Source organism: Mycobacterium sp. ACS4331, assembly GCF_001667265.1.
Classification (GTDB): domain Bacteria; phylum Actinomycetota; class Actinomycetes; order Mycobacteriales; family Mycobacteriaceae; genus Mycobacterium.
This window is the reverse complement of the sequence record NZ_LZHW01000058.1, coordinates 1-41,625: the sequence shown is the minus strand read 5'-3', so window position 1 is coordinate 41,625 and position 41,625 is coordinate 1. Positions and strand designations below refer to the sequence as shown.

At 67.7% G+C, this 41,625-nt stretch carries 42 protein-coding genes, 1 tRNA gene and 1 pseudogene; 20 read left to right on the top strand and 24 right to left on the bottom strand.

Translation table 11 applies throughout. The features are described 5' to 3' along the window. Nucleotides 1-437, bottom strand: a 437-nt coding sequence (locus A5727_RS28165) for a hypothetical protein (RefSeq protein ID WP_231992073.1), incomplete at its 3' end; no start/stop codon positions are given. Continuing rightward, nucleotides 434-1,666 (bottom strand): glycoside hydrolase family 26 protein, encoded by a 1,233-nt coding sequence (locus A5727_RS14125; RefSeq protein ID WP_068250165.1) that lies wholly within the window; start codon nucleotides 1,664-1,666, stop codon nucleotides 434-436. The genes A5727_RS28165 and A5727_RS14125, both read right to left, overlap by 4 nt. Nucleotides 1,667-1,742: 76 nt before the next feature. Here A5727_RS14125 and A5727_RS14120 point away from each other — a divergent pair, with 76 nt between their 5' ends. Next, nucleotides 1,743-2,714 (top strand): glycoside hydrolase family 26 protein, encoded by a 972-nt coding sequence (locus tag A5727_RS14120; protein WP_068250152.1) that lies wholly within the window; start codon nucleotides 1,743-1,745, stop codon nucleotides 2,712-2,714. Between the two features lie 9 nt (nucleotides 2,715-2,723). Here the strand turns inward: A5727_RS14120 and A5727_RS14115 are convergent, their stop codons facing one another. Then, nucleotides 2,724-5,000, bottom strand: a complete 2,277-nt coding sequence (locus A5727_RS14115) for a glycosyltransferase family 2 protein (RefSeq protein WP_197507659.1) — start codon at nucleotides 4,998-5,000, stop codon at nucleotides 2,724-2,726. A gap of 445 nt (nucleotides 5,001-5,445) precedes the next feature. Here A5727_RS14115 and A5727_RS14110 point away from each other — a divergent pair, with 445 nt between their 5' ends. Continuing rightward, entirely contained in the window at nucleotides 5,446-6,699 is a 1,254-nt protein-coding gene (locus tag A5727_RS14110; protein ID WP_068250138.1) for a YibE/F family protein, read from the top strand. Here the strand turns inward: A5727_RS14110 and rfbA are convergent. From rfbA to dcd, 6 genes are all read right to left on the bottom strand, one after another. Beyond that, complete coding sequence (gene rfbA / locus A5727_RS14105; RefSeq protein ID WP_068250135.1) at nucleotides 6,653-7,516, bottom strand: glucose-1-phosphate thymidylyltransferase RfbA; 864 nt, start codon at nucleotides 7,514-7,516, stop codon at nucleotides 6,653-6,655. The genes A5727_RS14110 and rfbA overlap by 47 nt on opposite strands. Next, complete coding sequence (locus tag A5727_RS14100) at nucleotides 7,516-7,872, bottom strand: nuclear transport factor 2 family protein (protein ID WP_068250132.1); 357 nt, start codon at nucleotides 7,870-7,872, stop codon at nucleotides 7,516-7,518. The genes rfbA and A5727_RS14100 overlap by 1 nt, the downstream gene beginning before the upstream one ends. 19 nt (nucleotides 7,873-7,891) lie before the next feature. Continuing rightward, entirely contained in the window at nucleotides 7,892-8,614 is a 723-nt protein-coding gene (locus tag A5727_RS14095; RefSeq protein ID WP_068250128.1) for a maleylpyruvate isomerase family mycothiol-dependent enzyme, read from the bottom strand. A 4-nt stretch (nucleotides 8,615-8,618) separates the two neighbouring features. Beyond that, nucleotides 8,619-9,944, bottom strand: coding sequence for a UDP-glucose dehydrogenase family protein (locus A5727_RS14090; protein ID WP_068250125.1), 1,326 nt, complete (start codon nucleotides 9,942-9,944; stop codon nucleotides 8,619-8,621). A gap of 180 nt (nucleotides 9,945-10,124) precedes the next feature. Then, the gene (locus tag A5727_RS28385; RefSeq protein WP_068250115.1) at nucleotides 10,125-11,765 is read right to left on the bottom strand and encodes a DUF7159 family protein; all 1,641 of its coding nucleotides are present in this window, start codon (nucleotides 11,763-11,765) and stop codon (nucleotides 10,125-10,127) included. A gap of 187 nt (nucleotides 11,766-11,952) precedes the next feature. Then, nucleotides 11,953-12,525 (bottom strand): dCTP deaminase, encoded by a 573-nt coding sequence (dcd, locus tag A5727_RS14080; protein WP_068250112.1) that lies wholly within the window; start codon nucleotides 12,523-12,525, stop codon nucleotides 11,953-11,955. A 108-nt stretch (nucleotides 12,526-12,633) separates the two neighbouring features. Between dcd and A5727_RS14075 the strand changes: the two genes are divergently transcribed. Then, nucleotides 12,634-12,707, top strand: a tRNA-Gly gene (locus A5727_RS14075). A 53-nt stretch (nucleotides 12,708-12,760) separates the two neighbouring features. Here A5727_RS14075 and A5727_RS14070 read toward each other — a convergent pair. Further along, complete coding sequence (locus tag A5727_RS14070) at nucleotides 12,761-13,717, bottom strand: LysR family transcriptional regulator (RefSeq protein WP_068250109.1); 957 nt, start codon at nucleotides 13,715-13,717, stop codon at nucleotides 12,761-12,763. Nucleotides 13,718-13,839: 122 nt separating this feature from the next. Here A5727_RS14070 and A5727_RS14065 point away from each other — a divergent pair, with 122 nt between their 5' ends. From A5727_RS14065 to A5727_RS14030, 8 genes are read left to right on the top strand one after another with little or no spacing between them, the layout of a single operon-like run. Then, nucleotides 13,840-14,730 carry an FAD binding domain-containing protein gene (locus tag A5727_RS14065; RefSeq protein WP_068250106.1) on the top strand — a complete coding sequence of 297 codons (891 nt, stop codon included), beginning with the start codon at nucleotides 13,840-13,842 and terminating at the stop codon, nucleotides 14,728-14,730. A 2-nt stretch (nucleotides 14,731-14,732) separates the two neighbouring features. Further along, on the top strand, nucleotides 14,733-15,209 hold the full coding sequence (locus A5727_RS14060) for a (2Fe-2S)-binding protein (RefSeq protein WP_068250102.1): 477 nt from the start codon (nucleotides 14,733-14,735) through the stop codon (nucleotides 15,207-15,209). After that, on the top strand, nucleotides 15,206-17,605 hold the full coding sequence (locus A5727_RS14055; protein ID WP_068250099.1) for an aerobic carbon-monoxide dehydrogenase large subunit: 2,400 nt from the start codon (nucleotides 15,206-15,208) through the stop codon (nucleotides 17,603-17,605). The genes A5727_RS14060 and A5727_RS14055 overlap by 4 nt, the downstream gene beginning before the upstream one ends. Nucleotides 17,606-17,615: 10 nt before the next feature. After that, the gene (locus A5727_RS14050) at nucleotides 17,616-18,359 is read left to right on the top strand and encodes an XdhC family protein (RefSeq protein WP_068250094.1); all 744 of its coding nucleotides are present in this window, start codon (nucleotides 17,616-17,618) and stop codon (nucleotides 18,357-18,359) included. Further along, on the top strand, nucleotides 18,349-19,254 hold the full coding sequence (locus A5727_RS14045; protein WP_068250090.1) for an AAA family ATPase: 906 nt from the start codon (nucleotides 18,349-18,351) through the stop codon (nucleotides 19,252-19,254). Before A5727_RS14050 ends, A5727_RS14045 begins: the two co-directional genes overlap by 11 nt. Next, entirely contained in the window at nucleotides 19,251-19,922 is a 672-nt protein-coding gene (locus tag A5727_RS14040; protein WP_068250087.1) for an SRPBCC family protein, read from the top strand. The genes A5727_RS14045 and A5727_RS14040 overlap by 4 nt, the downstream gene beginning before the upstream one ends. Next, nucleotides 19,919-21,220, top strand: a complete 1,302-nt coding sequence (locus tag A5727_RS14035; RefSeq protein ID WP_082949803.1) for a vWA domain-containing protein — start codon at nucleotides 19,919-19,921, stop codon at nucleotides 21,218-21,220. The genes A5727_RS14040 and A5727_RS14035 overlap by 4 nt, the downstream gene beginning before the upstream one ends. After that, the gene (locus tag A5727_RS14030; protein ID WP_068250084.1) at nucleotides 21,217-22,545 is read left to right on the top strand and encodes an adenylate/guanylate cyclase domain-containing protein; all 1,329 of its coding nucleotides are present in this window, start codon (nucleotides 21,217-21,219) and stop codon (nucleotides 22,543-22,545) included. Before A5727_RS14035 ends, A5727_RS14030 begins: the two co-directional genes overlap by 4 nt. Nucleotide 22,546: 1 nt before the next feature. On the opposite strand, the gene A5727_RS14025 is transcribed toward A5727_RS14030, so the two are convergent. Beyond that, on the bottom strand, nucleotides 22,547-22,816 hold the full coding sequence (locus A5727_RS14025; RefSeq protein WP_068250082.1) for a hypothetical protein: 270 nt from the start codon (nucleotides 22,814-22,816) through the stop codon (nucleotides 22,547-22,549). 95 nt (nucleotides 22,817-22,911) lie between these two features. Further along, nucleotides 22,912-24,249, bottom strand: coding sequence for an alpha/beta hydrolase-fold protein (locus A5727_RS14020; protein WP_068250079.1), 1,338 nt, complete (start codon nucleotides 24,247-24,249; stop codon nucleotides 22,912-22,914). 162 nt (nucleotides 24,250-24,411) lie between these two features. Between A5727_RS14020 and A5727_RS14015 the strand changes: the two genes are divergently transcribed. Together A5727_RS14015 and A5727_RS14010 are read left to right on the top strand one after the other, a co-directional pair. Beyond that, on the top strand, nucleotides 24,412-25,269 hold the full coding sequence (locus tag A5727_RS14015; RefSeq protein ID WP_068250076.1) for a peptidoglycan recognition protein family protein: 858 nt from the start codon (nucleotides 24,412-24,414) through the stop codon (nucleotides 25,267-25,269). Nucleotides 25,270-25,516: 247 nt separating this feature from the next. Beyond that, on the top strand, nucleotides 25,517-26,410 hold the full coding sequence (locus A5727_RS14010) for an EamA family transporter (protein ID WP_231992072.1): 894 nt from the start codon (nucleotides 25,517-25,519) through the stop codon (nucleotides 26,408-26,410). Here the strand turns inward: A5727_RS14010 and A5727_RS14005 are convergent. Genes A5727_RS14005 through A5727_RS13995 form a run of 3 tightly spaced genes read right to left on the bottom strand, consistent with a single transcriptional unit; the run spans nucleotide 26,352 to nucleotide 28,275 of the window. After that, nucleotides 26,352-26,687 carry a thiocyanate hydrolase gene (locus A5727_RS14005; protein WP_068250177.1) on the bottom strand — a complete coding sequence of 112 codons (336 nt, stop codon included), beginning with the start codon at nucleotides 26,685-26,687 and terminating at the stop codon, nucleotides 26,352-26,354. The two genes, A5727_RS14010 and A5727_RS14005, sit on opposite strands and share 59 nt — an antisense overlap. Nucleotides 26,688-26,710: 23 nt before the next feature. Beyond that, nucleotides 26,711-27,421, bottom strand: coding sequence for a thiocyanate hydrolase subunit gamma (gene scnC, locus A5727_RS14000; RefSeq protein WP_068250070.1), 711 nt, complete (start codon nucleotides 27,419-27,421; stop codon nucleotides 26,711-26,713). A 14-nt stretch (nucleotides 27,422-27,435) separates the two neighbouring features. Then, nucleotides 27,436-28,275 carry an SH3-like domain-containing protein gene (locus A5727_RS13995; protein WP_068250067.1) on the bottom strand — a complete coding sequence of 280 codons (840 nt, stop codon included), beginning with the start codon at nucleotides 28,273-28,275 and terminating at the stop codon, nucleotides 27,436-27,438. A gap of 159 nt (nucleotides 28,276-28,434) precedes the next feature. Here A5727_RS13995 and A5727_RS27495 point away from each other — a divergent pair. Then, a pseudogene (locus A5727_RS27495) lies at nucleotides 28,435-28,536 on the top strand (VOC family protein); the annotation flags it as partial. A gap of 31 nt (nucleotides 28,537-28,567) precedes the next feature. Here the strand turns inward: A5727_RS27495 and A5727_RS13990 are convergent. Beyond that, nucleotides 28,568-29,245: a VldE C-terminal domain-containing protein gene (locus tag A5727_RS13990; RefSeq protein WP_068250065.1), complete on the bottom strand. Its 678-nt coding sequence runs from the start codon at nucleotides 29,243-29,245 to the stop codon at nucleotides 28,568-28,570. Between the two features lie 204 nt (nucleotides 29,246-29,449). Further along, nucleotides 29,450-30,163 carry a TetR/AcrR family transcriptional regulator gene (locus A5727_RS13985; RefSeq protein ID WP_068250174.1) on the bottom strand — a complete coding sequence of 238 codons (714 nt, stop codon included), beginning with the start codon at nucleotides 30,161-30,163 and terminating at the stop codon, nucleotides 29,450-29,452. A gap of 91 nt (nucleotides 30,164-30,254) precedes the next feature. Between A5727_RS13985 and A5727_RS13980 the strand changes: the two genes are divergently transcribed. Beyond that, a complete protein-coding gene (locus A5727_RS13980; RefSeq protein ID WP_082949805.1) occupies nucleotides 30,255-31,667 on the top strand; it encodes an NAD(P)/FAD-dependent oxidoreductase in 1,413 nt (470 codons plus the stop codon). On the opposite strand, the gene A5727_RS13975 is transcribed toward A5727_RS13980, so the two are convergent. From A5727_RS13975 to A5727_RS13955, 5 genes are all read right to left on the bottom strand, one after another. Next, nucleotides 31,607-32,068: a cupin domain-containing protein gene (locus A5727_RS13975; protein ID WP_353612263.1), complete on the bottom strand. Its 462-nt coding sequence runs from the start codon at nucleotides 32,066-32,068 to the stop codon at nucleotides 31,607-31,609. The two genes, A5727_RS13980 and A5727_RS13975, sit on opposite strands and share 61 nt — an antisense overlap. 37 nt (nucleotides 32,069-32,105) lie before the next feature. Continuing rightward, a complete protein-coding gene (locus A5727_RS13970; protein ID WP_068250058.1) occupies nucleotides 32,106-32,486 on the bottom strand; it encodes an Rv0313 family protein in 381 nt (126 codons plus the stop codon). Nucleotides 32,487-32,568: 82 nt separating this feature from the next. Then, nucleotides 32,569-34,389 carry an Hsp70 family protein gene (locus tag A5727_RS13965; protein WP_068250055.1) on the bottom strand — a complete coding sequence of 607 codons (1,821 nt, stop codon included), beginning with the start codon at nucleotides 34,387-34,389 and terminating at the stop codon, nucleotides 32,569-32,571. A 63-nt stretch (nucleotides 34,390-34,452) separates the two neighbouring features. Further along, nucleotides 34,453-35,496 carry an NAD(P)H-dependent amine dehydrogenase family protein gene (locus A5727_RS13960; protein WP_068250052.1) on the bottom strand — a complete coding sequence of 348 codons (1,044 nt, stop codon included), beginning with the start codon at nucleotides 35,494-35,496 and terminating at the stop codon, nucleotides 34,453-34,455. Nucleotides 35,497-35,500: 4 nt separating this feature from the next. Then, nucleotides 35,501-36,733 (bottom strand): hypothetical protein, encoded by a 1,233-nt coding sequence (locus A5727_RS13955; RefSeq protein ID WP_068250049.1) that lies wholly within the window; start codon nucleotides 36,731-36,733, stop codon nucleotides 35,501-35,503. A gap of 38 nt (nucleotides 36,734-36,771) precedes the next feature. On the opposite strand from A5727_RS13955, the gene A5727_RS13950 reads away from it, so the two are divergent. After that, on the top strand, nucleotides 36,772-37,407 hold the full coding sequence (locus A5727_RS13950; protein ID WP_068250047.1) for a TetR/AcrR family transcriptional regulator: 636 nt from the start codon (nucleotides 36,772-36,774) through the stop codon (nucleotides 37,405-37,407). Here the strand turns inward: A5727_RS13950 and A5727_RS13945 are convergent. Further along, nucleotides 37,371-38,015 carry a LysM peptidoglycan-binding domain-containing protein gene (locus tag A5727_RS13945; protein ID WP_068250043.1) on the bottom strand — a complete coding sequence of 215 codons (645 nt, stop codon included), beginning with the start codon at nucleotides 38,013-38,015 and terminating at the stop codon, nucleotides 37,371-37,373. The genes A5727_RS13950 and A5727_RS13945 overlap by 37 nt on opposite strands. 95 nt (nucleotides 38,016-38,110) lie before the next feature. Between A5727_RS13945 and A5727_RS13940 the strand changes: the two genes are divergently transcribed. Then, nucleotides 38,111-38,566, top strand: a complete 456-nt coding sequence (locus A5727_RS13940; protein ID WP_082949804.1) for a nuclear transport factor 2 family protein — start codon at nucleotides 38,111-38,113, stop codon at nucleotides 38,564-38,566. A 96-nt stretch (nucleotides 38,567-38,662) separates the two neighbouring features. On the opposite strand, the gene A5727_RS13935 is transcribed toward A5727_RS13940, so the two are convergent. Next, nucleotides 38,663-39,322 (bottom strand): L,D-transpeptidase family protein, encoded by a 660-nt coding sequence (locus tag A5727_RS13935; RefSeq protein ID WP_068250170.1) that lies wholly within the window; start codon nucleotides 39,320-39,322, stop codon nucleotides 38,663-38,665. 363 nt (nucleotides 39,323-39,685) lie between these two features. Here A5727_RS13935 and A5727_RS13930 point away from each other — a divergent pair, with 363 nt between their 5' ends. From A5727_RS13930 to A5727_RS28150, 3 genes are all read left to right on the top strand, one after another. Continuing rightward, nucleotides 39,686-40,132, top strand: a complete 447-nt coding sequence (locus tag A5727_RS13930; protein WP_157521377.1) for a hypothetical protein — start codon at nucleotides 39,686-39,688, stop codon at nucleotides 40,130-40,132. Between the two features lie 452 nt (nucleotides 40,133-40,584). Further along, the gene (locus A5727_RS13925; RefSeq protein ID WP_068250034.1) at nucleotides 40,585-41,028 is read left to right on the top strand and encodes a hypothetical protein; all 444 of its coding nucleotides are present in this window, start codon (nucleotides 40,585-40,587) and stop codon (nucleotides 41,026-41,028) included. Between the two features lie 348 nt (nucleotides 41,029-41,376). Further along, nucleotides 41,377-41,625 (top strand): transposase (locus A5727_RS28150; protein WP_231992071.1); only part of this gene is annotated, 249 nt, incomplete at its 3' end.

The window sequence follows — 41,625 nt, the reverse complement described above, 5'->3', positions numbered from 1 at the left end:
CCCCCCCCGCCCCCCGCCAGTCGGTGGGTGTGGCGCCCCCGCGCGCGCTCCCGGCCCGCGGGGGGGGGGGGGGGCCCGCCCCCCCCCCCCCCCCCCCCCAACGACTCCGGGTCGGCCTCGGCCGCGCCGGTCGCGGCCGTGAGGTCGGTGGTGTGCCAGCCCTCGAAGTCCCACCAGATCTCACGGAGATGTCCGTCGGGGGCTGCGGCGAAGAACAGGTGCTGACTCTGCCCGGCGTCGAACGCGTATCCGGCCAGGCTGCCCGCGACCGCGGCCGGAGCCCCGACCGCCGCGGACAGATCACTGTCGGCCCAGGGGTTCACCGATGGGGTGTGAACCGGGAACGACGTGGGAGGTTCTGACGGATCGTGGGCCGGCTCAGGCGAACAGCCCGCAAGGCACAGTGCCGCAACCAGAATCCTCAGTGCCCTGGTCATCCGCAGACATCCAATTCACCGGCGTAGGTCAGCCAGTCCGGCAGGTCGGCGATGAAGGCGTCTCGGATCGCATCCGATCCGGCGGCGCGCCAGTCGACCCAGTCGTTGATCTCGATCTCGAACTTCTTCCACTCGAACCAGTTGATCATCTTCAACTGCGGGAATCGGCGGTGTGTCTCCTCGGCGAAGACCTGCCGCCACCAGGCCCGTTTGACGGCGAGTTCGCTCTGCCCGGCCCGGGACGGAGTGAATATCGCCGCGGTCTCGACGACGGCTACAGGATGCCGGCGCTCCTGGCCATACACCTGATAGAAGTCCGGCACGCCGAGATCGTCACCCGCGGTGCCGTTGTAGTTGCCGGTGAGCATGTCGACGAACTTGCCGGGTTCGGTGATCTCGTTGTTTCCCCAGGGACGCTGGTTTCCCCAGTGGTACAGCGATATTCCCACCCAGTCGACGTACTCGTCACCCGGGTAGTACGGGCCGTAGGGGTCGTCGGCCATGGTGAGCGCGCCGTCGCGATCGGTGTCGAGCGCCAGAAAGTCCGGCGTCCCGGGTTTGGCTGCGTACTGTCCCCCGGCGAACGGGTAGCCGCCTCCGTAGTTGGGCGCCCACATCATCGCCGATCCCGGGGCCACGCGGTGGATCGCGTCGGCGACCTGCCGGAACACCCACCTGTAATGCTCGGGTTGCTGCCCCCAGGCGTACCACGAGCCGTTCATCTCGTGTGCCAACCTGACGATCACGGGCACACCCTGGTCGTTCAACGCGAGCAGATCGTAGGCCAGAGTTCGGATCACGTCGGGGCTCAACGTATCCAGTCCACCATGTGGTTCGAGCGTCAGCACCATCGCACCGCCGTTCTCTTTCACCTGCGTGACAGCGCTTTTCGCATGCTCCCAGGTGTCGCGGTCATAGGGGATGTCGGAGAACTGCACCGCGACGGCTGGTCGGTGCCCCATATTGTCGCGGTGCTCGGCGAGCGTCTCGGACTTCCAGTCCAGGTTCACGCCGAACAACACGCCGCTCGTGGGGATCACCGAGGCGGCGTTCTTGACCTGGCAGCGCCCCAGAAGTTCCTGCAGCGGTTGGATCCGCGGTTCCACGAACAGCACACCGGCCACCGCGACAACCATGATCATCACCGGAATCAAGACATTCTGACCCCGGCGGCGCCGCCGGGGCGGATGCGCACGGAACGAATCCTCGTCCAGAAGATCTGAGACCACGTCATCAACTCCCTGTTTCTTGGAGGTGAAAACTGTTGAAGATGAATGTGATTGACCGTTGTCGTTATGATGAGTCATGCAACCCGCCCGATCCCCACACGGCCGCCGCCACGGCGCCTGGCTGATCGCTGTGGCACTGCTCGCCGCCTGTGGCACGCAGTCCGCGGGTTCGGAGTCGGGACAGCACCGCCTGAAGTGGGGCGTCTTCCTGCCCGACGATCAGTCCCAGTCCAGCGATTTCCGCACCGTGGCGCAGATGGCGGGTTCGACTCCGGACTACATCGTGCGGTTCGCCGGGATCGACGAGCGCACCCCGATCCCCGAACTCGACCGCATCGCCGAGACCGGCGCGACTCCGATCGTCACGTTGGAGCCGTGGCGTCCAGGGATGGGGACCAGCCAGCCGGCCTACGCGCTGTCGCGGTTTCCGCTGGGCGAGTTCGACGCCCAATTGGACTCCTGGGCAAGCAATCTGGCGGAGTGGGGAAAGCCCGTGCTGGTGCGGTTCGGCCATGAGATGAACAGCGACCACTACCCGTGGTCGGTGGGGGTGAACGGCAACACCGCGGCCGACTTCCTCGCGGCGTGGCATCACGTCCGAGAGCGCTTCGCGCTCCGGGGCGCCGACAACGTCTCGTTCATGTGGTGTCCCGACGCGCCGAACGAGGGTTCCAGCGATATGGCGGCGGCCTTCCCCGGCTCCGACGCCGTCGACGTGCTCTGCCTCGACGGCTACAACTGGGGCGACGGGGACGGACGCACGTGGCGGGAACCCGAGGACATCTTCGGCCCCGGTCTCGATCAGCTGCGCGGCCTCGACTCCGCGCACCCGATCCTGATCGGGGAGACCGCGAGCGTCGAGGGGCCGCAGTCCGGCGTCGACAAAGCCCGCTGGATCCAGCGGTTGTTCGCCTTCCTGTCCCACCAGGAGCGGGTGGCCGGGTTCGTGTGGTTCCAGATGGTCAAGGAGCGCGACTGGCGCTTCAACTCCTCGGCCGGATCCCAGGATGCGTTCCATGACGAACTCGCCCGTCGCCCGTCGCCCTGAGCCTGTGGCCTAGGCTCTCAGGGCCAGCCGCGCGGACGCGTCGGCATGGTCGGGATGCAGGGGGGTGACCCTGGCCAACTCCATCACGCGGTGCGCGCGCTCGAACGCGCTCGAGGCCCCGAACAGCCTCAGTTCGCCGCCTCGGGCGCGGACCATCCGCAGCAGTTCGAGCATCGCCGCGACACCCGACGGCGTCACCGACTCCACACCGCCCACATCGATGAACACCAGGGGTGCGGCTGCGGATTCGGCGACGAAAGCCCGCAGTCGCAGCGCCTCGTCGGCGTCGAACCTGCGCACATCGCAGCGGATCGCCATCGCGGCGGCCGAGATGCCCTCGTCCCGACCTCGGTCCCGCTGTGCACGCGCGGGGTGCGCGCCCGGGGGCACCGGGACGGCTCCGCGCTGCTCCGCGGCCACCTGCGCCACGACGGCGTCCGCCTCCGCGAGGACCGGCGCCGCGATGGGACAGTCGATCTGCGCACCCGGCCCGTCATAGCGGGCCGCGCGCACCATGGACCACAGCAGGGCGATCTCGATGGCCACCCACCCAAGAGTCAGCTGCGTTGCCAGCAGCGGCCTCTGGCCCCCGGATGCGGCGACCACACCGATCACCGCCGCGGTCAACAGCGCGCCGATCGCGATCAGCTGCGGCAGCACGTAGCCGTATCCCCGTCCGGTGTCCTGCCTGGTCTTGCTGGTCACGGAGAACTTCACCGTCTTACCGAAGTATGCGGCCCGGGCGCCGGTCACGGTGGCCTTGATCCAGGTGGGAAACAGCGCGAACGACATCTGCTGGCCGCGCCACAGACCCCGGGAACCGTTGCCCGCCAACAGGAACAGTGCCTGGCACAGGATGAAGAACGGCATGAAGTAGACGAAGAACGCCGTGGTGTCGGTGTGGATCGGGAAGATGCCGGTGGTGAGGAACACGACTGGTGCGACGATGTAGACCGCTGCGGCGAAGCCGTTGAGATAGCTGGTCATCGTGGCCAGATACATCAGGCGCTGCCCCACGGTGAGGCCCTTGATGAACAGCGGATTGTCCGAGAAGAAGACCTGCATCGTTCCCGTCGCCCACCTCTGTCGCTGGGTCAGCATGCTGCGGACGTCCTCGGGGGCCAGTCCGCGGACCAGGACTTCGTGGTGGTAGACACTCGCCCACCCCAGCGCATGCAGGTGCATCGCCGTGGCCATGTCCTCGGTGATCGACGACGTGGTGATGGGGTCGATGGCGAGCGCCTGATCGGTGCGTGCCACGTCGGCGCGCTCGACGATCTGGATGAGCACCCGCCCCAGCGCCTCGGAGACGCGTCCACGGCCGATCAGCGCCGCGAACTCGCGGCGCACGTCGTAGGTCACCTCGGCGAGCACGTCACCGGTTCTGACGCGCGCCTCGGCGCGAACGAGAATGTCCAGCGCACACTGCGCGGAGTCCGCGATGCTGCGCTCGTCGGCGGTCAGCGCGCACAGCACGGCGTCGACCTGAGTACGTCCGCGGCGCAGTTCCCGCCGGACCCGTTCGGCCGCGGTGCGGGAGAACATGGTCAACCCCAGTGCCATCAGCGCTTCACGGCGAAGCACGGCGTTCGACCCGCAGAAGAATGCCGCCCCCCAGCCGTCCTTGCCCTGCTGAATCGGGCCGTAGAACAGATCCGCCTGACTTCCCAGGGGGTCCGCGGGCGGGGTGTTCCAGAACTGCTGCGGCGTCTGCACGAAGGCCACCTCGGGGTCGGTGAAGTAGCCGAGGACGCGGTCGAGGAACTCCGGTTGGGGAACCTGATCGGCGTCCAGGACGGCGATGAACTCCCCTGAGGTTTGAAACAGGGCGTTGTTCACATTGCCCGCCTTGGCGAATCTGGGTCGGCCATCCCATTCCGGTCCCCGGGTGAGGTATCCGACTCCGACGAGTTCGGCGGCCCGCGCGAACTCGGGCCGGTCACCGTCGTCGAGGATCCAGGTCTTGTGCGGATAGGTCATATGCCGGGCCGCGACCGCGGTCTGCAGCACGATGTCCAGCGGTTCGTTGTAGGTCGCGATGAAGACGTCGACGGAACGATCGGTCGGTGCCGCCGGCGGCGGGGGTCGTCGCCGCGCGTTCCACATCGTCAGGCCGTAGAGAATCGACTCGCTGAGGCTGTAGGTCTCGGCCAACACCAGTGGGACGGCGATCCACCACGCATCCCAGGCGATCGTGCTCGACCAGCGCCAGGTGAGATAGGCGATACCCAGCGAAACCACCAGGAGCGCCAGAAACCGAACAATATAGAGCCGTTTCAAAGACATTTCGATCATCACCTTCCGGCGATAAATAATTCAGATGAGTACTTACGCAGACGGCGCCAGGAATCGCGCAACGCCTCAGAGCGCCGCGAAAAGGAACATGCCGAAACTGCCTAGTGGTGATGAACCTGCACTACCCGCCCCCCAGCGTAGAAGTCACGTCGGCAAACTCGCGGAAATGTCCCCCAGTGCACAGAACGCGATACAAAGTGTCGCTCAATACCGACTCAGCAAGTCGACCACACATGCCGGACCCCCGCATCTGCACCCTTGTGAACAATCCGTGAGTTCCATCACAGGATTGCGACGATATGCAGCACAAAAATGTGCCCATTTTCGAATATTGCACGAAATGCTGTCCGGAATTGATCGCCATTGAATTCGCGATCGTCGGCAGGTGCGCCGCCCGCCGCCGCGGCCGCACAGACCCGCCCTCTAGCCTGACCGGGTGGCCCACTCGCATTCTCATTCCCACGGTTCGGGACCCGCGCCCCTGGGCCCGTTGGCCGCCAGGGTCGTGGTCCTCCTGCTGATCGCGATCGGCGTCCTCACCGTCGTCGGTGCTGTCCTGCTGTGGCCCAGCCAGCAGAAGGCGGACATCCCCCTGCCCTACCAGAACTCCTCGGGCGGGGCGGTGACGACCGAGGCCGGCGACGTCCGCTCCAGTGCCCTCGGCGACTGCGGCAGCCCCTCCTCAGGCCAGGTCCTCACGGGGAACCCCCTGCCCGGCATCTCAGGCGCCGGGGAATGTGTATACGCCCGGATCGAGATCACCTCGGGGCCCAACCGCGGCGCCGACACGCTGCTGGAGTTCACCCCGGGTCCCGGCCAGCCGAATCTGGCTGCCGGAGAACATATCCGGATCATCCGCCAGGTGGACCCGCAGGGCGTCACGACGTATGCGTTCTACGACTATGAGCGCACCTGGCCGTTGGCGGGCCTGGCGGTCGCGTTCGCGGTGGTGATCGTCGCGGTGGCCCGGTGGCGGGGCCTGCGGGCCCTCATCGGCATCGCGGTCGCCTTCGGGGTGCTGGTGGTGTTCCTGCTGCCCGCCCTCCGGGATGGTTCCCCGGCGGTGCCGGTGGCGCTGGTGGCGTCCTCGGCCATCCTCTATGCGGTGATCTACCTTGCGCACGGTGTGAGCCTGCGCACCAGTGCCGCCCTGCTCGGCACGTTGACGTCACTGCTGCTGGCGGCCGGGCTGTCGTGGGCGGCAATCGAACTGGTCAACCTGACCGGCCTGTCCGAAGACCAGAACAACGAGGTCGCCGCGTACCTCGGCCACATCTCGATCACCGGCCTGCTGCTGGCCGGGTTCATCATCGGCTCCCTCGGCGTGCTCAACGACGTGACCGTCACGCAGGCCTCGACGGCGTTCGAGCTGGCGAATGTGGGTGAGAACACCTCGCGGCGAGCCGTTTTCGCCGGTGCCATGCGGGTGGGCCGCGATCACATCGCCAGCACGGTATACACGCTGGTGCTGGCATACGCGGGCAGTTCACTGCCACTGCTGCTGTTGTTCAGCGTGGCCAACCGCTCGCTGGGCGACGTGCTGACCAGCGAGGCCGTGGCCATCGAGATCGCGCGATCCGCGGTCGGCGGCATCGCATTGGCGCTGTCGGTGCCGTTGACGACGGCGATCGCCGCGGCGCTGGCTACCGGTCCAGCAACTCCAGCAGGTACGCGCCGTAGCCGGAGTTGAGCAGCGTGTGGGCGCGCTGGGCCAACTGCTCGTCGTCGATGAAGCCCATCCGCCAGGCGACCTCCTCCGGGATGGAGATCTTCAGGCCCTGCCGGCGCTCGATGGTGCGGACGAAGTCGCTGGCGTCCAGCAGCGAGTCGAAGGTGCCGGTGTCCAGCCATGCCGTGCCGCGCGCCATCACATCGACATGCAGCCGCCCCTGTTCCAGGTATCTCTGGTTGATCTCGGTGATCTCGAATTCGCCGCGCGCCGAAGGCTTCAACGAGCGGGCGATCTCGACGACGTCGTTGTCGTAGAAGTACAGCCCCGGTACCGCATAGTGCGACTTGGGGATGGCGGGTTTCTCCTCCAGTGACACCGCGGTGCCGGCCTCATCGAATTCGACGACGCCGTAGGCCGACGGGTCGGCCACCCGGTAGGCGAAGATCGCGCCGCCGTCGACATCGTGGAACCGGCGCAGACTGGTTCCCAGCCCGGGGCCGTAGAAGATGTTGTCGCCCAAGGCCAGCGCCACCCGGTCGGTGCCGATGTGCTCGGCGCCGATCACGAACGCCTGCGCCAGGCCGTCGGGCCGGTCCTGTGTCGCGTAGGTGATCGCGACGCCCAGCTCCGACCCGTCACCGAGCAGACGCTGAAACGCCGCGGACTCGTGGGTGGTGGTGATGACCAGGATGTCGCGAATGCCCGCCATCATCAGGGTGGACAACGGGTAGTAGATCAGGGGTTTGTCGTACACCGGCAGCAACTGCTTGCTGACGCCCTTGGTGATCGGATACAGACGCGTGCCTGAACCGCCCGCCAGGATGATCCCGCGCATCAGGCGTCCAGGTCATCCTCGGTCAGGTCCGTGGCCGCGAGTGCTGAGGCCAGGTCGTCGTGCCGGAACGCCGACGTCACGTGGTCGTGGACCACCCGGAAGGCCGTGGCCTGCGTCGAACCGTCGGCCAGCGTCTGCTCGGCGACCACGACACCGTCGTGCACGTAGAGGTCTCCGACCGTGACGGAGGTCGGCGCGTTCTGCGCCCAGTCCCGCAGGGCCGCGCGGCCCAGCACCGCACCGCGGGCGTCGCCGATCTCGATGTCGTCGCTGGACAGCTTGAGCAACGTGTCGATATCCCGTTCGTTGAGCGCGTCGTGCCAGGCCAGTACGGTGGCGATCTCCGAAGTCGTCATGACAGAAAACCTATCCCAGTCACAGCTTGGATCCGGCCAACCAGGACTGCAGCACCTGCTCGTCACCGAACACCTCGACGTCGGTGTCGGCGACGGGACGCCGGTTGGTGGTGATCAGCAACAGGTCGGTGACGGGTCCGCGCACCGCGGCGTCGGCCTTGCCGTGCTCATGCGAGAACGCCTTGCCCGTGATCAGCCACTCCCCCTCGGAGCCCAGGCCCTCGTCAGTGGCATGCAGGTGCACCGAGGACTCGCCGATGCCCGGTGACAGCATCGCCGCCAGGCCCAGCCATTCGCTGATCGCGTCGGCGGCCACCACCGGGTCCGCCTCGAAGTCGACCCCGGCGGCCAGCGCCGCATCCGCGCGGTGCACCAGCACCTCATGCAGGCGGCGGCGCACCCACCAGTCGGCACGCTGGGGGCCGGTGAACGTCCAGACCGGGGTGTCGGCGCCGGTGCTGCCGACGGCGTCGAGCAGTGCCCGCCCGCCGTCGACGAGCCACTGGCGGGCGTCTTTGTCATCGGCGGGCGGTCTGCCGTCGCGGACCTCCCGTGGGTCCAGTGCGGTGTCCCTCCGGTCCGCGATGATCTGGGCGGACCAGCGGTTTCCGCGGCCGACGTGGCGGAACAGCTGGGTCATGGTCCATCCCGGGCAGGACGGCACCGCCGCCTCCGGGTCGGCCGCGAAGACGATGTCGCCGAACCGGCTCACCTCGTCGAGGAACTCCTGCGCGTAATCCACGCAGTCAGCGTACGAGTCTGCCCAGACAATGCACGCGCCATTGCGCGGACTGCCAACGGGCAACGTCGAGGCAGTTGCGTCCGTCGACGATGACCCGGGCCCGCACGACCTCGCTGAGTTCGGCGGGGTCGAGGTTGGTGAACTCCTGCCATTCGGTCAGCACGAGGACCGCATCGGCGCGTTCGCAGGCCTCCAGCGCGGTCGTCGCGTAGTTCAGGGTCGGGAAGAGCCGGCGCGAATTCTCCATGGCCTTGGGGTCATAGACGTTGACGGCCGCGCCGTTGAGCTGCAGCAGTCCTGCGACATTGAGCGCCGGGGAGTCGCGCACGTCGTCCGATTCGGGTTTGAAGGCCGCCCCGAGGACCGCGATGTTGGCGCCCAGCAGCGAACCACCGCACGCGGCCGTCGCCAACTCGACCATCCTGGTCCGGCGCCGCATGTTGATGCTGTCCACTTCGCGCAGGAAGGTCAGGGCGTGATTGGCGCCCAGTTCACCGGCCCGGGCCATGAATGCGCGGATGTCCTTGGGCAGGCAACCGCCGCCGAATCCCAAGCCCGCGTTGAGGAAACGCCGGCCGATGCGCGGGTCGAAGCCCAGCGCATCGGCCAGCACAGTCACGTCTGCGTCGGCGGCTTCACACACCTCGGAGATGGCGTTGATGAAGGAGATCTTGGTCGCCAGGAATGCGTTCGCCGACACCTTGACCAGTTCGGCGGTCTGCAGGTCGGTGAGCAGGAACGGGACGTCGTCGTCGAGCAGCGGCGCGTACAGCTCGCGGACCGCCTGCTCTGCGCGGCGCGAATCGTCCTGCACGCCAAGGACGATGCGGTCGGGATGCCGGGTGTCGTGGACGGCGAAGCCCTCGCGGAGGAACTCCGGGTTCCAGGCCACCTCGACGTCGACCCCTGCCGGCGCCAAAGCCCGTGCGCGCCGGGCCAGCTCGGCGGCCGTGCCGACCGGGACCGTCGACTTGCCGACGATCACGGCGTGCCGGCGCAGGCGCGGAACGAGTTCGTCGATGACGGCGTGTACGTGCCGCAGGTCAGCGCCCAGTTCGCCCTTCTTCTGCGGTGTCCCGACCCCAAGGAAGTGCACGTCGGCGAACTCCGCCGCGGCCTCGTAGTCGGTGGTGAACCGCAGGCGTCCCGCGGCCAGGTTGTCGCTGAGCATGGTGCGCAGTCCCGGTTCGTAGAACGGGATCTCGCCGGCGGACAGTTTGGCCACCTTGCCCGGGTCGACGTCGACGCCGATGACCTCGTGCCCCAGATCGGCCATTCCGGCGGCGTGGGTCGCACCCAGGTAGCCCGTGCCGAAGACCGTGCATCGCATGGGATCTGTCTATGCGGCGCGGGTGAGCTCAGCGCGTCGTCGCTCTGATCGTCATGCCAACAGAAGGTGAATGCTCGTGAGCCCGCTGCGCCGGTACGCCGGTGGGCCCCAAATTGCACACAGGGTGGTCAGGCCGCGAGATCAACAGCCCTCATTGCAATCCCGCGATGCGATACCTGATCAGTCCCCGAAGGAGGGCCAGGGCCAGACCGAGTCGTCGGAATCCGAACCCGAACCCGATCGCGAGCCGGAATGGGACCCGGAGCCCGAATCACTGCCCGGCCACTGCTGAGACGGTGGGTCGTAGTCGGGCACCTGCTGCCGCGGAGCCTGAGGCACCTGCGGGGTCTGTGGGTACTGCGGGTACTGAGGAACCTGTGGGACCTGCGGAACCTGCGGGACCGGCACCTGGGGCACCGGCGGACGCTGCGGCTGCGGCTTGGACGGCCACTGCGGCCACTGCTGCTTCGGCGGCTCCCAGTCGTCGTTGTCACGCTGCGGCGGATCCCACGGCGGCCGGAAGATCGGCGGCAGCTGGGGCCGGGGCAGCACGATCACCGGCGGCGGAATGATCGGCGCGACGACGGGCGGCGCGACGACCGGTGCGGGCGCGGGCACGGGCGCTGCCGGGGCAGGTGCGGGCGGCGCGGCCGGGACGGGCGCCGGAGCAGCCGGAGCCGGGGCGGCGGGCGCCGGAGCCTCGACGAACACCGTGCGCGGAGCCTGCGGCTGCGGCGCCTCCTGCACGACGGGCCTGGGCGCGGGGATGGTCTCGGGCGGCGGCGCGGGTGCCGGCGCCTTCGGCGTGACGGCCGCCGCGGGCGGCTGGGTCGGCACGATCATGTTCTCGCCGGGGACCGGCCGCTCGTCGACGGTGGGCCGGATGCTGACCGCCAGCGAGATCACCAGTGCGGCCACGCCGATCACGAAGATCGACGTCACGGCACTGCCCACCAGCAGGAAGGGCTTGCGCTCGGTGGGAACCTGCGGTTCTGCGGCCGGTTCGGCCAGGCCGGTCAGCTCCGGCTCGTCGATGACCTCGCTGTAGGCCAGGCCCGGGGCCGAGGCCATGTATCCGATTCCGGCGACCTGTGTCGCGTCGGCGTCCGCGGTGGCATTGGCGTACGCCAGGCCCACCGTCGTCGCCTCGAACTGCGGTGCGCTCGCGCTGGCGAGGGCGGCGCCGCGGGCCAGGGCGAGCTCGGCCTCCTCGGGCGCGATGACGGGCAGCGACGTGGCCGATTCGAGTTGGAGTTTGATCGCGGCGACGCTGATGCCCGAGCCCACGACGAACACGCCCTGCGGCGGGGCGTCGAGCGTTTCCAGGCCGGCGACCATGGCCGTCAGTTCGGAGACGGCGTCCTGCGCGTGCAGATCCTGACTCTGCACCCGCACGATCGAGCCGTCGGCCGTGTCGACCACGGACACCGTGGCGGTGTCGCGTTCGAGGAACATCAATGCGGTGCGGTCATATCCGACGGCGCGGCCGGCGGCCTGCGCCAGCGCGCCTGCGGCATGCAGCTCGGAGACGAGCATGACGCCGTCGATCTTGTGTGCGGCCAGAGCGTCTCGCAGCGCGGCGGCCTCGTCGTGATCACGCCATGTCACGCCCGTCGAGACCAACCGGTGGCCGCCCTCGGCAGCGCTCTCCCGGGTGCCCAGAATCGCGGTCACGACCTGCTCTGAGGCCGTTGCCGCCGTCTCGTCCGAACCCACGCTGAAGGTGTCGTGATCAACGGTCAAGCCGTCGGCTTTTTCGCCTTCGACCAGCACCATGCGGACCGACGTTGGTGTCATCGACACACCAAGTACGATGTCCACTGCCCCTCCAAGTCTGTTTGCTGCGCATCCAGTTCACGTTCCCGGGCACGCTTGCCGTCCATGCAGTCAACTAAGAACTTCATCGACGCTTCCACCTGCGGTGTTACATGGGCGTCCGCTGTGAAGTCCCGCGTGTCCGCATTACCGTGGGCCCCCCGCGGCCCGGTAGCTGTCAGCCTACCCGCGGTCAGGAGGACTGGACGAAGTTCTGATACGACTTCGACGGTGTCGGGCCGCGCTGGCCCTGGTACTTGGAGCCGACCTTGTCGCTGCCGTACGGATGCTCGGCGGGACTGGTCAGACGCAGCAGACACAACTGCCCGATCTTCATGCCGGGCCACAGTGTGATCGGCAGGTTGGCGACGTTCGACAGTTCGAGTGTGATGTGGCCGCTGAAGCCGGGATCGATGAATCCCGCGGTCGAGTGGGTCAGCAGGCCCAGGCGGCCCAGCGACGACTTGCCCTCCAGGCGGCCGGCCAGATCGTCGGGCAGGCTGCACACCTCCAGCGTGGAGCCCAGCACGAACTCGCCGGGGTGCAGCACGAAGGGTTCACCCTCGTCGGGTTCGACCAGGGTGGTCAGGTCGTCCTGGCGTTTGGCCGGGTCGATGTGGGTGTAGCGGGTGTTGTTGAACACCCGGAACAGGCTGTCGAGCCGGACGTCGACGCTGGAGGGCTGGACCAGGGAGTCATCGAACGGATCGATGCTCAGTCGTCCCGCAGCCAGTTCAGCCCTGATATCCCGATCGGAGAGCAGCACCCGACGAGACTATCCGGCCCGCACCCGCGGGGAACGGCGCACCGCGCCGCAGACCAGGGTTACCCCGCAGGACCGGCGGCCGGGTTGCTATCCTTCGTCGGCAAGCATGCCGGTGTAGTTCAATGGCAGAACATCAGCTTCCCAAGCTGAATACGCGGGTTCGATTCCCGTCACCGGCTCCACGAAACCGCACTCTGAGCGCGGCGCGCCCTGGCTCCACGGCTCGCCCCAGGCCTCAACTCCACAGCGTCACATGCACTTTCGGCCGGAACCGGCTGACGCCGACACCACTTCCCCGGATCATCGCCTGCGTACACCGCGGCGTGGTGATGAACCGCAGCAGCTCGGAGACGGCCGGCTGACGCGCTGAGGCGGGAAGCGTGGTGGCGAACCACTCGCCGCCGACCTGCAGGCCCGGCCCCTTGAGGTGCGCCAGCCGTCCACCGGCGAGATCCTTGGCCACCGCGAACCCGATCGTCGGCGTCACCCCACCGACGCGGCGAACCTCCTCCAGCGCGGCCGCATCGCTCTGGAAGATGCGCTGACGCTCTTCGGGCACCGCCAGTGCCCGAAGCATGGCGGCGATCTCGCCGTCGACGCTGCCGCCGGACGGGCCCAGCAGCCACGACTGCTCCCGCAGCAGCGACGGTGAACATCCGTGCTGAACCAGCGGGCTGTCCGGGGTGGTCACCGTGATGATCTGGTACTTCAGGAACGCGCGCGCCACCAGGGTCGGGTCCGAAGGGGCGGCCGCAGGCCCCAGCGCGATGTCCACGGCGCGTGAGGCGATGAGGTGTCCGAACTGGCTGGCTGGATGCACGCTCAGTTCGACAGACAGGTCGTCGGCGCGGGACGAGAACAGCTCGATGAGCCCAGGCGCGGCGTGTTCGGCGAATGCGCTCGACGCCGCGATGCGCAGCATCCTGCGACCGTGCGCGGCCTCGGTCACCTCGATGGCCGTCTGCTGTTGCAGGCCCAGGATCTCGATGGCGCGACTGGCCAGGCGCAGCCCGCCCGGTGTGAACGCGAGCCCGGCCCCGGTCCGCGTGAACAGCGGGTCGTCGAGTTCCTTGCGCAGTTGGGCCACGTGCATCGACACCCCCGCATCGGACACACCGAGCTCCTCGGCAGCGGCCCGGACCGAGCCGAGCCGAACCACCGCGGAGAAGGCGCGCAGCTGCGCGGGTGTCACGTGCGCGAGCGTAGCCGCACCGGCTCTGCCTGACCTGGGAAAACGGCAAATCCCTCCTGCGAGTTAAGTGATCGCTGAACCAGCCGTTGACGCCCCCGACGATCAGGTGTGAGGTGGCTCACATGCAGGTTCCGGGGCCATTCGAGTACGAACGCGCGACCAGCGTCGACCACGCGGTCGGTCTGCTGGACAGGTTGGGAGAGGACGCCAGAATCGTCGCCGGCGGGCACAGCCTGCTGCCGATGATGAAACTGCGCATCGCCAACCCCGAATATCTCGTTGACATCAACGACCTCGCGGTCGAGTTGGGGTACGTCATCACCGATCCGACGCTGGTGCGGATCGGCGCGATGGCTCGGCACCGGCAGGTCCTGGAGTCCGACCCCCTGGCCGCGGTCTGCCCGATCTTCCGTGACGCCGAGCGGGTGATCGCCGATCCCGTGGTGCGCAACCGCGGCACCCTCGGCGGTTCGCTGTGCCAGGCCGACCCCGCCGAGGATCTCACCACGGTGTGCGGGGTCCTGGACGCGGTGTGCGTGGCGCGCGGACCGGGCGGGGAACGCGAGATACCCATCGACGACTTCCTGCTCGGACCGTACGAGACCGCACTGGCGCACAACGAGATGCTGATCGAGGTCCGCATCCCGGTGCGGCACCGCACCTCCAGTGCCTACGCGAAAGTCGAACGGCGAGTCGGTGACTGGGCCGTGACGGCGGCCGGCGCCCAGGTGACCCTGGACAACGACGCCATCGCCGCGGCGCGGGTGGGCCTGACAGCGGTCAACCCGGATCCCGAGGGACTGCGCGCGCTGGCCCGCGATCTGGTCGGCAGACCCGCCACCGAGGAGACCTTCACAGAAGCCGGCGAACGCGCCGCGCAGGCCTGCGATCCCGTCAGCGACACACGCGGCAGCGCCGACTACAAACGCCACCTCGCAAAGGAACTCACCATCCGCACACTGCGCACCGCGGTGGAACGCGTGCGCAGTGCCCCAGCCCCGGAAGGGAACTGAATATGCAGGTCTCCATGACCGTCAACGGCGAGGCCGTCACCGCCGACGTCGAACCGCGAATGCTGCTGGTGCACTTCCTGCGTGACCAGTTGGGACTGACCGGCACCCACTGGGGTTGCGACACCTCCAACTGCGGCACCTGTGTCGTCGAGGTCGACGGCGAACCGGTGAAGTCCTGCACGATGCTCGCCGCGATGGCCTCCGGCCACGACATCGGCACCGTCGAGGGCATGGAGGTCGACGGCAGGCTGGACCCGGTCCAGGAGGGGTTCATGCAGTGCCACGGTCTGCAGTGCGGATTCTGCACCCCCGGAATGATGATCACCGCCCGGGCGCTGCTTCAGCGCAACCCCGATCCCACCGAAGACGAGATCCGCGAGGCGATTTCGGGCCAGATCTGCCGATGCACGGGTTACACCACGATCGTGCGCTCAGTGCAGTGGGCCGCACGGCACGCCCGGGAGGAGGCGAAGGCATGACGACGCTGGAGAACCCCGTCGAGCGCCCCGAGGACACCGCCGTCAACGACGCGAAACCCTGCGGCCACGGCCGCATGCTGCGCAAGGAGGATCCCCGGTTCATCCGTGGCCGCGGCACCTACGTCGACGACGTCACACTGCCCGGCATGCTGCACCTGGCGATCCTGCGCTCGCCCTACGCCCACGCCAAGATCGTCAGCATCGACACCTCTGCGGCACAGGCACATCCGAAGGTCAAGGCCGTGGTCACCGGCGCCGACCTCGCCGACAAGGGCCTGGCATGGATGCCGACCCTGTCCAACGACGTGCAGGCGGTGCTGGCCACCGACAAGGTGCGGTTCCAGGGGCAGGAGGTCGCGTTCGTCGTCGCCGAGGACCGGTATTCGGCGCGTGACGCGCTGGAGCTCATCGACGTCGACTACGAACCCCTGGACCCGGTGATCGACGCGCGGCACGCACTCGACGCCGACGCCCCGGTGATCCGCACCGACCTGGACGGCAAGACCGACAACCACTGCTTCGACTGGGAGACCGGCGATGCCGCGGCCACCGAGGCCGTCTTCGCCACGGCCGACGTGATCGTCAAGCAGGAGATGGTGTATCCGCGGGTGCACCCGGCACCGATGGAGACCTGCGGTGCGGTGGCCGATCTGGACCCGGTGACCGGAAAGCTGACGCTGTGGTCCACCACGCAGGCCCCGCACGCCCACCGCACGCTGTACGCGCTGGTGGCGGGTCTGCCCGAACACAAGATCCGGGTGATCTCCCCCGACATCGGCGGCGGTTTCGGCAACAAGGTGCCCATCTACCCCGGTTATGTGTGCGCGATCGTCGGGTCGCTGCTGCTGGGCAAGCCGGTCAAGTGGATGGAGGACCGCAGCGAAAACCTCACCAGCACAGGCTTTGCCCGTGACTACATCATGGTCGGTGAGATCGCCGCGACCAACGACGGCAAGATCCTCGCGATCCGGTCCAACGTGCTGGCCGACCACGGCGCCTTCAACGGCACCGCCGCGCCGGTCAAGTACCCCGCCGGCTTCTTCGGGGTGTTCACCGGCAGCTACGACATCGAGGCCGCTTACTGCCACATGACCGCGGTGTACACCAACAAGGCTCCCGGCGGGGTCGCCTACGCGTGCTCGTTCCGCATCACGGAGGCGGTGTACTTCGTCGAGCGTCTCGTGGACTGCCTGGCCTATGAGCTCAAGATGGACCCGGCGCAGCTGAGGCTGCGAAACCTGTTGAAAGCCGAGCAGTTTCCGTATCACTCCAAGACCGGCTGGGTGTACGACTCAGGGGACTACGAGAAGACGATGCGGCTGGCGATGGAGATGATCGACTACGACGGCCTGCGCGCCGAGCAGGCCGAGAAGCGCCAGCGCGGTGAACTGATGGGCATCGGCATGGCGTTCTTCACCGAGGCCGTCGGCGCCGGTCCGCGCAAGGACATGGACATCCTGGGCCTGGGCATGGCCGACGGGTGTGAGTTGCGCGTGCATCCGACCGGCAAGGCCGTGGTGCGACTGTCGGTGCAGAGCCAGGGCCAGGGGCACGAGACCACGTTCGCGCAGATCGTCGCCGAGGAGCTCGGCATCCCGCCCGACGACATCGACGTGGTGCACGGCGACACCGATCAGACCCCGTTCGGCCTCGGCACCTACGGAAGCCGCTCCACCCCGGTGTCCGGCGCGGCCGCGGCACTGGTGGCCCGCAAGGTGCGGGACAAGGCGAAGATCATCGCCGCGGGCATGCTCGAGGCCTCGATCGCGGACCTCGAGTGGGACAAGGGCAGCTTCCACGTCAAGGGTGACCCGTCGGCGTCGGTCACCATCGCCGACATCGCGATGCGGGCCCACGGCGCCGGAGACCTGCCCGACGGCCTGGAGGGCGGGCTCGACGCCCAGATCTGTTACAACCCGTCCAATCTCACCTACCCGTACGGCGCGTACTTCTGCGTCGTCGACATCGATCCCGGCACCGCCGTGGTGAAGGTCCGCCGCTTCCTCGCGGTCGACGACTGCGGCACCCGGATCAACCCGATGATCATCGAGGGGCAGATCCACGGCGGTCTGGTCGACGGGATCGGGATGGCGCTGATGGAGATGATCGCCTTCGACGAGGACGGCAACTGTCTGGGCGGATCGCTGATGGACTACCTGATCCCGACGGCGATGGAGGTCCCGCACTTCGAGACCGGCCACACCGTCACCCCGTCGCCGCACCACCCGATCGGCGCCAAGGGCATCGGAGAGTCGGCCACCGTGGGGTCACCGCCGGCCGTCGTCAACGCGGTCGTGGATGCGTTGGCGCCGTTCGGAGTTCGGCATGCGGACATGCCGCTCACCCCGTCGCGGGTGTGGGAGGCCATGCAGGGCCGGGCCACACCACCGATCTGATGGAGGCGCAATGACCCACACCACCCCGGCGAGGCTGCACGACAGACTGGCGGAGCTGCGGAAGGCACGCACACCGTTCGTGCATGCCACGGTGGTGCGCGCCCAGCAGCCCACGTCGGCGCACCCGGGCGACGAGGCGATCCTGCTGGCCGACGGCACCATCGAGGGGTTCGTCGGCGGGCACTGCGCCCAGAACTCGGTCCGCAAGGCCGCGCTGGGGGCGCTGCAGGTCGGTGAGAGCGTGCTGCTGCGGGTCCTGCCCGACGGCGACGTGGACTTCCCGGAGACCCCCGGCGCGTGTGTCGTGGTCAACCCGTGCCTGTCCGGGGGTGCACTGGAGATCTTCCTCGACCCGCAGGTTCCCGCGCCGCTCGTGGGGGTCTTCGGTGGGTCGCCGATCGCCGAGGCCCTCGTGGAGGTGGGCGCGCTGCTCGGCCATGACATCAGACGCCTCGACGGTCCCGATCCGGCGGCCCTCGACGGTGCCACCGCCCTGGTCATCGCGAGCCTCGGTGGCCCGGAAGCGGATCTGATTCGCGCGGCGCTGGACGCGGGTGTCGGCTACGTCGGCCTGGTCGCCAGCCGCAGCCGTGGCGCATCGGTCCTGGACAGTCTCACCCTGACCGACGCCGAACGGGCCAGGGTGCACACTCCGGCCGGCCTCGACATCGGGGCCCGCACCCCTGCCGAGATCGCGGTGTCGATCGCCGCAGAGGTGATCGCCACCGTCCGCGGCGTGGCCCATGCCCGCTGACTCAGGGCAGGCGGTGTTCAGCGACGTCGACGACGTGGTCCGGCGATTCGACGCCCACGACTACCTGCTCGACGAGGGCACCGCCACAGCGATCCACCTGGCGGCGAGCCTGGGACGCCCGCTGCTGCTGGAGGGGGAACCCGGCGTCGGTAAGACCATGGCCGCCAAAACCCTTGCCGCCGTGCTGGACACACCCCTGATCCGGCTGCAGTGCTACGAGGGCCTGACGGCCAGCGAGGCCCTGTACGACTGGAACTACCAGCGTCAGCTGCTGTCGATCCGCGTGGCTGAGGCCGGCGGCGAGCGGATCGACGAGGCCGCCCTGTACACCGAGAGCTACCTGATCGACCGACCCATCCTGCAGTGCGTGCGCCACCGCGGCCCGACTCGGCCCGTGCTGCTGGTCGACGAGATCGACCGCGCCGACGACGAATTCGAGGCGCTGCTGCTCGAATTCCTCGGCGAGGCGGCGGTGACGGTGCCCGAGCTGGGCACCTTCGTCGCCGACCGGCCACCGATCGTGGTGCTGACCTCCAACCGGAGTCGCGATCTTCACGACGCGTTGCGTCGGCGCTGTCTGTACCATTGGATCGAATACCCGCAGCGCGAGCAGGCGGTCGCGATCGTGCGGCGGACGGTGCCCGGGGCCACGGATGCCCTGATCGAGCGGGCGGTCCAATTCGTCCGTGATGCACGGGAACTCGATCTGGACAAACCCCCCGGCGTGGCTGAGGCCATCGACTGGGTGGCGGCGTTGGTGGCGCTGCGGGTCGGCGACCTGGTGGACCCCGCCGCGCTGGGCACCCTCGGCGCACTGGCCAAGACCCCCGACGACAGCGCACTGCTGCGTGATGCCCTGATGGATCAACAGGAGTTGAAAGAGAGCGCCCTATGAAGATCGCGAACGAGTTCAGCGTCAGCGTGCCGATCGAGGACGCCTGGAATCTGCTCACCGACCTCGACCAGGTGGTGCCGCTGATGCCGGGCGCGACACTGACCGGGCACGACGGCGAGGACGTTCTGGGCGCGGTCAAGGTGAAGGTCGGCCCGGTGACCAGTGAGTTCAACGGCAGGGTGCATTTCGTCGAGCAGGACCGGGACACGTTTCGCGCCGTCATCGACGCCAAGGGCAAGGAGGCACGCGGCACCGGAAACGCCGCCGCGACCGTCACCGCCCAACTGCATGAGGCCGGCGCGTCGACCCGCGTGACCGTCGACACCGACCTCAAGGTCGTCGGCAAGCTCGCACAGTTCGGCAGTGGCATGTTGCAGCAGGTGTCCGAGAAGCTGCTGGGTCAGTTCGTGGAATCGCTGGAGGCCAGACTCGCCAGCGACAGGGCCGCCGATACGGCTGGCGGCACCGCAGGTGTAACGGCCCCGCCCGCGACACCGGAGAAACCGGCGGAGACGGCGCCGCCAGCCGAACCGATCGACCTGCTCGACCTCGCGGGCGGGGCCGCACTCAAGAAGTACGGCCTGCCGGTGGCCGTCGCATTTCTGGTCGCGGCGCTGGTGTTCACGCTCGGCCGACTGCGTATGGCCCGCAACGCCGTTCGGAGATGACAACACCGCTGCTGTTGCGCGGCGTCGACCTGGCGGCGTTCGCCGTCGCCCTGGTGGATCGGCTGCGCACGGCCGGGGTGGCGGTGTCGGGTGTCGGAGCGTCGTCCCTGGTGCACGCGATGCATGTGCTCGAACCGGCGTACCGGTCGCAGCTCTACTGGGCCGCCCGGCTGACGCTGGTGAGCCGGGCTGAGGATCTGCCCGCATTCGACACGGTCTTCGGCGCGGTGTTCTCCGACGCTGTGCTGGGCCTCGACCCGCCGAGTCGCGAACGCGGCCAGGTGCCGCGCGGCATCCCCGGAGAGCAGCACGCCGGCGGCGCCGAGAGCAGCCAGACGGACACCGGGCTGCCCTGGACGACCCGACCGGCGTCTGTCACCGCGGCGTCCCACCCACCGACGGGCAGCGCGATACCCGACCTGGCGCCGAGTTGGCTCGCGGCCCGCACCGACGAATCCTTCGACCAGTTCGACGCCGACGACCTGCGTCGTCTCGGCGCCTGGCTGCAGAGCACCGAGGCGCGCTGGCCGCAGCGGCGCACGCTGCGCCGCCGGCGGCACCCGTCGGGCCGTCACATCGATCTGCGCGAGACCATCCGGGCGTCCCGTGCCACCGGGTGGGAACCACTGCGGCTCGCTCGGACGCGGCGCCGGACACGGCCGCGGCGTGTGGTCCTGGTCTGCGATGTCAGCGGGTCGATGCAGCCGTACGCGGTGGTGTATCTGCACCTCATGCGGGCCGCGGTGCTGGGTCGACGCAGCCGCGGCGGCGCCCATCCTGAGGTGTTCGCATTCGCCACGACACTGACCCGGCTGACGGCGGCCCTGTCGCACCGGTCGGCCGAGGTCGCGCTGGCCCGGGCGAATGCGCGAGTGCACGACCGGTACGGCGGGACCCGGCTGGGGCGGTCGATCGCGGAGCTGTTGTCCGGCCACAACGGCAGTCTGCTGCGCGGCGCCGTCGTGGTGATCGCCTCGGACGGCTGGGACTCCGACCCCGCCGACGTGGTGCACCACGCGATGAGCCGGGTGCGGCGTCGCGCCCACCGCGTGATCTGGCTCAACCCGCGCGCGGCGGCACCCGGCTACACACCGCAGGCCGGGGCGATGGCCGCGGCGTTGCCGTTCTGCGACCACTTCCTGCCCGCGCACACACTCACCGAGCTCGGGGACCTGTTCGACGTGCTCGACGAGGCCGCGACATCCAGGCAGGTCACGTCGATACCGCGAGCAGGGACCGGGATGCACAGGGAAATCCAAGACCCGTCCTGTGCGATCGGTGCCAGAATGTCTGAGTGAACGATTCATGCGTTCGCTACGCACGAAACGGGGACGTGCGACTGGCCTACCGGGTTGTGGGTGACGGTGACCCGACGGTCGTGTGGGTTCCGGGTTGGGTCAGCAATGTGGATCTGCTGGACGAAGCGCAGTCCCCGTTCGCCCCGTTCTTCGAGCAGCTCGCGGACCACACGCGGTTCATCGCGTGGGACAAGCGCGGCACGGGTTCGTCGGACCCGGTGACGCATGTTCCGCCACTGGACGAGCGGATGGACGACCTTCGTGCCGTGATGGACGCCGCGGGCGCCGAGCGGCCCGCAATGTTCGGGATGTCCGAGGGCGGACCGATGAGCATCCTGTTCGCGGCGACCTTCCCCGAACGGGTCCGGTCGCTGGTGTTGTACGGCACCCTCCCGCGATTCACTCCCGACGGCCCCGACTACCCCTGGGGGTTCACACCGGAAATGCTGGCCGAACACCGCAATGAGATTGAAAGCTCTTGGGGTGAAGGCGCATTGGCTGAGCTGTTCTTCGGCGCCATCGCTGAGGTGCCCGGCTTCCTCGACTACTACGGACGTATCCAACGGCTCTCCGCAAGCCCGATGATGGCGCTGATGCTGTGGGATTCCCTGGTGAACATCGACGTGCGGGATGTGCTGTCCTCCATTCGCGTCCCCACCCTCGTCTTGGCTCGCAGGGGTGACCCGATCAACAGTCCGGAGGCCGGACTCGAACTGGCGAACGGCATTCCGGATGCCGAGTTCCTGGAACTTCCGCCGGGGCCGCACGGCCTGCTCGACGACGAATTGGCCTCGGCCGTGCTGGACTTCGCCTGCGGCACCCAATCCGACATCCCCACGGAACGGAAGCTGTCGGCGGTGCTGTTCACCGACATCGTCGGCTCCACCGCGCTGCTGAACTCCCACGGTGACGCGCACTGGCGCCACGAACTCGATCTTCATGACAGGTTGGTGGATCGGCTGGTGATTCGGTACGGGGGCCAGCGCGCCAAGCACACCGGCGACGGAGTGTTCGCGCTCTTCGACGGACCCACCAAGGCCGCTCGGTGTGCGCTCGAACTGGTGCCGGCCCTGGCGGCACGCGGGATCCATCTCCGGGCCGGGGTCCACATCGGCGAATGCGAGCGTCGTGGTGACGACTGGAGCGGTATGGCGGTCCACGTCGGCGCCCGGATCGGCGCGCTGGCCGGCCCCGATGAGGTGTTCACCAGTCGCACGGTGCGCGATCTGTCGGCGGGTTCAGGACTGCGGTTCCAGAGCGTCGGGTCGCATCAACTCAAGGGCCTCGTTGATGAGACGGAGGTCTTCCGAGTCTTCGCGCGCTGACTCAGATCCCGGCGCAGAGCGACACGAACGGGATCGGCGCGCAGATGCCCACCGAGAAGTACGGCGTGATGTCACCGTTCCACGCGGGCGGCGGAGGCGGTGGCGGTGGTGGGAGCGGCGCGGCGACGCAGGTGTTGGTCGGCGCGTCGTAGACGGTTCCCGGCCCACACTCGGCAGCACTGCTCGTCGCCGGTGCAATCAGAGTCACGAACGCCATCGGCAGGACGGCCGCCGCCGTGGCGGTTCCCCAGCGTTGAATTATCCGTGTCATCGCAGGCCCCCCGCTGTTTCACGGCTCTGCTCTGACCTGAATTTACGCCTCTGTCTGCCGCCGGGGAACAGCTTCCCCAGATCTCTGATCCACCGCTATCCGGCGGCCTTCAACCGCGCGATGATCCCGTCAAGATCGATGCGGAACATCTCGGGCCGGAACACATGGCCGCCCGGTACTTCATGGGATTCATTCGGGATGCCCGCCGCGCGGAGGCGGTCGCGGAACTCGCGCTGACCGGCGAGCACCTGCGTCTCGTTGACGCTGTCGAACCAGTTCAGCGGGTCCGGACTGGTGCCTGCGACCAGGAAGATCCGCTTGTTTCGGTAGCTTTCGATCCGCTCGACGGGGTTGTCGGCGCTGACTCTGGCCTGATCCCACTGCGGGGCGCCGTAAACGGTTCCGCCGGCCAGATCCAGGACCGCCGAGGTGATGTTGGCCCAGTGCACCACCAAACCGAAGTCACGACGCAGACTCGCCGGACCGGAGTGGCTGCTCACCGACGCGAAATGGCCGAAGTATTTGGCGGCGTACTTCAGCGCACCGAACCCGCCCATCGAGAACCCGCCCACCGCACGTCCGTCGTACTCCGGGTACACCCGGAAGTTCGCCTCGATCCAGGGCAGAAGCTGGGCGATGTGAAAGGTCTCCCAGTTGCGCGGCCCGACGAAGGAGGCCACCGGGTTGGAGTACCAGCCCGCATGCCCGCCGTCGGGCATCACCACGATGATCGGTTTCCCCGCCGTCAGGCCGCGGATCCCCAAGAAGTCGAACTGCCGGAAGTCCTCGTTTCCGCCGTGGAACATGTAGAGGACGGGGTAGCGGCGTCCGCTGGTGCGGTAGTCGTCGGGCAGCAGCACGTTGACGCCCGGGTTCCAGCCGATCGCCGCGGTCTGAAAGCGGTAATACCAGAGCCGAGCGTCGTTCTCGTTGCGGTCCACGATGCGCAGGCCGAACCCGTCGCTGCGACCGATGAAGATCACCAGCATCTGCCCGACGTCGATGACGGACGGATCGGCGATGCCGTTGACTTCGGCGATCAGGGGGTGGAACGCGGCGTCGCCGTAGTAGCGGACGGCCAGTCCCGACAACGTGTCGCCCGCGACGACCCGGTGCCGGATGATGTCGGGGATGATGAGCCGTTGTCCCACGGTGATCCGGTCGGACTCGGAGATGCCACTGGCACCGGCGATCAGCCAATCCAGTTCCGCATCGCGGTAGAACCGCGACGCCAACCCCGACAAGGTGTCCCCGGCCACGACCGTGTACCTCGTGAAGTCGGGCATGACGAGTCGCTGCCCCACATTGATGACGTTCGGGTTGGTGACGCCACTGGCGGTGGCGATCAGGCGGTACAACTCCGCGTCGCCGTAGAAGCGCAGCGCCAGCGCGGACAGCGTCTCCCCTGCGGCAACCGTGTGTGTTCTGACCATCGCCCACTCCCCCTGTTGCGAGTTCGAGTCTATCCTTCGACAGACCCCGTCGGGAGCGGAATACCTTTCCAGTCAGTTGATTTCGCCACCATTGTATGGGCGCGAGTACTCTCGAAGACGGTGGTTCGCCCAGCCCGTTCGGCACCGGCGAAAGGATGCCCCATGCCTGCGATCCGCGCGTGGACCGGCGATCCGATCTGGATCGCGGACGTGCTGCGCGCCGAGGGCCTGCGGGTCGTCGAGTACCCGGGTTGGCGCGACCGCGGCCACGGCGACTTCAAGGACATCCGCGGAGTCATGGTGCACCACACCGGATCGGACAACGCCAGTGCCACCTCCATCGCCATCGGCAGACCCGACCTTCCCGGGCCGTTGTCGCAGCTGCACCTCGCGCGCGACGGGACGGTGACGGTCGTCGCGGTCGGTGTCGCCTGGCACGCGGGGGTCGGCATGTATCCGTGGCTGCCGACCAACATGGGCAACTGGCACATGATCGGCATCGAATGCGCCAACAGCGGCACCAGTCCCACCGCACCGCACCGCGCCAACTGGCCCGACGCACAGTACGAAGCTCTGGTGCGCTGTTGCGCTGCCCTGAACCGCCGAATGGCGCAGACCTCCGCCCGTACGATCGGTCACAAGGAGTATGCCGGTCGCGCACAGGGCAAATGGGATCCGGGGGCCATCAACATGGACATTCTCCGCGCCGACATCGCGGCTCGGATCGGCAGTGTTCCCAACCCTGCGCCCACACCGAGACCGCCGGTGCCGGTGGGAGAGTACGCGCACATCCTGCTCTTCCGGGGTTCCGAGGGACCGCAGGTGGCAGAGCTCCAGCGCCACCTCAAGTACGGTTATTCCGCGTACGCCGGGAATCTCGTGGTCGACGGCGTCTACGGACCGCAGACCGAGGCCGCTGTGCGGGAGTTTCAGCGGCGGACAAGGGGATTGAAGGTCGATGGCATCGTCGGCCCAGCCACCGCCGCGGCCCTGAACCTGACTGTGGTGCCGCCCGTGTAGGGCTCAGGCGTGGTCCGCTTGAGAAGCTCACATGCCGAGAACCGGAGCAGCTTGGGATTCGCCTCCCCCTCCCCGATGTGATCTCAGTGCAGGGAAGGCACTGCGGGCCCACAGGACTTCGCAGAGGAATCACGCCGTGCAGAACAGGGCCGCCTGCTGGGCTGTGGCAACATGTCCCCCGCCCGGCGGTCCGGGCATTGAAGGAAAGGCGAGAGAATTGTCCGGACACGGCACATCGGCACGCGGTGTGGCCGCATCGCTGGGTGCGTCGGCGTTGTTCGGTGTGGTCTTCTACCTCTCCGGCGTCATCGACGCCTCGTCAGAGGTCGTCTTCGCCAGCCGGGTCGTGGTCACGTTCGCCTGTTATGCGATCCTGCTGCTGCATCCGGCCGCGCGGACGGCCCTGGCGGCGTATTGGACGGCGCTGATGTCCCTGCGATGGAGATACGGCCTGCTCCTCGTGCTGGCGCTGCTCGTGGGCCTGCAGCTCTGGCTCTTCGTCTGGGCCCCGCTGCACGGTCATGCCCTCGGCGTCTCGCTGGGGTACCTGTTGCTGCCGATCACGCTGGTCCTCGCGGGCCGGTTCGCGTTGTCGGCCCACGTCACCCCCGCACAGTGGGTGGCTGTGGCGATCGCCGGCACCGCGGTGGCCTACCAGATCGGCCTCTCGCCGTTCCTGTCGTGGACCACGTTCGCGGTCTGCCTCGGTTACCCCGTCTACTTCGTCCTGCGTCAGCGGACAGGCCTCGACGGGCCCGCGGCGTTCGGGGTGGAGATGGCGGTCCTGACGCCGTTGGCCATCCTGCTGATCGCGCTCGCGGACGTCTCCGGGATGACATCCTCCGACTACGCGGGGATCGCGGCCATCGCCTTCGCGGGGGCAGTGGCCATGGCCCTCTATCTTGGCGCCTCGCAGCTGTTGAGCCTGCCGGTGTTCGGCCTGCTCGCATACAGCGAACCGGTCCTTCTGGTGTTGGTCGCGATAGTCCTGGGCGAACGGATTGAATCACCCGACCTCGTGGTCTACGCGCTGCTGGCAGTCGCTCTGGTGGTCCTGGCGGCCGATGGGTATCGCGCCGCGATCAGGCCTCGAGACGTGCGCGCACGGCGGCCAGTCGCCGCTGAAGTTCCGCCTCAGTGATGACGCCGCGCGCCAGCAGGGAGTGCGCCAGCGACACCAGTTGGTTCTCCGGATAGGGCAGCTCGGCGTAGACGGTCGCCGACAGGGCGTCCTCCTCGTCGCGGCGTTCCTTGAAGTTCGGGACGGGCGCATCACAGGACGCGTGATCTAGGGCGTCGCACAGGCCGTCCAGACTGGTCTTCCACGGCGGGACGGGATTCTCGACGCCGTACTTGGCCGCCATCTTCGGCCACACCTGCTGGCCGTCGACGATCCGGCGAAGGGTCTCGCTCTGCATCTCGGTCACCTCAACTCCGTCCCTCAGTCGCTGACGGGATGCACGGCGGGGCGGGTGTCGGTGATGACATTGGTGGTGACACCGGGCTTGGGCAGCGCGACGCCGATGAGGCAGTCCCGGGTGATGATCTCGGTCAGCTGGTCCTCGGTCCAGCCGTCGGTGCCCTCCGGACGCACCGGCATCACCATGTAGCGGTGCTTCTGATTGGAGTCCTGAACCCTCACCTCGACGTCGTCGGTCAGGTAGAGACCGAACTCCGAGAGCACCTGACGGGGCCAACGGACAAGGCGGCGACGGTAATTCGGGGTGCGGTACCACTCCGGAGAGTTGCCCAGGATCGGCCGCGGATAGCACGAGCACAGCGCACACACGATCACGTGATGCCGGGTCGGGGTGTCCTCAAGGATCTGGAACGCGGTGAAATCGCTTGGCGTGCCGAACCCGGTGGGTTCGAGCCAGTCGACGCCGACCTCCTTGCTGGCGGTCATCGGCTCGGCCAGCGCCAGCTGCTTGAAGTCCGGATCGAGCCAGGCCCTGGCCACCAGGCGGGCCGCGGGTGTCGGTCCGATCTGCTCGGCGAACTCGGTGAACCGGCGATGCTCCTCGGCTGTGAATATCCCCTTCTCGATGCACAATTCGCGCAGCGCGATCTCGAGCACCTCGAAGTCGGTGACTTCGTCGACCATGGGCTTGACGGTGCGTTCATGGTCATGGTCATGGTCATGTGTTGTCATGCGCGTTCGTCTTCTCAGTCGGCGGCTTGGAGCCAGTGTTCAGGGATCTCGGTGCGGAGACTGTCCGTGGCGGGACCTTTGAAGCCATCCCACAGTTCAGCCATGCTGAACTTCACGATGTAGAACCATTCGGCCTTGGCGTCCGGAATGTCCCATGTCTCGTCTTCGGGAGCCGGACTCTCGTAGGCGACCGAGTCGATCACCCCGTGGGCCCCGCGGGCGTAGGCCGGCGTACGCGTGTAGAACAGCACCGGCAGTTCACGCACCACCACAGGGTCACCGACCGAGAACTTCGGCGTACCCGCGGTACCGGCGTACACCTGCGGATCCCCCTTGCCCGCCGCGTGCACGATGTGCCTGTTCCGCTGCACCCCGGCGCCGTCGCCCTCGGACTTCGGCTGCGCCTGCAGCTGTCGTCCGGCCAGTCCGCCCTCGTATCGCCCCTGGACTTCGGCCATGCGTTCGCTGAGTTCGGTGAGGCCGATCAGGTGTTTGTCGATCAGCACACGCGCGACGGACAGCAGCCACCGCCCGTAGTACGGAAAGCCCAGATAGACCGCCCGCCCCACGTCCACGTTGCACATTCGTCGGCGTTCCTCCGACAACCAGATGCCGCGCCAGCCAAGGACTTCGCACATCACGTACGTCATGTGCTCCCAGTACTCGTAGTCCTTGTTCTCGTATTTCATCGGGGCGCAGGGCTCGCCGCCGACGTCGTGGACGGGCTTCATGTAGGCGACGAAGCGGGGGTGGTCGAGCAGGTCCGGCGGCGGTGCGTCCGGGAGTTCGGGATAGGAGGATTTCAGGCGCGCGACAAGGTTCAGTTGAACGGCGCGAGAGTGTGAATCGCTCATGGGATGCCCCATCGGTTGGCGATCTGCGGAAGAGTCAGGAGCCCCCAACTCCTTCTCTAAGCTAACAGTGCACACCCGCCACGAGGCGCGGTTTCAGGGACAATTCAGTGACGGTCAAGATCTGGTGCGCTGCCGTCAATCACCGGCGAGGAGGACCCCGTGGCACGCGAGATTCAGGTGACCTTCGACTGTGCCGACCCGGCGGCGCTGGCGGCCTTCTGGGCCACCGCGCTCGACTACCGGGTCCAGCTGACCGATCCCGAAGGCAACGAGTTCTGCCTCGACTGATGCGTCAGCGCAGATAGACCTCGGACCCCGTGGGGTACCCGCCACCCTTGGTGGTGATGTGCACGTGGTCGTAGTGGCCCAGGCCGCTGGCTCGTGAGCCGCCCGGCGTGTAGTAGACATCCCGCCAGATCGCGTCCTGCAGGTCGAAATGGTCGGCGTTCTTGAGCGCGAAGGCGACGATCTCGTTGCCCAGCGCGATGCCCTGGGCGCTTCCCGGGTTGGGGATCATCACGTCGATGGCCAAGCCGTTGGGGTGCCAGCGCAGCGCATCGGGGCGCACACCGCCGATGTTGTGGATCTCCGGGAAGGCCGCGCTCACGGCACGCGCCACGAGGATGGTCTTGATCTGGAGGCCACTCTCCGGCGCGACGCCCGCGGGCAGCACCCTGAGGTCCTGACGGCTGTAGCCGCGCGAACTCGAGGCCTCGATGGTGTATCCGGGTGTTCCGCCATCCGCTGCGCCCGCGGCGACCGCCCAGTCGACAGTGCCCGGCGCGGAGGCCACGATCTCCATGCAGCAGGGGCCGGAGGCCTGGGGAGCCGCATGCGCGGTCTCCTTGGCCACCGGATAACCGTCGCTGCCCGCCGCCAGCAACGCCGCGGCGGGGACAGCGAGCGCAGCCAAAATCACCGGCGATCGCGAAGACTTCGAACGCCGGCGCACTAGTTCATGCCGACCCACAAGAGAGCACTTTACGTCTTAGTTGTCGGTTCGTTGCAACTTTGTGATCTTTGCGCGGCGCTGAGATGGTGGCCACCAGAGCGACGATTCGCTCCTCGTCACCGTCCTGAACAGCGCCTTTGTGGGTGTCGAGGGCGCTCGGCACCAGTCCGCACCGAAACCCGATTTCGCTGGAGGCACTTTTCGGCCTTCCAGCGGTTTCCGCTACGTGATCTTGGGCAGCGGGACGCGGTCACCGACCTCACCGTTGGCATCGCGCAGCGAGGGCGCGGCAAGCCCCTCACGCAGCAGCCAGCGGGCCAGTTCGAGCGTCTCAGCAATCTCGCCGTCCGACAGGCGCAGACCGTCGGGCTGCAGTCGCAGGGCGATGACGCCGTTCCATGCGCCCCACAGGTACTGCGTCAGACGCATGGAGTCGACCTGGCGCGCCTCGCCCGCTTCGATCGCCCTGTCGATCTGCCCGGCGAAGCCGCGGAGCAGTCCCCCGATCCGGTCCCGGATCCGCGCCTCCACGTCGTCGTCCGACAGGGGGATCACTCCCGGATTTCGGTAGGCGAGGAAGTGGAATGCCCCCGGATGCTCCAGATGGAACCTCAGGTAGGCGTCCCCGCCGGCCAGGACGCGCTGCAGCGGCGTCATCGACGGATCGTCGCTGCGCTGCATGTAGTCGGCGAACAGCACCAGCGCGCGTTCGACGAGATGCAGGTACACCCCTCGCTTGCCCTCGAAGTGCGTGTAGATCGAGCCCACGGACATGTCGGCGGCCTCCGCGATCTCCTCAAGGCGCGCCTTCTCGTATCCCTCCCGACCGAACACGGCCTCGGCGGCGTCGAGGATCGCCCCGCGCGTGCGGGCCCGCCTGCGGTCGGCCCGGGCGGCCGCGCTGGCGGTACGGGCGTCAGAGTCGGCGGCGGGCACGCGGCCAGGATAGGCGAGCACCATGATTGCAACTCCATTCAAAAAATGAATCCTCTTACAATTATGCCCCTCGGCTGCCACTATGACGGTCATGACCGAACACACTGACGTCGTGATCGTCGGCAGTCGCTGCGCCGGATCTGCCGCTGCGATCACGTTCGCCAACCGGGGCGCGCGGGTGATCGCCCTCGACAGTGCCGCGTTCCCCTCCGACACGCTGTCCACCCACCTGTTCTTCCCCAATCACTGGGCCGAGATCGAACTGCTCGGCGCCCTGGATCGCGTGCGCGCCCTCGGCGCACCCCTGCACACCCACGCCGGGGTGGGCGCACCGGGCGTGGAGTTGGTCGGGCCCTACAACGCGTACGGGACGCTGGCAGCGGGCGCCTGCGTGCGCAGACCGGGCCTGGACTTGGCGCTGGTCGAGACGGCCCGGGCCGCCGGCGCGGACATCCGCGAGCACACCCGCGTCACCGACGTCCTGTTCGACGCCCGCGGCCGCGCCGTCGGCGTCGCGTACCGCAGGCGCGACGGCACGGAGTCGATCATCAAGGCGTCTCTGGTCGTCGGCGCCGACGGGAGGCGGTCGACGGTGGCCCGTCTGGTCGGCGCGCGTGCCCACCACAGCTGGGACAACCAGCGCATGATGGCGTTCGCGTACTACCAGGATTCCCGAGAAGACCTGCGGCACATCGCCATGCAGTGGCGCAACAACGACGACCTGGGCACCGCGTTCCCGTGCGACGGGGATCAGCTTGTGGCACTGCTGATGCCGCCGGTGTCCCGCACCGAGGAGTTTCGCACCGATGCGCAGGCCGCGTTCGACGCCGGCATCGCGCGAATCCCCTCGCTGGCCGCGCGCCTCGAGGGGTGCACTCGCACCAGTCGGGTCCTGGTCTCGCACTCGCATCCGTCGTACTTCCGCCATTCGCACGGCCCCGGGTGGGCGCTGGCCGGCGATGCGGGACACTTCAAGGATCCCGTGACGGCACAGGGCATTCGCGACGCACTGCGGTTCGGCCGGCTCCTCGCCGAGGCCGCCGCACCCCACCTCGATGACCCCGCGGCATTGGACGCGGCGCTGGCGGACTGGGAGCGCGACCGCGACGAGCAGTGCCTGGCGATGTATCAGTGGGCCAACGGCCTCGGCCGCGGCGACGTCGTCTCCCCCATCGAGTTCGCGGCCTACCGGTGGTTGGCCTCACAGCCCGGCGGGCCGACCGAGCTGCTCGACGTGTTCTCCCGAAAGCGCGCTCCGGCAGATGTTTTCACCGTTCCGCGGTTGGTGCGCTGGATTCGGGCCGCGATGCGCGACCCCGAGGTCGAGCGCCGCGAACTGCTGCAGACCGTCCGCCGGGACCTGTCCCGCGAGGCGGCGCGTGCCACTGAGAAACAGCTCTTCCGGTTGCGGCGTGCGCTCTCGGCGCGACGGGGCGGCGAGGTTCAGCCGGCGCAGACGTCGGGGGCGTCGCCGCGCAGTGGCGTGTCGACGGGCACCGTGTAGGTCGCCACCACCTGTGCGTCGTGGTCGGTGTGGTTGGCGACACGGTGCGCAACGCCGGCGGGGATGAACACCACCTGACCGTCGGAGTACTCGGTGACGGCGCAGGCGTCGGCGGTCTGCAGGGCCACGGTGCCGGCGTTGATCACCGAGTACTCCGGACCGGGGTGGGTGTGCCAGCCGCTGCTGGCGCCCGGCTTGATCACGAGGTCCTGGACGATCAGATTCGATGCGGCGCCGTTGGTCACGATCGAGACCGGGGCTTGCGTGGTGCCCTGGGCCAGGTCGGTGCGGACCACCTCGCCTTCGGCGGGGGTGGCGTGCGCGGTGGTCGCGAAGGCCAGCGGAGCGCAGGCGGCGGTCAGGACGGCGCTGGGGAGCAACAGGTGGCGTCGAATACTCACGCGTTCACTCTGCGCGAACGACGTCGATTCCGCTGAGTTACGCCTCGGATTCCTCGTCAGCCTCATCGAGCGCGGTCACCGGAATGCCGTACGGCAGGAACCGCACCTTGCGTTTCGGATCGGTGTTCTGCTTGTTGGCGCGCAGGGCCTCGAGCTCGGTGGCATAGACCTGCTCCACGGTCGCAACACCGGCATCGTCGACGATGAAGATCGCCCACACCCCGGCACCGGCGTCGCCGGTGGTCTCCGGTTCCGGCCGTGACCTGCGGCCGAACTCGTCAAAGAGCACGCTCCATCCGGCGCGCTCGCCCGTCGACTCGAAGATCTTCCCGACGGCGTCACGCAACCCCTCCCCGGCCTCGCGCACGATTCGGTCCAGATCTTCGGGGTCGAATCCAAACGGCCCGTTGTTGCTCATCGCAGCCTCCACGACGGAAATCTCCCCGCACCCACTGCGGTCACACCAGTGTGCGTGAAATCCCCGACGCGTGCCAGGAGCGTCAGGGTTGCTGCGGTTGCCCGGGCACCGGGATGGGGATCGGCGGAAGGCCCGGGATGTTGAGGTGCGTGGTGGTGATCGGCGGCGGTGTCCGCGTGGTGGTCGTGGTCGGTGGTGTGGTCGTCGTGGTGGGTTCCGTCGTGGTGGTGGTCGTCGTCGTAGTCGTCGTCGTAGTTGTTGTCGTGGTGGTGGTCGTCGTGGTGGGTTCCGTCGTGGTCGTCGTCGTCGGCGGCGGCGCGACCGTCGTCGTGACGGGAGGCGGTGGCGCCGGTTCCTGCGTCACCGTCACGACCGGGGGTTCCTCGGGAGCGGGCGGAGGAGGCGGCGGCGGTTCGACGGTTGTGGACAGAACCGGCATCTCGACCGGCGTCGGTGTCGTCGTCTCGCCGCTCGGGGTGGATTGCGTCGTCAGCGTGTAGGCGACACCGCCGAGCGCCACCAGACCGACGAGCGCCGCAGCGCCGATGGCCAGTTGGGGCAGCCGGTACCAGGGCCGGGCGGGGGCGTCGACCTCGCCGACCGCGGGCGTGTACTGGATCTGCGGACGCGCCCCGGTCTCGTCGATGGCGTACGGATTGGGCCCGCTGTAATTGGGGCCGGTGTAGTCGGGGCCGGTGTACGGCAGCGGATCGGCGACGGCGTCGTCATCCTGCGACCATGCCAACGCGCGGAAGGTCGCCGATCCGGGTGCGTCGTCAGCCGCGGCGGCGGCGCCCGCCCCGAGGAACCCGGCGGTGGCCGCGTCCCCGACGGCAGTCGCGATGCCCGTGGGCGCGTCGGCGTCGGGCCCACGGGCCGCGATCAGTGCGGCACCGACAACCGCGTCCAGGTCGGGTCGCGGCGTGGTCACCACCGGCACCTGCGCACGCTCGGAAAGTCGCTGTGTGACATACGGAATGCTGGCTCCGCCACCGATCGTCGCAACCGCGGCGATGTTCGACCAGACCAGCCGGTGCCTGTCCAACTGCTCCTCGAGTGCGGCGAGCACACCGTCGAATTGTGGCGCGATCGCGGTCTCCAGCTCGGCGCGCGTCACCCGGACCTCGGACTGGAAACCCGGCAGGTCGACAGCCACGGTGGTGACCGTGTCCGCCGACAGGCGCTCCTTGGCCCGCCGGCATTCGTCCCTCAACCGGGCAAGCGAGCCGACGGCGGCCGTGGCCGAGGGGTCGGCGTCGCCGCGGTTGGCGATCCCGGCCAGGACCGTGGTCAACAGGGCCTGGTCAATCTGATCGCCGGAGAAGTCGGCATAGCGCAGCGTCTCGCCGAGTGGGGTGAATCCCTTTCCAGCGTCGGCCAGCGTGACACTGGTTCCACTGGCACCGAAGTCCAGCAGTGCCACCACACCGTGCGCGGTAAGTCCGGGGTTGGCCTGCAGCGCGGTCAGCGCAGTGTTGGCGTCTGAGACCAGGCGCGGAGTCACCCCGTTGGGCGCCAGGCGGCGATCGGACCTCAGTGCGGCATCCAATGCGCGGACCGCGGCGGGACTCCAGTACGCGGGGACTGCGACAACCAGGTCGTTGGTGGGCGCGTCGACCCCGGCCGCAAGCGCCATGGCGGCGAGCGCCTCCAGCAGCAGTCGATCCGCGCTGTGGCTGGACCCGTCCGGGGCCACTAGGGGCACCGGGTCGCCGACGCGTTCCACGAAGCCGCGCAGCACCAGGCCGGGCTCGTTGAGATTGGGATTCTCCGAGGGCAGGCCCACTTCGGGCGCGCGGTGGGGATAGAGGGTCAGCACGGCGCGGCGCGTCACCGGGGGAACTCCGACACGCGCCGCGACCAGGTTGGTCGTCCCGATAGACAACCCGAGCGGGTCGGACACTGAATACACCTTGCGTCGTAACAGGGGCTGCGGCCAGTCCCCCACCCTAGCGGCAGTCGCCGATCACCGGCGGTGCCACACGAACGGGATGTCGGCCATCGTGGTGAAACCCGCCGCGGCGTCGCACACTCCCGGCACCGCATTGACGGCCTGCATCGCGGTGGCCACGCTGGCCGACTGGACATGCTCGGCCAGCGGCACATCGCGGACGAAGCTGGCCAACGTCATCACGTGCGTCTGCACCGACGGGGTGCCCTCAATCGTGATGGTCCAGCCGTGCTGCGGGGTGGGCCAGTGCGCGGGTTGCCGTTTGCCGACCGTCCACAGCGTCTCGACTTCAACGCGCGTGGCACCCCCGCTGCGCCCCGACCAGCGCCACCGCTGGCCCGCGACCGTGCCGGCTCGCAGAGTTCGGCCGAAGACGTGCCTGTCTTCGCTGGCGGGGATCACCTCGAGGTCGGTGATCACCTCGTCCAGGTCGGCGCCGAGAGTGTCCCCGAGCAGCCAGACCTGCTGCCGGAAAAGCTCGCTGGTGAACCGCAGGCTCTCGACCTGTTCGCTGACCCTGTCCGGCGGCTGCCCGAAACACATCTGGTCGAACGTGATGTCGACACTGTCATACATCGACCAGTCGGCGCGCTCCTGCACGGTGACCCGCTCGATCTCGCGGCACATCCCTGAAAGTGCCAGCGGGACAACCACTCCGACATTGCCTGGATTCAGCCCCGTCCCGTGCAGCGATGCGCCTCCGGCGTGACAGGCGGTGAGCAGCCGATCCCGGTCGACGGTGTCCATGCGGGCCGGATGGAACGCGAAGGATGTGGTGACGACGTTGACACCCGACGACAGCAGTCGGCACACGTCGTCGACGGACGGCGTCCGCGGGGTGTAGAGCACGCAGTCGACCTGGGCCAGACAGTCCTCGACGCTGAGAGCGGTCCGTACGCCCACGTCGGGTCGTCCGATGAGTTCGCCTGCGTCCAGCCCCACCTTGGCGTCGGTGTACACCTTCACCGCGGCGAGGGTGAGATCGGGGTGATCGAGGATGCCGCGCAACGCTTCTCGCCCCACTGCGCCGGTGCCCCACTGCAGGACGCGATATGTCATGACGTCAGACGACGGTCAGCGGCAGGGACTTGCGCGGTTCGAAGACGAAGTCGGCGCCAGCGCTGAACTTCACCACCTCGACCTCTGACTGCACCTTGGTGGCGGTGTCGCCGACGGTCAATTCCAGCGTCCAGTCGGTGTCGGTGCCGTCCACGTTCGCGATGACGAAGGGGTCGACGCCCGTGGCGATGGCCTGCAGCGCCTGCGTCGAACCGGGTCCGCACAGCGAGATCCAGGCGCCGTCGTCGTGGGCAGCGCTGCGGTGCACGAGCATGCGCTCGCCGGTGAACTCGGCGTCGACGTAACCGTTCGGATTGACCAGCGGATGCAGTTCGAGCGTCCGCAGCACTCCCTCGACGCCGCCGGGGAGCTTGAGCGCCTTGTGGATCCGTTCGGCGGCGAGGCCGGCCAGGCCGATCAGCTGCTTGGTGCAGATGTCGCGGGCCTGGTCCGCGTCGGTGGCCCTGGCGTTGACCGCGAGCACGAACGACAGGTTGAGCAGGTGCATCTCGAGGCAGACCTCATCGGCGATGCGCACGAGCGCCGATTTGGAGAAGCCGGCGAAGTCGAAGTCGCTCACGAGAGGGCCGGAGTAGTCCGAGTGTCCCTCGTCTGCGGTGTCGATGGGTGCCAGCGGCCATGTCGCGGCCCGGGTCTGCTCGATGATCGCCAACGGCGGCAGGCCCGACACCTCGGGGTTCGACTCGTCGATGGACACCGTCCAGGCGCAGTGCGGGTGCCGGTCCGCAGGCGTGCGGGGCGGGCGGTGGATGGGCCGGATCTGGGCCCGCGCGTTGGTGGCGACGGCCGTCGCATCGAACGTCGGATCCTCGATGTCGTGGCACATCCCGCGGACGTAGTCCTCACCCATGGGTTCGACATCGAGCAGGGCGCCGCAGTGGTCCAGGTGGAACTCGCCGTGGTAGCGGTCGTGGATGACGTAGCGGAAGTCCATGAACTGTGGCGGGGCGCCGATGTCGAGCTGCATGCCCTTGAAGATCGTCGGGACGTCGTCCCCTTCGAACTTCAGCGCCCGCTGCAGCCGCTTGGTGTAGATCGGACTGGCGCCCGCCCACTCCTCGATGGCGATCTGCAGCATCTCCTCCCGGCCGAAACTGCTGATGCACCAGGCCATTCCGGAACGATCGATCATCTGTCCGATGAGCAGCAGCTCGGGCACCAGCGTGGCCAGTTCGGCGCGCGACAACGAAGCGAAGCGACTGGGGGCTGTAGTCACGCTTTCAACATAGAGTCGTCAATGTTATAAAGTCAACGATGACAAGTTCGGCTTCGTCGGGCATGCCGACCCGCCGCACCACCGCGCCCCGCAAACGCGGCGATGACACCCGCGCGAAGATCATCGACGAGACCGTGCGCTGTGTGGTCGAAGAGGGCTTTCCGGCAGCGACGGCCAAACACGTCGCCGAGCGTGCCGGCGTCACCTGGGGCGTCATCCAGTACCACTTCGGAGATCGCAACGGACTGCTCATGGCCGTCGTCGACGACGGTGTCGCCCGTCTCATCGACAGCCTCTCGACGGCCGACGTCTCCGGCCTGCCACTGCAGGCCCGCATCGAGACCGTCGTCGACATCGCCTGGGAGTGCTACCGGAGTCCGACCTCGATGGCCGCGTTCGAGATCCTGCAGGCCACCAGGGGAAGCCTCGGCGAGTCGTCGCGCCGGCATCTGCTCGACATGAACGACGCGATCAACGGGCTGGGCCGGCTGATCTCCGAGGACCCTGCGGATCACGAAGTGGCACAGGTCATCTGGGCCGCGCTCCGGGGCATGGTCCTGGCCGACATGGTGATCGGTGCACCCATCGAGTGGCAGCGGGAACGAGCCACCCTGGTGAAGATGGCGACTGTGTTCCTTCAGAATTCGGCGAGATCCGGGAAGAAGACCGTCTGACCGACTGGCGGAAGTTTCTCCACCGGAAGATGATTGGCGGCGGCGATCAGGCCCTGCAGGCGGGGGTCGCCATACCAGCGCTGACTCATCTGCTCCCAGGTCTCGAACTCCTCGACGATGTGGCGGCGATTCAGAGCGGGGCGGATCAGTTTCTGACCGACTTCGATGTCGTCGGGGCTGGCAAGGTGGTTGGCGTACTCGATAAGGACATCGCAGCGTTCGTCGTTGTACCAGCGGATCGCGAAGTCCCGCAGGGTGTCACCGGGGTAGACGATGTGATGGCTGACGTTGACCAGATCGGGAATCAGCAGATCCTGCCCCTGCGCGAGCAGATACGGCGCTGCGATGTGGTTCGCGGCGGCCAGGGCGGGGAACATCGCACCGTCGCCGTAGTACAGCTCAGCGAGATCGAAGAGGGTGTCGGCTTCGGAGACCAGGTGCCGCCTGGTGATGTAGGGGACGAGGAGGTCCTGGCCCACGACCAGTTCGTCCGATGGGGCCAGTCCGTTGGCCGCGGCCAGCGCTCCTGCCAGTTCTTGGTCGGCGAAGAACCGCCGGGCCAGTGAACGCAGGGTGTCGCCACTGGCGACATGGTGTAGAGATGCCATCCGATCACATTCGGCCCTGCCTGGCGGCCGGACACGCGTAGTCGACTACTCACCTTCGCCCCGGCGAAGGTGAGGCGTGTGCTGCAATGTTGGCCATGGGCGATCTGGAAGACATCAAGCAGGTCAAGTACCGCTACCTGCGCGCACTGGACACCAAGAAGTGGGAGGACTTCGCGGCGACGCTGACCGAGGACGTCGTCGGCGACTACGGTTCGTCCGTCGGCGAGGAGCACCACTTCACCGACCGAGAATCGCTGGTGGCCTACATGCGCTCCTCCCTGCCGCCCAACGTGATCACCGAGCATCGGGTCACCCACCCCGAGATCACGATCGACGGTGATGAAGCGACCGCGACGTGGTACCTGCAGGACCGCGTGATGGTGCCGGACTTCGACTTCATGCTGATCGGGGCGGCCTTCTACAACGACCGGTATCGGCGCACGGCCGACGGGTGGAGGATCTGCGCCACCGGCTATGAGCGCACCTACGAGGCGACGATGTCTCTGAAGGGACTGGATTTCAAGCTGACGCCCGGCGCTGCACTGGACTGACCTTCTGCTGCCCACCCGCGCGCAACTTCCCATCCCGCGAGGGGCCGTGTCTGTACACCGACACGCCGGGCAGGGCGTACAAATGCGGGCGCTCGACTACTGCGCCTTGGTGACGGCGATCATCGCGCCAGGCCGCAGCCAACGCATGATCTCCACGAGCTTGCCGTCATCGATGGCCACGCACCCCGCGGTGGCGCCGCCGTCGGTGGTGTGCACGAAGAACGCGCCGCCCTTGCCGGGCACGCGTTCCTTGTTCACGCCCATGACAATCGCGTGCTTGTACTGCGGAATGTGCAGATTCTCGGTGCCGCTGCTCGGGTTGGTGTCGAAGGGGCACTGGTCTTTCTTGCAGACCTGCATGAGGTTGTAGGTCGGACTCTTCATGTCGCCGTCCCACCAATGGTCCGGCGTGACCTGGACGTACTGCAGGCCGCCGCCCGGGTTGGGGTCGGTGCCGAAGGCGAAGTCCAGGGTGTAGACGCCCATCGGCGTCATCATCGAACCGTCGAAGTGGTCCTTCGACATGCCCTTGGCCCCGATCTTGGCCGGGATGGCCGCAGCCGCCAGTTGCCAGCCCGCGGCGCTGCGCTGCCACACCTCCAACTGGGCGTCCGATCCGCCGGTGCCGACGACCGACAGCACCTGCGTGGCGTTGCCGACGCTGTTGGCGAACCACGGCGTGAACTCGGCACGGGCGATCGGTGCGACGGCGAAGGCCAGGCAGCCGGCGATGAGCACACTGAGCAGACGGCGCACGTGGTTCATGGTGCGCCCATCGTCCCCCACCCCCTTCGCGACCGGCCGGGTTTGTACGCCGACACGCCGTGTTCGGCGTACAAACCCGGGCTGTCATTCGGCCCTGCCGGAGTCTCCTGGTGGCTGGGGCGTCGCAATTGCCCAGCTAGAACAGCTGCATTCCGCGAATCACTGAATAGCGCCCCAGCAAAATCCGGTTACGATCGCAGAATGTCCGATGCGCCGTTCGGGGGGCTGCCGCCGGCACCGGGAACTCCCCAACCCCACACAGGCATGACCCACGCCGCCAGCTCGCCCATTGCGCCTCCTCCATGGCCGCCCCAGGGGCCACCTTCCACGCGTCGCCCGTCCCGGTTGCCGCTGGTGATGGTGTCGTTGCTTGCGGTGGCTGCGCTCGCGGTGGCTATCGCGTCGTGGTTCCGGCCTGCTCCGGCCGCAGATGCGTCAGCTTCGCCGCAGTACAACGAGCAGGAGATCGCGGATGCGAACTCAGCTATGTGTGAAGCGTGGGATGCGACATACGCATCGATGACTACAAGCGGAGCGAAATCCAGCACAGATCCCACGGTCGCTTACATAATCGGCATTCAAGTCCAACTGGCTTTTCACGCATCCGGCGACTACCTGCAGACGAAACTCCAACTGCATCCCGCGACCGCGTCGGAACTAGCCGACGCGGTCACCCAACTCGCATCCTCGTATCACAGAATCGTCCTTCTTCGATTGGCCGATGCACCAGAATCTGACATCGACCAGATCAAGGAGAAGATGGACGCCGCCGAGACTGCCGTGAGGCGACAGTGCGAATGATAAGGCGGCAGTGCGCATGCTAGATATGCCAGGTGGTCCGTGGGTTCTTATGTTATCGGCCCTCACTGGCCTAGCGAAACATCAGTCGCCGCCGCAGCCAATGCATCTCGAGATAGGAGCCAGGCCGAGTCATCGCACCACGATTACGGTTCTGTTCGGTGGTCAAACCCGGCTGGCGGTGGGTGCGGCTTGAGTGTCGTGGCGGCTAGGGGGTCGCAACTGCCCAGCTAGAACAGACCGCGCTCCGGCGAATCACTGAATAGCGCACCAGCAAAATCCGGTTACCATCGCAGAATGTCCGATGCGCCGTTCGGGGGGCTGCCGCCGGCACCGGGAACTCCCCAACCCCACACAGGTACGACCCACGCCGCCAGCGGTCCCACAGCGCCGCCACCCTGGCCTCCCCAAGGACCCCTCCCGCACGTCGCCCGTCCCGGCTTCCGCTGATTCTGGTGTCGCTGCTGGCGGCGGTTGCGCTCGGGGTGGCTATCGCCTCGTGGTTCCGGCCTGCTCCGGCCGCAGATGCGTCAGCTTCGCCGCAGTACAGCGAGCAGGAGATCACGGATGCCACAGAGGCCGTGTGCGATGCATACGACGTGATTTATGCGGCACTCACAACCGAATCATCGAGGACTAGCACCATCCCGACAGATTCATTCGTCCTATCAGTCGAATTGAAGTTGGCCCTCCATGCGTCAGGTGACTACCTGCAATCCACGCTCCGCGAGAATCCAGCAACACCCGAAGCCCTAGCAGCAGCCATCAACAAGCTCGCCGGTACGTACCACCGGGCAATCTTGGACCAATTGGCCGACGCTCCAGCCACCGACATCGAAGCGCGCAAGGCCGATATCAGGTCGGCTGAGCTATCCTTAAGGCGCGAATGCGGTGTCTGATGTTCCCGGCGGGCCGTGGGGTAAGCCCATTGTGGGGCCGTATTGGCGAAGCGAAGCATCAGTCACTGCCGCCGCAAGTTCGTCGCACAATCGCTCGGCTAACGAGAGGCTCCTTGGAGATTACGGAATCCAACTTGGCGTTGCGCGAGGTGGCGCTCTAAGCCCTCTCAGCGGAGAAACTGCGGACGCGACCCGATCTGCAATTCAAAGCGGGGAGATCCACGTGTGACGGACGAAATTGCACGAAGAAAGGGTCTGCCGCACGAATAGGTGACATCTTGAACTGACCCACCGTTTGAGTTCCAGATTCGGTGACTAAGTGACGGCCCGTACGAAAGGCTGACCGTCATGCCCCGCCCGTATCCGGCAGAGTTCCGTGCCCGCGCGATTGCGCTCGTGCGGGCCGGCAAGCCGCAGAAGCAGACCGCCGAGGATCTCGGCATCCACCCGGTCACGTCGTCGAAGTGGATCAAGCAGACCGCCGAGTCTCCAGCGATGGACGCCGCCCCAGTCAGCCCCAGTCGCACCCGCCACCCCGATCCCACCGGCAGGTCCTATCGCAGACCCAGCCGTACCGAGCGCAGCACTCCCGGCCTA

What these genes read in the sequence shown, in the direction of transcription:
- A5727_RS14120 (WP_068250152.1), top strand. Translation starts at nt 1,743, where the DNA reads ATGCAACCCGCCCGATCCCCACACGGCCGCCGCCACGGCGCCTGGCTG.
- rfbA (WP_068250135.1), bottom strand. Translation starts at nt 7,516, where the DNA reads ATGCGCGGGATCATCCTGGCGGGCGGTTCAGGCACGCGTCTGTATCCG.
- A5727_RS13960 (WP_068250052.1), bottom strand. Translation starts at nt 35,496, where the DNA reads ATGACATATCGCGTCCTGCAGTGGGGCACCGGCGCAGTGGGGCGAGAA.
- A5727_RS14025 (WP_068250082.1), bottom strand. Translation starts at nt 22,816, where the DNA reads ATGACACGGATAATTCAACGCTGGGGAACCGCCACGGCGGCGGCCGTC.
- A5727_RS14115 (WP_197507659.1), bottom strand. Translation starts at nt 5,000, where the DNA reads ATGTCTTTGAAACGGCTCTATATTGTTCGGTTTCTGGCGCTCCTGGTG.
- A5727_RS13980 (WP_082949805.1), top strand. Translation starts at nt 30,255, where the DNA reads ATGACCGAACACACTGACGTCGTGATCGTCGGCAGTCGCTGCGCCGGA.
- A5727_RS14060 (WP_068250102.1), top strand. Translation starts at nt 14,733, where the DNA reads ATGCAGGTCTCCATGACCGTCAACGGCGAGGCCGTCACCGCCGACGTC.
- A5727_RS14100 (WP_068250132.1), bottom strand. Translation starts at nt 7,872, where the DNA reads ATGACGACTTCGGAGATCGCCACCGTACTGGCCTGGCACGACGCGCTC.
- A5727_RS14090 (WP_068250125.1), bottom strand. Translation starts at nt 9,944, where the DNA reads ATGCGATGCACGGTCTTCGGCACGGGCTACCTGGGTGCGACCCACGCC.
- A5727_RS14020 (WP_068250079.1), bottom strand. Translation starts at nt 24,249, where the DNA reads ATGGTCAGAACACACACGGTTGCCGCAGGGGAGACGCTGTCCGCGCTG.
- A5727_RS13970 (WP_068250058.1), bottom strand. Translation starts at nt 32,486, where the DNA reads ATGAGCAACAACGGGCCGTTTGGATTCGACCCCGAAGATCTGGACCGA.
- A5727_RS14050 (WP_068250094.1), top strand. Translation starts at nt 17,616, where the DNA reads ATGACCCACACCACCCCGGCGAGGCTGCACGACAGACTGGCGGAGCTG.
- A5727_RS14015 (WP_068250076.1), top strand. Translation starts at nt 24,412, where the DNA reads ATGCCTGCGATCCGCGCGTGGACCGGCGATCCGATCTGGATCGCGGAC.
- A5727_RS13950 (WP_068250047.1), top strand. Translation starts at nt 36,772, where the DNA reads ATGACAAGTTCGGCTTCGTCGGGCATGCCGACCCGCCGCACCACCGCG.
- A5727_RS14065 (WP_068250106.1), top strand. Translation starts at nt 13,840, where the DNA reads ATGCAGGTTCCGGGGCCATTCGAGTACGAACGCGCGACCAGCGTCGAC.
- A5727_RS13945 (WP_068250043.1), bottom strand. Translation starts at nt 38,015, where the DNA reads ATGGCATCTCTACACCATGTCGCCAGTGGCGACACCCTGCGTTCACTG.
- A5727_RS13940 (WP_082949804.1), top strand. Translation starts at nt 38,111, where the DNA reads ATGGGCGATCTGGAAGACATCAAGCAGGTCAAGTACCGCTACCTGCGC.
- A5727_RS14005 (WP_068250177.1), bottom strand. Translation starts at nt 26,687, where the DNA reads ATGCAGAGCGAGACCCTTCGCCGGATCGTCGACGGCCAGCAGGTGTGG.
- A5727_RS13995 (WP_068250067.1), bottom strand. Translation starts at nt 28,275, where the DNA reads ATGAGCGATTCACACTCTCGCGCCGTTCAACTGAACCTTGTCGCGCGC.
- scnC (WP_068250070.1), bottom strand. Translation starts at nt 27,421, where the DNA reads ATGACAACACATGACCATGACCATGACCATGAACGCACCGTCAAGCCC.
- A5727_RS14035 (WP_082949803.1), top strand. Translation starts at nt 19,919, where the DNA reads ATGACAACACCGCTGCTGTTGCGCGGCGTCGACCTGGCGGCGTTCGCC.
- A5727_RS14040 (WP_068250087.1), top strand. Translation starts at nt 19,251, where the DNA reads ATGAAGATCGCGAACGAGTTCAGCGTCAGCGTGCCGATCGAGGACGCC.
- A5727_RS14055 (WP_068250099.1), top strand. Translation starts at nt 15,206, where the DNA reads ATGACGACGCTGGAGAACCCCGTCGAGCGCCCCGAGGACACCGCCGTC.
- A5727_RS14045 (WP_068250090.1), top strand. Translation starts at nt 18,349, where the DNA reads ATGCCCGCTGACTCAGGGCAGGCGGTGTTCAGCGACGTCGACGACGTG.